This is a genomic window from Microbispora triticiradicis (genome assembly GCF_005864065.1).
Taxonomy (GTDB): domain Bacteria; phylum Actinomycetota; class Actinomycetes; order Streptosporangiales; family Streptosporangiaceae; genus Microbispora; species Microbispora triticiradicis.
The window spans coordinates 1-57,671 of sequence record NZ_VANP01000021.1 but is presented as its reverse complement, the minus strand read 5'-3'; the positions used below and the strand labels follow the sequence as shown (position 1 = coordinate 57,671).

The 57,671-nt window shown below is 71.2% G+C and carries 49 protein-coding genes, 3 tRNA genes and 1 pseudogene (1 of these 53 running past the window's edge); 37 read left to right on the top strand and 16 right to left on the bottom strand.

What is annotated here, in order from left to right; genetic code table 11:
• The 7 genes and pseudogenes from FED44_RS33220 to FED44_RS37865 form a co-directional block, all read left to right on the top strand.
• Positions 1–1,581 carry the 3' portion of a putative bifunctional diguanylate cyclase/phosphodiesterase gene (locus FED44_RS33220; protein ID WP_138463148.1) on the top strand. The gene continues 558 nt to the left of window position 1, outside the view, so the window shows 1,581 of its 2,139 coding nt (coding positions 559–2,139); the start codon falls outside the window, past its left edge; its stop codon occupies positions 1,579–1,581.
• Positions 1,582–1,728: 147 nt separating this feature from the next.
• Positions 1,729–2,028, top strand: a complete 300-nt coding sequence (gatC, locus tag FED44_RS33215) for an Asp-tRNA(Asn)/Glu-tRNA(Gln) amidotransferase subunit GatC (protein ID WP_111698808.1) — start codon at positions 1,729–1,731, stop codon at positions 2,026–2,028.
• Positions 2,025–3,515 carry an Asp-tRNA(Asn)/Glu-tRNA(Gln) amidotransferase subunit GatA gene (gatA, locus tag FED44_RS33210; RefSeq protein ID WP_138463147.1) on the top strand — a complete coding sequence of 497 codons (1,491 nt, stop codon included), beginning with the start codon at positions 2,025–2,027 and terminating at the stop codon, positions 3,513–3,515. The genes gatC and gatA overlap by 4 nt, the downstream gene beginning before the upstream one ends.
• Before the next feature lie 25 nt (positions 3,516–3,540).
• A complete protein-coding gene (locus FED44_RS33205) occupies positions 3,541–4,716 on the top strand; it encodes an AAA family ATPase (protein WP_138463146.1) in 1,176 nt (391 codons plus the stop codon).
• On the top strand, positions 4,713–5,303 hold the full coding sequence (locus FED44_RS33200; RefSeq protein ID WP_111698802.1) for a DUF4276 family protein: 591 nt from the start codon (positions 4,713–4,715) through the stop codon (positions 5,301–5,303). The genes FED44_RS33205 and FED44_RS33200 overlap by 4 nt, the downstream gene beginning before the upstream one ends.
• Positions 5,300–6,808, top strand: coding sequence for an Asp-tRNA(Asn)/Glu-tRNA(Gln) amidotransferase subunit GatB (gatB, locus tag FED44_RS33195; protein ID WP_262367341.1), 1,509 nt, complete (start codon positions 5,300–5,302; stop codon positions 6,806–6,808). Before FED44_RS33200 ends, gatB begins: the two co-directional genes overlap by 4 nt.
• 828 nt (positions 6,809–7,636) lie before the next feature.
• Positions 7,637–8,977: pseudogene (locus FED44_RS37865) on the top strand (VanW family protein); the annotation flags it as partial.
• A 432-nt stretch (positions 8,978–9,409) separates the two neighbouring features.
• Here the strand turns inward: FED44_RS37865 and FED44_RS37860 are convergent.
• Positions 9,410–10,714 carry a PQQ-dependent sugar dehydrogenase gene (locus tag FED44_RS37860; RefSeq protein WP_244302475.1) on the bottom strand — a complete coding sequence of 435 codons (1,305 nt, stop codon included), beginning with the start codon at positions 10,712–10,714 and terminating at the stop codon, positions 9,410–9,412.
• Between the two features lie 63 nt (positions 10,715–10,777).
• Between FED44_RS37860 and FED44_RS33180 the strand changes: the two genes are divergently transcribed.
• From FED44_RS33180 to ilvC, 5 genes are all read left to right on the top strand, one after another.
• On the top strand, positions 10,778–11,698 hold the full coding sequence (locus tag FED44_RS33180; RefSeq protein WP_111698796.1) for a 2-hydroxyacid dehydrogenase: 921 nt from the start codon (positions 10,778–10,780) through the stop codon (positions 11,696–11,698).
• 301 nt (positions 11,699–11,999) lie between these two features.
• Entirely contained in the window at positions 12,000–14,660 is a 2,661-nt protein-coding gene (locus FED44_RS33175; protein WP_244302474.1) for a putative bifunctional diguanylate cyclase/phosphodiesterase, read from the top strand.
• Between the two features lie 309 nt (positions 14,661–14,969).
• Positions 14,970–16,913 (top strand): acetolactate synthase large subunit, encoded by a 1,944-nt coding sequence (locus FED44_RS33170; RefSeq protein WP_262367340.1) that lies wholly within the window; start codon positions 14,970–14,972, stop codon positions 16,911–16,913.
• A gap of 121 nt (positions 16,914–17,034) precedes the next feature.
• Positions 17,035–17,559 (top strand): acetolactate synthase small subunit, encoded by a 525-nt coding sequence (gene ilvN / locus FED44_RS33165; protein ID WP_111698790.1) that lies wholly within the window; start codon positions 17,035–17,037, stop codon positions 17,557–17,559.
• 60 nt (positions 17,560–17,619) lie between these two features.
• A complete protein-coding gene (gene ilvC, locus FED44_RS33160; RefSeq protein WP_111698911.1) occupies positions 17,620–18,612 on the top strand; it encodes a ketol-acid reductoisomerase in 993 nt (330 codons plus the stop codon).
• Positions 18,613–18,829: 217 nt separating this feature from the next.
• Here the strand turns inward: ilvC and FED44_RS33155 are convergent, their stop codons facing one another.
• Positions 18,830–19,363, bottom strand: coding sequence for a DUF1707 and FHA domain-containing protein (locus FED44_RS33155; RefSeq protein WP_111698788.1), 534 nt, complete (start codon positions 19,361–19,363; stop codon positions 18,830–18,832).
• A 225-nt stretch (positions 19,364–19,588) separates the two neighbouring features.
• On the opposite strand from FED44_RS33155, the gene FED44_RS33150 reads away from it, so the two are divergent.
• The gene (locus tag FED44_RS33150; RefSeq protein WP_138463144.1) at positions 19,589–20,374 is read left to right on the top strand and encodes a hypothetical protein; all 786 of its coding nucleotides are present in this window, start codon (positions 19,589–19,591) and stop codon (positions 20,372–20,374) included.
• A 399-nt stretch (positions 20,375–20,773) separates the two neighbouring features.
• Complete coding sequence (locus FED44_RS33145) at positions 20,774–21,559, top strand: hypothetical protein (RefSeq protein WP_138463143.1); 786 nt, start codon at positions 20,774–20,776, stop codon at positions 21,557–21,559.
• An 87-nt stretch (positions 21,560–21,646) separates the two neighbouring features.
• Here the strand turns inward: FED44_RS33145 and FED44_RS33140 are convergent, their stop codons facing one another.
• The 3 genes from FED44_RS33140 to FED44_RS33130 form a co-directional block, all read right to left on the bottom strand.
• Positions 21,647–22,540, bottom strand: a complete 894-nt coding sequence (locus tag FED44_RS33140; protein ID WP_208759312.1) for a CAP domain-containing protein — start codon at positions 22,538–22,540, stop codon at positions 21,647–21,649.
• 378 nt (positions 22,541–22,918) lie between these two features.
• Positions 22,919–24,334 (bottom strand): MFS transporter, encoded by a 1,416-nt coding sequence (locus FED44_RS33135; RefSeq protein WP_138463141.1) that lies wholly within the window; start codon positions 24,332–24,334, stop codon positions 22,919–22,921.
• A gap of 79 nt (positions 24,335–24,413) precedes the next feature.
• Positions 24,414–25,301 carry a hypothetical protein gene (locus FED44_RS33130; RefSeq protein WP_138463140.1) on the bottom strand — a complete coding sequence of 296 codons (888 nt, stop codon included), beginning with the start codon at positions 25,299–25,301 and terminating at the stop codon, positions 24,414–24,416.
• Between the two features lie 374 nt (positions 25,302–25,675).
• Here FED44_RS33130 and serA point away from each other — a divergent pair, with 374 nt between their 5' ends.
• From serA to FED44_RS33115, 4 genes are all read left to right on the top strand, one after another.
• Positions 25,676–27,265 (top strand): phosphoglycerate dehydrogenase, encoded by a 1,590-nt coding sequence (gene serA, locus FED44_RS33125; RefSeq protein ID WP_138463139.1) that lies wholly within the window; start codon positions 25,676–25,678, stop codon positions 27,263–27,265.
• 352 nt (positions 27,266–27,617) lie between these two features.
• Positions 27,618–27,743, top strand: coding sequence for a hypothetical protein (locus FED44_RS38275; protein WP_262367352.1), 126 nt, complete (start codon positions 27,618–27,620; stop codon positions 27,741–27,743).
• Positions 27,744–27,821: 78 nt separating this feature from the next.
• Positions 27,822–28,868: a 3-isopropylmalate dehydrogenase gene (locus FED44_RS33120; RefSeq protein WP_138463138.1), complete on the top strand. Its 1,047-nt coding sequence runs from the start codon at positions 27,822–27,824 to the stop codon at positions 28,866–28,868.
• A gap of 142 nt (positions 28,869–29,010) precedes the next feature.
• Positions 29,011–30,102, top strand: a complete 1,092-nt coding sequence (locus tag FED44_RS33115) for a branched-chain amino acid aminotransferase (RefSeq protein WP_138463137.1) — start codon at positions 29,011–29,013, stop codon at positions 30,100–30,102.
• A 36-nt stretch (positions 30,103–30,138) separates the two neighbouring features.
• On the opposite strand, the gene FED44_RS33110 is transcribed toward FED44_RS33115, so the two are convergent.
• Positions 30,139–30,744, bottom strand: a complete 606-nt coding sequence (locus tag FED44_RS33110; RefSeq protein ID WP_138463136.1) for a hypothetical protein — start codon at positions 30,742–30,744, stop codon at positions 30,139–30,141.
• Between the two features lie 268 nt (positions 30,745–31,012).
• Here FED44_RS33110 and FED44_RS33105 point away from each other — a divergent pair, with 268 nt between their 5' ends.
• On the top strand, positions 31,013–32,251 hold the full coding sequence (locus FED44_RS33105) for a PAS domain-containing sensor histidine kinase (RefSeq protein ID WP_138463135.1): 1,239 nt from the start codon (positions 31,013–31,015) through the stop codon (positions 32,249–32,251).
• 52 nt (positions 32,252–32,303) lie between these two features.
• Here the strand turns inward: FED44_RS33105 and FED44_RS33100 are convergent, their stop codons facing one another.
• Positions 32,304–32,972: an O-methyltransferase gene (locus FED44_RS33100; RefSeq protein ID WP_138463134.1), complete on the bottom strand. Its 669-nt coding sequence runs from the start codon at positions 32,970–32,972 to the stop codon at positions 32,304–32,306.
• Between the two features lie 350 nt (positions 32,973–33,322).
• Here FED44_RS33100 and cimA point away from each other — a divergent pair, with 350 nt between their 5' ends.
• The 4 genes from cimA to FED44_RS38270 all read left to right on the top strand — a co-directional run bounded on the left by cimA (position 33,323) and on the right by FED44_RS38270 (position 37,451).
• Positions 33,323–34,897 (top strand): citramalate synthase, encoded by a 1,575-nt coding sequence (cimA, locus tag FED44_RS33095; protein ID WP_138463133.1) that lies wholly within the window; start codon positions 33,323–33,325, stop codon positions 34,895–34,897.
• Between the two features lie 395 nt (positions 34,898–35,292).
• Positions 35,293–35,688: a group I truncated hemoglobin gene (locus tag FED44_RS33090; RefSeq protein ID WP_208759311.1), complete on the top strand. Its 396-nt coding sequence runs from the start codon at positions 35,293–35,295 to the stop codon at positions 35,686–35,688.
• Entirely contained in the window at positions 35,689–36,810 is a 1,122-nt protein-coding gene (locus FED44_RS33085; RefSeq protein WP_111698114.1) for a globin domain-containing protein, read from the top strand.
• On the top strand, positions 36,807–37,451 hold the full coding sequence (locus tag FED44_RS38270) for a DivIVA domain-containing protein (RefSeq protein ID WP_111698115.1): 645 nt from the start codon (positions 36,807–36,809) through the stop codon (positions 37,449–37,451). Before FED44_RS33085 ends, FED44_RS38270 begins: the two co-directional genes overlap by 4 nt.
• A 26-nt stretch (positions 37,452–37,477) precedes the next feature.
• Here the strand turns inward: FED44_RS38270 and FED44_RS33075 are convergent, their stop codons facing one another.
• Positions 37,478–39,154 carry a heparinase II/III domain-containing protein gene (locus tag FED44_RS33075; RefSeq protein WP_138463131.1) on the bottom strand — a complete coding sequence of 559 codons (1,677 nt, stop codon included), beginning with the start codon at positions 39,152–39,154 and terminating at the stop codon, positions 37,478–37,480.
• 264 nt (positions 39,155–39,418) lie between these two features.
• Between FED44_RS33075 and FED44_RS33070 the strand changes: the two genes are divergently transcribed.
• Positions 39,419–40,006: an HD domain-containing protein gene (locus FED44_RS33070; RefSeq protein WP_138463130.1), complete on the top strand. Its 588-nt coding sequence runs from the start codon at positions 39,419–39,421 to the stop codon at positions 40,004–40,006.
• A 48-nt stretch (positions 40,007–40,054) separates the two neighbouring features.
• On the opposite strand, the gene FED44_RS33065 is transcribed toward FED44_RS33070, so the two are convergent.
• Positions 40,055–40,438 (bottom strand): antibiotic biosynthesis monooxygenase family protein, encoded by a 384-nt coding sequence (locus FED44_RS33065; RefSeq protein ID WP_138463129.1) that lies wholly within the window; start codon positions 40,436–40,438, stop codon positions 40,055–40,057.
• Positions 40,439–40,520: 82 nt separating this feature from the next.
• Here FED44_RS33065 and FED44_RS33060 point away from each other — a divergent pair, with 82 nt between their 5' ends.
• Positions 40,521–41,291, top strand: coding sequence for a fumarylacetoacetate hydrolase family protein (locus FED44_RS33060; protein WP_138463128.1), 771 nt, complete (start codon positions 40,521–40,523; stop codon positions 41,289–41,291).
• On the top strand, positions 41,284–42,657 hold the full coding sequence (gene gltX, locus FED44_RS33055) for a glutamate--tRNA ligase (RefSeq protein ID WP_138463127.1): 1,374 nt from the start codon (positions 41,284–41,286) through the stop codon (positions 42,655–42,657). The genes FED44_RS33060 and gltX overlap by 8 nt, the downstream gene beginning before the upstream one ends.
• A 12-nt stretch (positions 42,658–42,669) precedes the next feature.
• Here the strand turns inward: gltX and FED44_RS33050 are convergent, their stop codons facing one another.
• Positions 42,670–44,652, bottom strand: a complete 1,983-nt coding sequence (locus FED44_RS33050) for a M3 family metallopeptidase (RefSeq protein WP_111698120.1) — start codon at positions 44,650–44,652, stop codon at positions 42,670–42,672.
• Between the two features lie 184 nt (positions 44,653–44,836).
• Between FED44_RS33050 and FED44_RS33045 the strand changes: the two genes are divergently transcribed.
• The 5 genes from FED44_RS33045 to FED44_RS33025 all read left to right on the top strand — a co-directional run bounded on the left by FED44_RS33045 (position 44,837) and on the right by FED44_RS33025 (position 46,627).
• Positions 44,837–44,908: transfer RNA gene (locus FED44_RS33045), tRNA-Gln, on the top strand.
• A 43-nt stretch (positions 44,909–44,951) separates the two neighbouring features.
• A tRNA-Glu gene (locus tag FED44_RS33040) sits at positions 44,952–45,024 on the top strand.
• A 13-nt stretch (positions 45,025–45,037) separates the two neighbouring features.
• Positions 45,038–45,110 (top strand) — tRNA-Glu (locus FED44_RS33035).
• 105 nt (positions 45,111–45,215) lie between these two features.
• Positions 45,216–45,653, top strand: coding sequence for a MerR family transcriptional regulator (locus FED44_RS33030; protein ID WP_111698121.1), 438 nt, complete (start codon positions 45,216–45,218; stop codon positions 45,651–45,653).
• The gene (locus FED44_RS33025; RefSeq protein ID WP_138463126.1) at positions 45,650–46,627 is read left to right on the top strand and encodes an SDR family oxidoreductase; all 978 of its coding nucleotides are present in this window, start codon (positions 45,650–45,652) and stop codon (positions 46,625–46,627) included. The genes FED44_RS33030 and FED44_RS33025 overlap by 4 nt, the downstream gene beginning before the upstream one ends.
• 48 nt (positions 46,628–46,675) lie before the next feature.
• On the opposite strand, the gene FED44_RS33020 is transcribed toward FED44_RS33025, so the two are convergent.
• Together FED44_RS33020 and FED44_RS33015 are read right to left on the bottom strand one after the other, a co-directional pair.
• Complete coding sequence (locus tag FED44_RS33020; RefSeq protein WP_244302472.1) at positions 46,676–47,398, bottom strand: MgtC/SapB family protein; 723 nt, start codon at positions 47,396–47,398, stop codon at positions 46,676–46,678.
• A 10-nt stretch (positions 47,399–47,408) separates the two neighbouring features.
• The gene (locus FED44_RS33015) at positions 47,409–48,227 is read right to left on the bottom strand and encodes a helix-turn-helix domain-containing protein (RefSeq protein WP_138463125.1); all 819 of its coding nucleotides are present in this window, start codon (positions 48,225–48,227) and stop codon (positions 47,409–47,411) included.
• 88 nt (positions 48,228–48,315) lie between these two features.
• Here FED44_RS33015 and FED44_RS33010 point away from each other — a divergent pair, with 88 nt between their 5' ends.
• A complete protein-coding gene (locus tag FED44_RS33010) occupies positions 48,316–49,329 on the top strand; it encodes an LLM class flavin-dependent oxidoreductase (protein ID WP_138463124.1) in 1,014 nt (337 codons plus the stop codon).
• On the opposite strand, the gene FED44_RS33005 is transcribed toward FED44_RS33010, so the two are convergent.
• Both FED44_RS33005 and FED44_RS33000 read right to left on the bottom strand, forming a co-directional pair.
• Positions 49,307–51,010, bottom strand: a complete 1,704-nt coding sequence (locus FED44_RS33005) for a hypothetical protein (protein WP_138463123.1) — start codon at positions 51,008–51,010, stop codon at positions 49,307–49,309. The two genes, FED44_RS33010 and FED44_RS33005, sit on opposite strands and share 23 nt — an antisense overlap.
• A gap of 72 nt (positions 51,011–51,082) precedes the next feature.
• Complete coding sequence (locus tag FED44_RS33000) at positions 51,083–51,799, bottom strand: IclR family transcriptional regulator (RefSeq protein WP_111698126.1); 717 nt, start codon at positions 51,797–51,799, stop codon at positions 51,083–51,085.
• Between the two features lie 136 nt (positions 51,800–51,935).
• On the opposite strand from FED44_RS33000, the gene leuC reads away from it, so the two are divergent.
• The 5 genes from leuC (at position 51,936) to FED44_RS32975 (ending at position 56,927) form a co-directional block, all read left to right on the top strand.
• Positions 51,936–53,321, top strand: a complete 1,386-nt coding sequence (gene leuC, locus FED44_RS32995; RefSeq protein WP_111698127.1) for a 3-isopropylmalate dehydratase large subunit — start codon at positions 51,936–51,938, stop codon at positions 53,319–53,321.
• 28 nt (positions 53,322–53,349) lie between these two features.
• Entirely contained in the window at positions 53,350–53,937 is a 588-nt protein-coding gene (leuD, locus tag FED44_RS32990; protein WP_111698128.1) for a 3-isopropylmalate dehydratase small subunit, read from the top strand.
• The gene (locus tag FED44_RS32985; RefSeq protein WP_111698129.1) at positions 53,916–54,176 is read left to right on the top strand and encodes an SCO5555 family protein; all 261 of its coding nucleotides are present in this window, start codon (positions 53,916–53,918) and stop codon (positions 54,174–54,176) included. The genes leuD and FED44_RS32985 overlap by 22 nt, the downstream gene beginning before the upstream one ends.
• 51 nt (positions 54,177–54,227) lie before the next feature.
• Positions 54,228–54,524 carry an HU family DNA-binding protein gene (locus FED44_RS32980; RefSeq protein WP_111698130.1) on the top strand — a complete coding sequence of 99 codons (297 nt, stop codon included), beginning with the start codon at positions 54,228–54,230 and terminating at the stop codon, positions 54,522–54,524.
• Between the two features lie 303 nt (positions 54,525–54,827).
• Positions 54,828–56,927: a SpoIIE family protein phosphatase gene (locus tag FED44_RS32975; RefSeq protein ID WP_208759310.1), complete on the top strand. Its 2,100-nt coding sequence runs from the start codon at positions 54,828–54,830 to the stop codon at positions 56,925–56,927.
• A gap of 126 nt (positions 56,928–57,053) precedes the next feature.
• On the opposite strand, the gene FED44_RS32965 is transcribed toward FED44_RS32975, so the two are convergent.
• On the bottom strand, positions 57,054–57,305 hold the full coding sequence (locus tag FED44_RS32965) for a hypothetical protein (protein WP_138463122.1): 252 nt from the start codon (positions 57,303–57,305) through the stop codon (positions 57,054–57,056).
• Positions 57,289–57,495 carry a DUF6247 family protein gene (locus tag FED44_RS32960; protein WP_244302471.1) on the bottom strand — a complete coding sequence of 69 codons (207 nt, stop codon included), beginning with the start codon at positions 57,493–57,495 and terminating at the stop codon, positions 57,289–57,291. Before FED44_RS32960 ends, FED44_RS32965 begins: the two co-directional genes overlap by 17 nt.
• Positions 57,496–57,671 lie beyond the last annotated feature (176 nt).

Below are 57,671 nucleotides of genomic sequence, written 5' to 3'. Positions count from 1 at the left end.
GTCGCGCTGGCCGCCGCGGCGTACTTCGTGGTCCGCGCCGTCCTGGTCTGCCAGGCGGTGGCGCTGCACGAGCGCCGCCCCCTGCTCCGGGTGATGAAGGCCTCGATCGGCCCACAGGCGCTCGTCTACGGGACGCTGCTCGGCCTCGCGCCGCTGGTCGTGGTGGTGATGGCGCATTCCCCCGCGCTGGTCCCGCTGTTCGTCGCGCCGCTGGCCGCCGTCCACTGGACCGCGACGCTCTCGCTCCGCCGCGACCACCAGGCGACGCACGACGGGCTCACCGGCCTCCCGAACCGCAAGATCCTGATCGTACGCACGGAGGAGGCGCTGGCCGAGGCGCGCGCGCACGAGCGGGTGGGGCTGCTGCTGCTCGACCTCGACCGCTTCAAGGAGGTCAACGACACGCTCGGCCACCCGGTCGGCGACCGGCTGCTGCAGATCGTGGCCCACCGGCTCACCCACAGCGTACGGCCGGGCGACGTGGTCGCCCGTCTCGGCGGGGACGAGTTCGCGGTGCTGCTCCCGTCCATCAGGGACGCGCAGGCGGCCAGGGAGGTCGCGTCGCGGCTGCGGGTCGCGCTGACCGAGCCGGTACGCCTTGAGGGCATGACGTTCGACCTCGACGCGTCGGTCGGCATCGCGCTCTATCCCGACCACGCCCCGGACTTCGAGCTGCTGATGCAGCGCTCCGACGTCGCGATGTACCTCGCCAAGGAGGGCCGCACCGGCGTCGAGTTCTACCTGCCGGGCAAGGACCGCAACTCGCCCGAGCGGCTGAGCCTGCTCGGCGACCTGCGGCGGGCCATCGACGCCGACGAGCTGGAGCTCCACTATCAGCCCAAGGTGAGCCTGGAGGACGGCAGGGTCGAGGGTGTCGAGGCGCTGCTGCGCTGGTGGCACCCGGTGCGCGGGCCGATCTCGCCCGCCGAGTTCATCCCGCTGGCCGAGCAGTCGTACCTCATGCGCGAGCTCACCCAGCACGTGATCGGGAAGGCGCTGCGGCAGGCGGCGACCTGGTGGCACGCGGGCCTGGACGTGCCGGTCTCGGTGAACGTGTCGGCCCGCGACCTGCTCGACTCGGGCCTGCCCGAGCAGCTTGAGGCGGGGCTGGAGAAGCTGGACCTGCCGCCGGAGGCCATCCGGCTGGAGGTCACCGAGCGCATCCTGATGACTGACCAGGCCTACAGCGCCGAGGCCATCCGCACGCTGGCCGGGCTCGGCGTCCAGCTCTCGCTGGACGACTTCGGCACCGGCTACTCCTCCCTGGTCCGGCTCCAGCGGCTCCCGGTCTCCGAGGTCAAGATCGACGCGTCGTTCGTACGGCGGCTCGGGGAGCCGGGGGACGACGAGCGGATCGTCCGCTCGATCATCGACCTCGTCCGGTCTCTCGGGCTGAGGTCGGTCGCCGAGGGCGTCGAGTCGCCCGAGATCGCGGAGTCGCTGCGGGAGATGGGCTGCCACGCGGGGCAGGGGTGGTGGCTGGCCAAACCCATGTCCGCCGCCAATGCCACCACCTGGCTGAGCGACCGGCTCGGCGCCGCCCTGGGCTCCGCGGGTGACACCCGGCTCGCCTCGCACTGAATCGCCGTGGGCCGCCGGGCTCCCCGCCCTGGGTGGGAAAGCTCGTATTAAGACCGTGTGACGCGGCGCCGCCAGGTCGGCCGCGCTCGGCGGCGAGCCCTAGGATGGGTGGGTCCAATCTCCATCATGAAACGGGTTCGACGACTCATGTCCGCCATAACCCGCGATGAGGTCGCTCACCTCGCCCGGCTGTCCCGGCTGGCACTGGCCGACGACGAGCTCGACCACTTCGCCGCCCAGCTCGACCAGATCGTCGGCGCCGTCGCCCGCGTCTCGGAGGTGGCGGCCGGCGACATCCCGCCGTCCTCGCACGCGCTGCCGCTGACCAACGTCTTCCGTCCCGACGCCGTACGGCCGGGTCTGACACCCGAGGGAGCCCTGTCCGGCGCGCCCGCGGTGGAGGACGACCGGTTCCGCGTGCCGCGGATCCTCGGGGAGGAAGAATGAGTTTGATCCGGAAGACCGCCGCCGAACTGGGCGCACTCATCGCCGCCCGCGAGGTCAGCGCCGTCGAGGTCGCCCAGGCCCACCTCGACCGGATCGGCGAGGTCGACGGGCACGTCAACGCCTTCCTGCACGTCGACGCCGAGGCGACGCTGGCTCAGGCCCGCCAGGTGGACGAGCGCCTGGCCGGGGGCGAGAGCCCCGGCCCGCTGGCCGGGGTGCCCATCGCGCACAAGGACGTGTTCACCACGGCCGACATGCCGACGACGGCCGGTTCGAAGATCCTCGAAGGCTGGCGTCCGCCGTACGACGCGACCGTGACCGGCCGGCTGCGCGCGGCCGGGCTGGTGATCCTGGGCAAGACGAACCTCGACGAGTTCGCCATGGGGTCGTCCACGGAGAACTCGGCGTACGGGCCGACGCACAACCCGTGGGACCTGTCCCGGATCCCGGGCGGTTCGTCGGGTGGCTCGTCGGCCGCGGTGTCCGCCTACGAGGCGCCGCTTTCAACCGGCACCGACACCGGCGGTTCGATCCGCCAGCCGGCCGCGGTGACCGGCATCGTCGGCATGAAGCCGACGTACGGCGGCTCGTCCCGCTACGGCCTGATCGCGTTCGCGTCCTCGCTCGACACGCCCGGGCCGTTCGCCCGCACCGTGCTCGACGCGGCGCTGCTGCACGAGGCGTTCTCCGGCCACGACCCGCTCGACTCGACCTCCGTCGACGCGCCGGTGCCGCCGGTGGTGGAGGCCGCGCGGCAGGCCGACGTGGCGGGCATGCGGATCGGCGTGGTCAAGGAGTTCGCCGGGGAGGGCTACCAGCCCGGCGTGCTCGCCCGCTTCCACGAGGCCGTCGACCTGCTGGAGTCGCTCGGGGCCAAGGTCGTCGAGGTCTCCTGCCCGGCGTTCTCCTACGCGCTGCCCGCGTACTACCTCATCGCGCCGTCGGAGTGCTCGTCCAACCTGGCCCGCTTCGACGCCATGCGGTACGGCCTGCGCGTCGGCGACGACGGCACCCGCAGCGCCGAGGAGGTCATGGCGCTCACCCGCGCGGCCGGCTTCGGACCCGAGGTCAAGCGGCGCATCATGCTGGGCACGTACGCCCTGTCGTCGGGCTACTACGACGCCTACTACGGGCAGGCGCAGAAGGTCCGCACGCTGATCATGCGTGACTTCGAGGCGGCCTTCCAGCAGGTGGACGCGCTGGTCTCGCCGACCACGCCGACCACCGCGTTCCCGATCGGGGAGCGGGCCGACGACCCGATGGCGATGTACCTCGCCGACCTGTGCACGATCCCGACCAACCTGGCCGGAAACGCCGCGATCTCGGTGCCGTGCGGCCTGGCGGACGAGGACGGCCTTCCGGTCGGGCTCCAGGTCATGGCCCCGGTCCTCGCCGACGACCGCTGCTACCGGGTCGGCGCGGCCGTGGAGAAGGCCTTCGAGAGCCGGTGGGGCGGCCCGCTGCTGTCCCGCGCGCCCGCGCTCTGACCGCCGAGGGGAGGGGAACGGCGGCATGATCACCCGCATCGAGATCGACGGCTTCAAGTCCTTCCTGGACTTCCAGCTCGACATCCCGCCGTTCCTCGCCCTCGTCGGCCCCAATTCCAGCGGCAAGTCCAACCTTCTCGACGCGCTGGGATATGTGCGCAGTGCCGGCTGGGGTGACGAGAAGCCTTTGACGTCCCGGCGGGGCCGGCCGCACGAGCTGTTCCACCGAGTCGGCGAGGGACGGGCAACCACCCGTTTCGAGATCACCGCTCACGCCCTTCGGCAGTTGGGAGACACTCTCCTCCCGCAGGTGTTCGGGAGCGGAGCCGAGCTGGGCGAAGACGGGGTGCCGCGAGAGACCAGCTTCCGCTTCGAACACGATGCCACCGTCACCGGACTGCCTAAATGGGTGATCGAACAGCAGCAAAAGGGGCTGGAGGTCCTGGCGCAGGCGGTGCAGAAGCTCGTGGAGGAGCAGGCCGGTGGCCCCCGCCTTGGACGCCTGCTGTACGGGGAACTGAGCAACTGGCGCCTGCATCAGCCCGATCCGGATAGTCTGCGCTCCCGATCCTCGGCCGCTTACAACGGACCATTGGAGCCCGGTGGCGGGAACCTCGCCACTGTCCTCGGCAGGCTCGCGGCCCACGGTGCCATCGAGGAACTCCTGGTGGATCTCGTGGCGCTCATCCCGGACATCGCCGGGATACAGCCTCTGCTGGACGACCGTTACCAGGAGTGGACGTTCGACGTGCTCGTGGACGGCCAGGGCAGCGTGCCGAGCACGCTGCTGTCCGACGGCACACTCCGGGCCATCGCGTTGCTGGCCGCGCTGCACGATCCGGACCACTCCGATGTGCTCCTCATCGAGGAGATCGAGAACGGCCTGCATCCCAGCCGCCTGGCGGAACTGCTCCGCAGGATCCAGGAGAGGGTCACCGACCTCGACGACCCGGAGTGTGTCAACCGGCCACTGCGGCAGGTGATCCTCACCACGCATTCACCCGTTGTCGTCTCGGAGCTGTACCGCCTCAGGCCGGACGCGCTGGTGTTCCTAGACACCGCCGTACGCGTCGATCCCGAGAACGACAGGATCTCGCGGGTCACGGTGGCCAAGCCGGTGCGGTCGGAGGGAGAGCCCGGCACGTTCGTCTCTCCCCGTCAGGTGCGCAAGTATCTGAGCGCGGTGGGCGAGGTGCCATGAGCAGGCCGCTCGTGCCCGGACTCGTCGCCGAGGGGGAGACCGACGAGGTCTTCCTCGGCGTCGTGATCTCGCGGCAGCTCCGTGAGATCACCGTCCAGTCCTCTCGCTGCGCCGTCGACGTGGAGAGCACCGAGATCGGCTCCGGCCGATCGATCTACGACCACGACCGGACGGCGGGTGCACTCCGCGAGTTGGCGGGCGACTGCCATCTGCTCTTCGTGCACAACGATCACAAAGAGCGGGACAAGGCGGAGCGGGTCGTGCGCGACTCGGGCCTGTCCACGCCGGTGATCGCGCTGGTGCCCGTCCAGGAGACGGAGGCGTGGCTCCTGGCGGACGCCGGCGTGTGGCGCCGGTTGAGCGGGAGCGACCACGGACGGCTGCCCGCCCGGCCCCGGGACGTCGAGAGGATCGCCGATCCCAAGAAGGTACTCGCCGAGGTGGCTCCCCGTCGTGGGAAGCCGGTACGCGACTACTTCGAATACATCGCCAGAAACATCGACCTCGCAACCCTCGCGAAGGTGCCCGCGTACGCGGAGTGGGTCGTCGACGCGAGAAACGCATTGAAGGGACTTGGTTACCTGTGAGCAGCACTGAGACGCTCATGCCGTACGACGAGGCGCTGGAGCGCTTCGAGCCGGTGCTGGGGCTGGAGACGCACGTCGAACTGGGCACCGCGTCGAAGATGTTCTGCGGCTGTCCGACGGCCTTCGGAGCACCGCCGAACACGCAGGTCTGCCCGGTGTGCCTGGCGCTGCCCGGCTCGCTGCCGACGGCCAACGAGCAGGCGATCGAGTCGACGATCAGGATCGGCCTCGCGCTGAACTGCACCATCGCGACGTGGTGCAGGTTCGCCCGGAAGAACTACTTCTATCCGGACATGCCGAAGAACTACCAGATCAGCCAGTACGACGAGCCGCTGTGCGTCGACGGCTACCTCGACGTCGAGGTGGACGGCCGGACCGTCCGCGTGGAGATCGAGCGGGTGCACCTGGAGGAGGACACCGGCAAGTCCACCCATGTCGGCGGTGCGACCGGGCGCATCCACGGCGCCGACTACTCGATCGTCGACTACAACCGCGCCGGCATCCCGCTCGTCGAGATCGTGACCAAGCCCATCGCGGGCACCGACCGGCTCGCCCCCGAGGTCGCCCGCGCATACGTGACCGAGCTGCGCGAGCTGATGCGCTCGCTCGGCGTGTCGGACGTGCGGATGGAGCAGGGCTCGCTGCGCTGCGACGTGAACGTCTCGCTGATGCCGCGCGGCGCGTCCGAGTGGGGCACCCGTACGGAGACCAAGAACGTCAACTCGCTGCGCAGCGTCGAGCGCGCGGTACGCGGCGAGATCGAGCGCCAGGCGGGCGTCCTCGCCGCGGGCGGCCGGATCGTGCAGGAGACCCGCCACTTCCACGAGGACACCGGGCAGACGACCTCCGGGCGGTCGAAGGAGGAGGCGCAGGACTACCGCTACTTCCCCGAGCCCGACCTGCTGCCGATGGCGCCCGACCCGGCCTGGGTCGAGTCGCTCAAGGCCGCGCTGCCCGAGCTTCCGTCGGCCCGGCGCAGGAGGCTGCAGGACGAGTGGGGCGTGTCCGACCTGGACATGGCCGCCATGCACAACGCCGACGCGATCGACCTGGTCGAGGCGACCGTGGCCGCCGGCGCCCCGGCCGCCGACGCCCGCAAGTGGTGGATGGGCGAACTGGCCCGGCGGGCCAACGAGTCGGCGACGACCCTCGCCGACCTGCCGATCACCCCGGCGCAGGTCGCCCGGGTGACGGAACTGGTCGCCTCCGGCGCGCTGAACGACAAGCTGGCCCGTCAGGTGCTGGAGGGCGTGCTGGCCGGTGAGGGCGGCCCGGACGAGGTCGTGGACAAGCGCGGGCTCCAGGTCGTCAGCGACGAGGGCGAGCTCATGTCGATCATCGATCAGGTGCTCGCGGACAACGCCGACGCGGCGGAGAAGGTGCGCGGCGGGAAGATCGCGGCCGTGGGCGCGCTGGTCGGCGGCGTGATGAAGGCCAGCCGCGGCAAGGCGGACGCGGGCCGCGCCCGTGAGCTGATCCTGGAGCGGCTCGGCGTCCAGGGGTAGTGAGCGTCCCGCGCCGCCCGCCGCAGAAGCGGTCGTCCGGCGCGGCGTTCGCTGTCCGGGTGACGCGCGCGTCGCGGCCCGGCGTTCTCGCCCACGCGTGCCCCGCCCGGGCCGGCTCCGCCGTGCGCTGTGCTGCCCGGGCCCGCTCCGCCGTGCGCTGTGCTGCCCAGGGCCGCTCCGCTGTGTCGTGTGCCGCCTGGGGCCGCTCCGCTGTGCCGTGTGTCACCTGTGCGGCGGTGTGGTGATCCGTGCTCGGCCGGTGCCGCCGGCCGAGCGCGGGGCTGTGACCGGTCGAGCGGCAAAGGCGTGCGCGCTCCACGGAAAGAGCAACGGAAAGAGCAGCAGAGCTGTTGCTTCAGGAGATATCCAGCGGAGGGTGTTTTAAGGTTAACTGATCGGAGTTGACCTTGAGCCTGAGGAGAGCGAGGCGTGCGTAACGCCGGAGCGTCCGGCGACCCGCCCACGGATCCCGCGGATCCGTCTGGGGCGGCGTCTCCCCCGCCGCGCGTACACCCGGTGCGCCGGGTCACGTCCCTGCCTCGAGGGGTGTCGGCGCTGCCCAAGGGGGTGTCGGCCGACCTCTTCGCCGAACCGCCCGCCCCGGCGCCGCCCGCGTCCCGGCCGTCCGGCGCGGGCGCCGCTCCGCCGCCGGCGCCGCCGATCGAGCCGTGGCCGGTTCCGGACCGCACCGTCCGGGAGGAACCGGTCGTCGTCGGGACACCGGACCTCGACCTGCTCGACCCGCCGAAGAAGGGCGGTTTTCTCCGCCGCACGCTGATCGGCCTGGTGGCGCTGCTCGTCGTGCTCTATGTCGTGCCCGCCCTCACCATGGCCGGAAAGGTCCTGCCCGGCACCAGCGTGCTCGGCGTGGACATCGGCGGCCAGAGCCGGGCCGAGGCCGCCGCCACCCTCAACGAACGGCTGTACGCCCAGACCAGGACACCGGTGATCGTACGGCAGGGAACGCGGCGGCTGACGGTGAGCCCGCGGGACGCCGGTCTCTCGCTCGACGTCGATGAGACGATCGGCCGGGCGGTGACCGGTTTCCCGAGCCCGTGGGCTGTATGGGCCGCGCTCACCGGCAGCCGTGAGGTGGAGCCCGCGGTGTCGGTCGACCGGCGTCGCCTCGACGACCTGGTGGCGGACATCGCCGAGCGGCTGGAGAACCCGGCGCGGGAGGGCGGCGTCTCGTTCGACGGGGTCACCCCGGTCCCGGTCTATCCCCGGGTGGGTCGCCTGGTCGACCGGAAGCTCACGGCCGAGCAGATCGTCAAGGGATACCTCGATCCCGAGATCGTCGTCGTGGCCCCCACCCTGCGGGACCTCCCGCACATCACCCGCGCCGAGGTGCACCGCGCCCTGCGCTGGGCGGGCCGGGCGGTGTCCGCGCCGCTCACGCTGACCAGCGGGACCGGCTCCGTGTCGCTGCCGCCGGCCGTGCTGGCGCGGCACCTGACGTTCACGCCGGACGGCGCGGTCCTGCGTCCCCGCTTCGACGCCGTCGCGGCGGTCGCCCCCGTCACGCCGAGACTGCTCGACCCCGGGCGGGCGTCCCGCGACGCCTCCTTCACGATCAGGGGCGGACGGCCGGCACTGGTCGGTGGGAGGCCGGGGGAACGGGTCGACACCGACCGCCTCGCGGCCGACGTGGTGACCGCCCTCGGCGCCGGCGACCGTACGGTGGCCGTGCGGGTCGTGGACGGGCCGCCTCGGAGCGGCGACGACGACGTGCTCCGCATGGGGATCAAGGAGGAGGTCGGCCGTTTCACGACCTCCTACGCCTGCTGTCCCCAGCGCGCCGGCAACATCAGGGCCGCGGCCGCGCTCCTGGACGGCCGCCTGGTCCGTCCGGGGGAGACCTTCTCCTTCAACGAGGCGCTCGGGCGGCGCGACGTGGACGCGGGGTTCGACGGCATCGTCCCCACGGTGATCGACGGGCGGGCCGGCACCGACGCGCCGGGCATGTCCCAGGTCGCGACCACCCTGATGAACGCCGTGATCCGGGCCGGGTTCCAGGTCACCGAGCACACTCCGCCCGAGGTCCACGCCCCGCAGTTGCCGGTCGGCACCGAGGCCGCGGTGTCCTTTCCCGATCCGGACCTGCGGTGGAAGAACGACTCGCCGTACGGGGTGTTCGTTCAGGCGTCGGCCACCGGCACGTCGCTGGCCATCGCGTTGTGGAGCACCCGCCGGTACGCGGTGGACCTGCAGGGACCGGTCTCCGGCGCCCGGGTCAAGCTGCCGACGATGACCGGGCACGGGCCCGGCTGCGTCGAGGCGCCGGGGCAGCCCGGGTTCACCGCCACCGTGACCCGCGTGCTGCGGCAGGGCGGAGAGGTCGTCTCCCGGCAGACCTTCCGGACCTCCTACCAGGCCCAGGCCAAGGTCGTCTGCCGGGCTGCCAAGGCACGCGGCGGCGGCAGCGGATCAGGACCGGGTCAGGGACAGGGCCAAGGTCAGGGCCAGGGACAAGGACAAGGACAAGGCCAGGGCCAAGGACAAGGCCAGGGCCAAGGTCAGGGCCAAGCTCAGGGGCAAGGCCAAGGACAGGGCCAAGGACAGGGCCAAGGCCAAGGACAGGGCCAGGGGCAGGGCCACGGATCAGGACGAGGAAGCGGTGGGGGCAACCACCAGAATGCGGTCGTCGCCGTCCCTGGGAGAGCCCCGTCCGTCGCGGTTGCTGGTGCTCACCCACAGGGCGCCGCCGGGCGCGACGGCCACCGCGCGCAGCCTGCCGTACTCGCCTTCGTATAGCGCGGTGGGCCGCCCGGCGCGCCCTGAACCGTCCACCGGGACCCGCCAGAGTCGCTCGCCGCGCAGGGCGGCGGCCCACAGCGCGCCCCGCGCGTACGCGAGGCCGGACGGCGACGCCTGGTCGGTCGACCAGGTCAGCAGGGGATCGGCGTATCCGGGACGGCCGCCCACGCCCTCGACCTCCGGCCAGCCGTAGTTCCGGCCCTTCTCGATGAGGTTGATCTCGTCGTAGGTGTTCTGGCCGAACTCCGTGGCGTACATGTGGCCGCGTTCGTCCCAGGCGAGCCCCTGCACGTTGCGGTGGCCGTACGACCAGACCAGCGTCCCGAAGGGGTTGCCCGGGGCGGACCGGCCGTCGGCGGTCATGCGCAGGATCTTGCCGCCCAGCGCGTTCCGGTCCTGGGCCATGCCGCGCTCGCCGGTCTCCCCGGTCGAGGCGTAGAGGTAGCCGTCGGGCCCGAAGGCGAGGTGGCCCCCGTTGTGGATGGCCCCCTTCGGGATGCCGCTGGCGATCACGCGGCGCTCGGAGAGCCGTCCGTCGTAGCGGTAGCGGACGATCCTGTTGTCACCGCCGGAGGTCAGGTAGACGAAGACGTGGTGGTCGCTCGCGTAGCGGGGCGACACGGCCACGCCCAGCAGGCCGCCCTCGCCGGCCGCCGACACCCCCTCGATCACTCCCACCTCCCGGACCGCGCCTTCCGGCGTGATCCGCAGGAGCCGCGCCGACTCGCGTTCGGTCACCAGCGCGTCGCCGCCGGGCAGGAACGCGATCGCCCAGGGAACCGAGAGGCCGCGGACCAGCGTGCGCGGCCTGGCCTGGGCGACGGCGGTCGCGGCGCCGTCCGGGCCGGTCCCCGCGTCCGGGCCGGTCCCCGCGTCCGGGCCGGTCCCCGCGTCCGCGCCGGTCCCCGCGTCCGCGCCGGTCCCCGCGTCCGCGCCGGTCCCCGCGTCCGCGCCGGTCCCCGCGTCCGCGCCGGAGCCGCCGGGGCTGCCCGAGCCGCCGGTGGCGCTCGCGGCGGGTAGCGGCGGGGGAGTCCTGCCCGCCTCTCCGGCCTGCCCGCACCCCGCGACCACCGGCAGAGCGACCGCCAGCAGCGCCGCCGACAGTCTCGCCATCGACAGGGCCGTGCCCGCGCCGTGCCTGTCCGTCATCACGCGACCTCCTCGTCCATCCCTACTCGCGGGCCGTCGCGATGGTTCCCTAGGTTGTTACGTGTGAACATCTGGGTCGCCTCACAGGACATCGCCGACGATCTGTCCAGCCTGCCGGACGGGCTGCCCGTCCTCGACCGGAAGGTCTACGACGGGACGGGCCCGCTGCCGGGGCCGCCCGAGGAGGTGGAGATCTGGGTGCCGCCGCTGGTCCCGGTGCCGGGCATCCCCGGCCTGCTGAACCGCATGGGCAACCTCCGCCTGCTGCAGACCGTCACCGCGGGAGTCGAGCCGTACCTGCCGCACCTCCCGCCGAAGGCGGTGCTGTGCAACGCGCGCGGGGTCCACGACGCGGGTACGGCGGAGTGGGCCGTGGGCGCGATGATCGCGATGCGGCGGGACTTCCCCGGCTTCGTGGCCGCGCAGGCGCGCGGGGAGTGGAGCTACCACCACACCGGGGTCCTCGCCGACTCCACCGTGCTGATCGTCGGGTACGGCTCGATCGGCGAGGCGCTGGAACGGCGCCTGGCCGGGTTCGAGGTGGAGATCGTGCGGGTGGCGCGGACGGCCCGGGAGAACGTCCACGGCCAGGACGAGCTTCCCGCGCTGCTCCCGCACGCCGACGTGGTCGTGCTGCTCGTCCCCGCCACCGCGGGCACGTCCGGTCTGGTGGACGCGGAGTTCCTCGCCCGGATGAAGGACGGCGCACTGCTGGTGAACGCGGCGCGCGGATCGGTGGTGGACGGCGACGCGCTGCTGGCGGAACTGCGGGCGGGCAGGTTGCTGGCGGCTCTCGACGTGACGCCGGTCGAGCCGCTGCCCTCCGATCACCCGCTGTGGACCGCGCCGGGAGTCTTCATCACGCCGCACGTGGCGGGCAGCACCCCCGCCTCCGTCCGGCGTATCCGCGTACTGGTACGCGAGCAGATCATCCGTCATCTGGCGGGCCGGCCCCTCGCTAACATGATCACCGGGCATTACTGACCGCTCCGTTAAGGATTCCGGAACGTGGCTGCGCCGTGACCTGCGGTGCGTAGGGTGAGGCTCATCGTGCACGGCTTGGTTATCAGATCGGTGACGACTCGTCGGTTGTCCTCCTCTCGATCAGCGGCTGTGCGCACACTGGCCATGTGACAGGGAGAGTAAAGCCGAGTCGAGGACGGGAGGGGCAGTGACGGCACACCCCACCGGAACCGGCGACGCTGACGCGACTCCGGACCCCGCCGAAACCCCGGGAGGCGCCTCCGCCACGGGTGAGGCGGCGACAGGTGCAGAGGCGACGCACGTGAACGTCAGGAGAGACCCCAGGGTCCCCCTCACCACCGCCGCCGGGCTCGGCGCGGTGGCGATCGTCGTGGCCCTGGTCACCGGGGGCTCCGCCCCGGTGGTGACCGCGGTCGCGGGAGTCGTCACCGGTCTTCTCTCGGCGGTGTCACTGATCATGGCCGCCTCCCGCGTGACTCCCGGTCACCGGCGCCAGCCCGCCGCCTGGCGGTGGATGGCCGCCGGGTCGCTCACCTGGCTCCTCGGCGTGGGCGTCCGCCCGGTGGCCGACGGCACGCCCTTCGTGCTCACCTTCGCCGACCTGCTCATACTCGCCGGATCCGTGCTGCTCGCGATCGGCTGCGGCCTCTCGGTGAAACCCCCGGCGTACACGCGGGGGGTGATCCGCCAGGCCGCCGACGCCTATCTCGGCGCGGCGTCGGTGTTCGCCGTGGCCTGGGTCGCCGTCCTCGGCCCGGCGTTCCGCCGGGCCGAGGACACCGGCGCGTTCTTCGTCGCGCTCGCGCTCCCCGTGATCTGCCTGCTCGCGACCTGCGCGGTGACGCCCGCGGTGGCCGCGTCCCGGTCGGGCAACCGGGTGGTCGGGCTCACCGGCGTCGGAGTGCTCGCCGCGATAACCGTCGCGGAACTCGCGACCGCGCTCGCCCGGCTCGGCGGTGACCATCCGCCCCTCGTCGCCGGACTCCTCGTGCCCGCCCTGCTGCTCGTCCTCGCCGTCACGCCGTGGGTGGAGCAGGACCGGCCGGCGAGGCCGCTGACGGCGGCGCTGACCGCCGCCACCCCGCTGGTGCTGGTCGCCGTCGCGACGCTGGTCGCCACCCTGCACGCGATCGGGGGCAGCCGCGACGCCGCCCTGGCGGTCGTCGCCGCCTCGGTCGTGCTCGTCCTGCTCGGCCGCCTGTTCGTGCTGCTGGTCGAGACCGCCGGCATGCGCCGTCTCGTCGACGTGGGGGAGCAGCAACTGCGGCGGCTCGCCGAGAACACCGGCGACGTGGTGCTCGTCTGCGACCCCGAGGGGGTCGTCCAGGAGGCCGGTCCCGGCCTGGAGGCGACGTACGGCTACCGCCCGGAGGACCTCGCCTGCCGGCCGATCTTCGACTACGTCCACCCCGAGGACCTCCCGGCCGTGCAGGCGCTGCTCAGCCGCATGACGGACGAGGACGACGGGCCGGAGCAGGAGGGCGGCACCCGCGTCTCCTGCCGCTTCCGGGCCTCCGACGGCACCTGGCGGCCGACCGAGACGGTCGCCGCCCGCCACGTGCGCGACGACGACCTCGTCCTGGTCACGATCCGCGACCTCAGCGACCAGGTCGCCCTGCGCAACCAGGTCACCCATCTGACCTTCCACGACGGGGTCACCGGACTGCCCAACCGGGCCTACTTCGAGGAGCGGGCCCGCGACGTGCTCACGCGCCGCGGCGCGGTCGGCACCGCGGTGATCTTCCTGGACCTCGACGGCTTCACCGCCGTCAACGACTCCGTCGGGCACGCCAGCGGCGACCACCTGCTCGGCCAGGCCGCCCGCCGCCTGCGGTCGGCCGTACGGGCCGACGACACGCTGGCCCGGTGGGGCGGGGACGAGTTCGCGGTGCTCCTGGAGGGCGGCGCGTCAGGCGGCATGTCCGGGGGCGCTTCCGGCGGCGGCGACGCGCAGACCGCCATCGACCTGGCCGAGCGGCTCGTCCGCGCGGTCTCCAACGAGCCCTTCCGGGTGGCAGACCGGGACATCGCGCTGACGGCCAGCGTCGGCGTCGCCTTCGCCGAGGAGGACCTGTCCTCCGGGGACCTGCTGCGCAACGCCGACGTGGCGATGTCGCGGGCCAAGGAGCTCGGCGGGCGCCGGGTGGAGGTCTTCGCCACCCACATGCACGCCGACGTCGTACGCCGCCTGGAGATCGCCTCGGACCTGCAGCGGGCGCTGCTGGAGAACCAGTTCGCGATCGAGTACCAGCCGGTCGTCGACCTCGCCACGTCGCGGGTGACCGCCGTGGAGGCCCTGATCCGCTGGTGGCGGGGAGGCACGTTCGTGCCGCCGGAGCAGTTCCTCGGACCGGCCGAGGACACCGGGATCATCGTGCCGCTGAGCGAGTGGATCCTGCGCGAGGCGTGCCAGGAGGTGGCGGCCTGGCGCGCGTCCTCCTGGGACATCGGGCTCGCGCTGAACCTGTCCGCACGGCAGATCATGGCCCCGCGTTTCGTGGAGACCGTGTCGGAGGCCCTGAGCGACAGCGGGCTGCCGGCCAGCGCGCTCACCCTCGAAGTCATCGAGGAGATGCTGGTCGAGGACGCCGGCGAGATGATCGGCAGGCTGTCGGAGCTGAGAGCTCTCGGCGTACGGCTGGCCATCGACGACTTCGGCACCGGCTACGCGTCGCTCGCGTTCCTGCGCCAGCTTCCGGTCGACATGATCAAGATAGACCCCTCGTTCGTCTCCGGGCTGGGGCGCGACGACACGCTGACCCTGCTGACGAGGACGATCGTGCAGCTTGGCAACGACCTCGGCCTGATCGTCGTCGCCGAGGGCATCGAACGTCCCGAGCAGCTCGACCTGCTCCGTAAAATGGGCTGCACGCGTGGGCAGGGCTACCTGGTCGCCCGTCCGATGGCCGCCCGTGGAGTCGACGACCTCATGCCGGGCACCCCCCTCCAGAACACCGCGTGACGCACGCGAAGCGTGCGATCCGAGCGAGCCGGAGGGGCGCGCCGGCGGTCTGGACTGAGGAGCGAGGGACGAGCGACGAGGGAAGCGCTCATTGCGCGCCTTCGGCACGACCAGCCGGGTGTGAGCGCGCCGAGGGCGGAGCGGGAAACACCGAGCGAGCCGGAGGGGCGCGCCGGTGTCTGGACTGAGGAGCGCGCGGGAGCGAAGCGACCAGAGCGCGACGAGGGAAGACATCGGGTGTGAGCGCGCCGACGGTGAAGCGGGAAACACAGTCTCGATTGATGAGATGGGCGTCCCAGATGATTTGACGTGAGGGCGGTCCATCGGACATCGTGTAGCCATGCATCGCGGTGGGATCCTCGTAGTACTTCGCAGGCGCGCAGCCTGACGAAGCCCTCAGTCCTGCGCGCGCCCCAGCTCCGCTCAGCGGAACGGGGCATTTTTTATGCCGGTACAAGACCAGCCACCAGCACAGCCACCACAAGCTCAGCCACAAGGAACGAGCCGATGACCGAAAAGATGACAGGTGCACAGGCCCTGGTGCGGGCGCTGGAGCACGTCGGGGTCGAGACGGTGTTCGGGATCCCGGGCGGCGCCATCCTCCCCGCCTACGATCCCCTCTATGACTCGACCAAGGTCAGGCACGTGCTCGTACGGCACGAGCAGGGCGCCGGCCACGCGGCCGAGGGCTACGCGCAGGCTACCGGCAGGGTCGGGGTGTGCATGGCCACCAGCGGGCCGGGGGCGACCAACCTCGTCACCGCCATCGCGGACGCCTACATGGACTCGGTGCCGATCGTGGCGATCACGGGGCAGGTCGCGACCCCGCTCATCGGGACCGACGCCTTCCAGGAGGCGGACATCTCCGGCATCACCATGCCGATCACCAAGCACAACTTCCTGGTGACCGACGCCGACGACATCCCGCGGACGATCGCCGAGGCGTTCCACATCGCCGCGACCGGCCGCCCCGGGCCGGTCCTGGTGGACATCGCCAAGGACGCCCTGACGGCGACGACCACGTTCTCCTGGCCCCCGGTCATGCAGCTGCCCGGCTACCGCCCGGTGACGCGGCCCCACTCCAAGCAGATCCGCGAGGCCGCCCGGCTGATGACCGAGGCGCAGCGGCCGGTGCTCTACGTCGGCGGCGGCGTGCACAAGGCGCGGGCCTCGGCCGAACTGCTGGAGCTGGCCGAGCTGACCGGCATCCCGGTGGTCACCACCCTCATGGCGCGCGGCACCTTCCCCGACAGCCACCCCCAGCACATGGGCATGCCCGGCATGCACGGCAGCGTCTCGGCGGTCGGCGCCCTCCAGCGCTCGGATCTGCTGATCGCGCTCGGCACGCGGTTCGACGACCGCGTGACCGGCCAGCTGGCCAGCTTCGCCCCGCACGCCAAGGTGATCCACGCCGACATCGACCCGGCGGAGATCTCCAAGAACCGCCACGCCGACGTGCCGATCGTGGGCGACTGCCGTGAGGTGATCGGCGACCTGATCACCGCGGTCCGGGCCGAGCAGGCCGACGGGCGCAAGGGCGACTACACCGACTGGTGGCGGGTCCTCAACGGCTACAAGGAGACCTACCCGCTGGGGTACGAGGAGTTCGCCGACGGGTCGCTGGCTCCGCAGTACGTGATCGAGCGGCTGAGCGCGCTGGTGGGCCCCGAGGCGATCTACACGGCGGGCGTCGGCCAGCACCAGATGTGGACCGCGCAGTTCATCAAGTATGAGCACCCGGGGACGTTCATCAACTCCGGCGGCGCCGGCACGATGGGCTTCTCGGTCCCGGCCGCGATGGGCGCGAAGATGGGCTGCCCGGACAAGGTCGTGTGGGCGATCGACGGCGACGGTTGTTTCCAGATGACCAACCAGGAGCTGGCGACCTGCGCCATCGAAGGTGTGCCGATCAAGGTCGCCGTGATCAACAACGGCAACCTCGGCATGGTCCGCCAGTGGCAGACGCTGTTCTACGACGAGCGGTACTCCAACACCGACCTGCAGCAGGTCAAGCGGATTCCGGACTTCGTGAAGCTCGCCGAGGCGTACGGTTGTGTCGGCCTGCGGTGCGAGCGTCCCGAGGACGTGGACGCGACGATCGCGAAGGCGATGGAGATCAACGACGTGCCGGTCGTGATCGACTTCGTCGTCCACAAGGACGCCATGGTCTGGCCGATGGTCGCGGCCGGCACCAGCAACGACGACATCAAGTACGCCCGCGACATGGCGCCGAACTGGGAGGGCGGAGAATGAGCGCGATTCCGTCCCGAGTCCGGCCCGCAGCACGAGGAGTTGGCATGAGCGAGCGCAGCGAGCGAATCAGTGAACGCGGCTCCTGGCGCATGCCGCTCCGAGCCGAAGGCGAGGAGTTGGCATGAGCCGCCACACGCTGTCCGTCCTGACGGAGAACAAGCCGGGCGTGCTGGCCCGGGTCGCCGCGCTGTTCAGCCGCCGCGGCTTCAACATCGACTCCCTGGCGGTCGGGCCGACCGAGCACGACGACATCTCGCGGATGACCATCGTCGTGAACGTCGAGGAACTCCCGCTGGAGCAGGTCACCAAACAGCTCAACAAGCTGGTCAACGTCATCAAGATCGTCGAGCTCGACAACAGCCAGTCGGTGCAGCGCGAGCTGATGTTGATCAAGGTGAGGACCGACTCCGAGAGCCGGTCCCACGTCCTCGAACTCGTGAACCTCTTCCGGGCGCGCTGCGTGGACGTGGCCCCGGACGCGGTCACGATCGAGGTCACCGGGACGACCGACAAGCTGGACGCGTTCGTCCGGGTCCTTGAGCCGTACGGCATCAAGGAGCTCGTGCAGTCGGGCATGGTGGCCATCGGCCGCGGCGCCCGTTCCATCACCGACCGCTCGCTCCGCGCGATCGACCGCAGCGCATAGCGCCGCGGTGGGACCGTACGGCGCGAGGGGAACTGTTCGAAAGGCAAGCATGTGACTGAGATCTTCTACGACGACGACGCCGATCTGTCGATCATCCAGGGCCGCCACGTCGCGGTGCTGGGCTACGGCAGCCAGGGCCACGCGCACGCGCTGAGCCTGCGTGACTCGGGCGTCGACGTCCGGGTCGGTCTGCCCGAGGGCTCCAAGAGCCGGGAGAAGGCCGAGGCCGACGGGCTGCGCGTGCTGTCGCCGGGCGAGGCCGTCGAAGAGGCCGACCTCACGATGATCCTCGCGCCGGACCACATCCAGCGGCACCTGTACGCCGAGCACGTCGCGCCGAACCTCGTCGAGGGCGACGCGCTGTTCTTCGGCCACGGCCTCAACATCCGCTACGGCCTCATCGAGGCCCCGTCGGGCGTCGACGTCGCCATGGTGGCGCCGAAGGGCCCCGGCCACCTCGTCCGCCGTCAGTACGCCGCCGGCCGCGGGGTGCCCTGCCTGGTCGCCGTCGAGCGCGACGCCACCGGCAGCGCCTGGCCACTCGTGCTGTCGTACGCCAAGGGCATCGGCGGCACCCGGGCCGGCGCGCTCAAGACGACCTTCACCGAGGAGACCGAGACCGACCTGTTCGGCGAGCAGGCCGTGCTGTGCGGCGGTGTCTCCGAGCTGATCAAGGCCGGGTTCGAGACGCTGATCGAGGCCGGCTACCAGCCGGAGGTCGCCTACTTCGAGTGCCTCCACGAGATGAAGCTGATCGTCGACCTGATGTACGAAGGTGGCGTCTCCAAGATGTACTGGTCGGTGTCCGACACCGCGGAGTACGGCGGCTACACCCGTGGCCCGCGCGTCGTGAACGAGGAGACCAAGAAGGAGATGCGCCGCATCCTGGACGAGGTCCAGGACGGCCGCTTCGCCCGCGAGCTGGTCGAGGAGTTCGACGGCGGTCAGACCAACTTCAAGCGCTACCGCGAGGAGTTGGCCGCCCACCCCATCGAGGAGACCGGCGCCAAGCTCCGCCCGATGATGAGCTGGCTCAAGGGCGAGCAGGCCTGATCCTCCGAGCCGGGAAGCGTCTGACGCGACCTGAGGCCCGTCTGACTGCGGCGCCGTTCCCTGCCTGTGCGGCGGGGAGCGGCGCCGCGTCGCGTTTCCGGTCCCGCGTTCGTCACCCCAGCGTCCGCCGGCCCCGACATCGGCCCCATGTCCGCCGGCTCCGCGTTCACCGGCCCTGCGGGCGCGGCGCCGCGCCCTGACCAGACCTCGCGGCTGGTCAGGCCGGCATGGAGACCAGGAACTCGCAGTCGCCGAAGGCCACCTCGTCGCCGGCCCTGACGGTGGCGGGGCCGACCAGCCGCCAGCCGTTCAGCCGGGTGCCGTTCATCGAGCCGAGGTCGACGAGCAGCCAGGAGTCGTCCTGCCGCCGCAGTTCGGCGTGCATCCGGGAGACGGTCAGGTCCGCGAGGACCAGGTCGCAGGCGGATCCACGGCCGACCAGATAGCGGGCCCGTCCGTCCGCGGGCAGGGCGAGGCGGGGGAGCCGCGGGCGCCGCCAGGCGGTCTCGATGCGGTTGCTCAGCTCCGACACCGAGGCGACCGCCTCGGTGATCCTTCTGCGCCAGCGCCCGCGCTGCGGGAGATCGGCGACCAGTTCGTCCAACTCGCCGCGGCTGCGCGCCCGAAGCGCCAGGTCGACCCGGCCGACGAAGGTCTCCATGGACAGGCGTCCTTCGGCGGCCCGGTCGCGGAGTTCGCTCAGCGCACGCTCGCGGTCCCCGTCGGAGGCGCGCACCGGGGGAGAGCTCATGACTGGAGTATCCGCCGCAGTGGTCCGAGGTGTCCAGAAGACGCCGTATTCCGCCGCCCGCGGCGTCGTCGCGCACCCGTTCCCTCGCTGTGCGTGATCACTCTCTCCGGGTCCGACACGATCGGTCATCTGCACATGATCTTTGTCGTGTATCGGATGTGTACTCCGACAACCAGATCGTCTTTGACACTGACCTCTCGGTATTCCCTACCTAAGGAGAGACCGTTGGTCCGCTCCCTCCTCCGTGTCCGGTGGTTGGCCGCCGCTCTCATCGTGGCTTGCGTCGCGGTGTTCGGCACGACCCCGGCGAACGCCGTCCCTCACCCCCCGCCGACGGGAGTGACGACGGCGGGCGTGTACGCGCTCACCACGGGGTACAACGGCACGGTCGGCAACACCCGTGGCTGGACGGTCACCTGGAAGATCCCCACCCTCAGCAACGGCAGCACCGCCTGGGGCGCTGTCGGGCAGTGGTACTACAACCTCGAGTCCGGCATCTATCACACACCCGGCGCCTGGTCGGTCTACTACTTCGGAGACGACAACGGCACGACCGGGAACAACTCGCTCTGCAACGCGAGTCTTTGGGGAACCGGGGGCACCTGCACCGGCGCCCTGACGGGCCTCAGCGCCGGGCAGGAGCTCGTCTTCATCTACGAGTGGTGTGACTCCAACCACTCGGCCAACGTGAACGGCACCCTGATCTGCCTGTACGTGGACCTGAAGGACGGTAACGGCAGGCGCTTCCTGGCGGATGACGGCCGGTCGACCGTGGAGATGTACGCCCACGACATCGAGGACTTCTCCGACTCCGGTCCGTCGTACCCGATCCCGTCGATCAGTTGCACCCAGCCGACCGTCATGGTCGCGCAGACGGTGAAGTCCACGTCCGGCACCTGGAGCAACATGACCGGCAGCCAGTGGAACTTCAACGACAGCACGCCGAACTACAAGTTCCAGAACACCAACACCTCGGCCAACCCGGCCACCTGGCAGTCGTGCACCGGCTGACCTGATCCCCACTGATCGGCTCGCACTGATCCCGGCCCGCGGCACCGCCGCGGGCCGGGACCCCTGCGCCACCGCCTGGGCCGAGGGATAGCCCATGGATGTGTTCTCGGCGGCGGCGCGGAAGGAGTGGCCCGGGCCTCGATGCGGTCCGCGAAGGACCGGCCGTCCTTGGCGGGGGAGCCGCGGGCGCCGCCAGGCCGCCGTACTCCGCCGCTCCCGGCCCCGTCGCGCACCCGTTCCCTCGCTGTGCGTGATCACATTTAAGCCTCCCTCAGGGAATCTGACAAGATCGGTTACCTCCAACATCAAGATCTTTGTCATGTGCCGAATGTGCATTCCGATCGAATAGATCGTCTTTGACACTCGATTTGTCGGCATTCCCTACTTAAGGAGAGACCGTTGGTCCGCTCCCTCCTCCGTGTCCGGTGGTTGGCCGCCGCTCTCATCGTGGCTTGCGTCGCGGTGTTCGGCACGACCCCGGCGAACGCCGTTCCTCACCCCCCGAAGTCGGGCGTGACGACGGCAGGCGTGTACGCGCTCACCACGGGGTACAACGGCACCATCGGCAACACCCGTGGCTGGACGGTCACCTGGAAGGTCCCCGCCCTCAACAACGGCAGCACCGCCTGGGGTGCTATCGGGCAGTGGTACTACAACCTGGAGTCCGGCATCTACCGCGGGCCCAGCTCCTGGTCGGTCTACTACTACGGAGACGACAACGGCACGACCGGGAACAACTCGCTCTGCAACGCGAGCCTCTGGGGAAGCGGGGGCACCTGCACCGGCGTCATGACGAACCTCAACGTCGGACAGGAGCTCACCTTCATCTACGAGTGGTGTGACTCCAACCACTCGGCCAACGTGAACGGCACCCTGCTCTGCCTGTACGTCGACCTGAAGGACGGCAACGGCAGGCGCTTCCTGGCGGACGACACCCGGACGACCGTGGAGATGTACGCCCACGACATCGAGGACTTCTCCGACTCCGGTCCGTCGTACCCGATCCCGCAGATCAGCTGCACCCAGCCGACGGTCATGGTCGCGCAGACGGTGAAGTCCACGTCCGGCACCTGGAGCAACATGACCGGCAGCCAGTGGAACTTCAACGACAGCACGCCGAACTACAAGTTCCAGAACACCAACACCTCGGCCAACCCGGCCACCTGGCAGTCGTGCACCGGCTGACCTGACCCGCACTGATCGGCTCGCACCGATCGACTCGCACTGATCCCGGCCCGCGGCGCCGCCGCGGGCCGGGACTGTGCGCGGGGACTACTGCCGGCCGAAGTCCTGCGTCCAGTAGTTGCCGGAGGCGACGTATCCCACGCCGATGTCGGTGTAGGTGCAGTTGAGGATGTTCTGCCGGTGCCCGGAGCTGTTCATCCAGCCCTGCACCACCGCCTGGGCCGAGGGGTAGCCCATGGCGATGTTCTCGGCGGCGGCGCGGAAGGAGTAGCCCGCGGCCTTGATGCGGTCCGCGAAGGACCGGCCGTCCTTCGACGTGTGGTCGAAGTACTTCTGCGCGGACATGTCGGCCGAGTGGCCGTACGCGGCGGTGCGCAGCCGCGCGTCGTGCTTCAGCGGGCCGCAGCCCGCCTTGGCCCGCTCGACGTTGGTGAGGCGGACGACCTCGTTCTCGACGGCGGTGCCCACCGTCGTGCCGCTCGTCGGAGAGGCGCTGGCCGCCTGACTGACGGTCGGCTTCGCCGACGGGCTGGGGGCGGGGGTCCCAGGGGTGGGGGTCACGGGACCGGGTGTGGGGGTGGTCGCCGAAGGACTCGGCACGGGTGTGGGGGAGGAGCAGTCGAGCCGCACCGGCTTCGACCGCGACACGTGGCCGCGGTAGTCGGTGACGAAGCTGTAGTAGACGCCGTTGACGCAGGTCACGTTCACCGTGACGCGTGCGTTGCGGACCGCCTTCGAGCCGCTCTTGACCACGCGGTCGGGGCCCGGCCTGCTCTTCAGGATCCGGACCCGGAACCGGGCGCCGTTCTCGCAACCGGCCCGCGAGCCCGCCGCGCGGATCTTTCCGTCCACGGTGACGTACGGCTTCGCGGCGGCGACCCGGCAGCCCGCGTGCTGGACCTCGGCTTGAGCGGGGCCGGCGGACAAGCCGATGGCCGCGACGCTCCCGAGGCACAGGACCGCTCCGAGCGCTCTGTTCACGATCATTCCTCCAGTGGGGGTTAGACGCTGGGGAAGTCGTCATTATGGTGCGCTCCGACCTCACATGTCCGAAAAAATCCCCCCAACCTCGTAAATATCTACCTTCCCTTAAGTTTCACTTATCCCTCCCACCTCACGCGACGGCGGACAACCCGCAGGTCACGGTCGTGTTACGAGGAGGGGGCCGCCTTAAGGTGCGGTCAACCGTCCGGGGGCGCCTCGGAGGGTCTCGGTGCGGCGTGTGGAGCAGCCGGGGAAGCGCTCCGGCTCAGGGGCACAGCCGGGGGATCGGTGCGGCTCAGCGGCGCGGCCGGGAGAGCGGTGCGGCTCGGCGCTCCGGAGAGGTGTGGTCCCGCCGGGGAAGGAGAGGGCAGGTCGCTATGCGCCGGACCGCTCGGAGCCGGACCGCTCCGAGTCGGACCACTCTGTGCCGGACCGCTCCGGGCGCGCGTGCGCCATCGCCTCGGCCAGGCGGGCGGCGGTCAGGTCGTACCGGAACGTCATCAGCACGCCCGCGAGCGTGATCAGGGCGGGCACCGCCGTCACGCCGATCATCACGGCGAGGTGGGCGCTCTCGGGCTGGGTCACCGGGTGGTCGGGATCGGACGACAGGAAGCCTCCGGCGCTCAGCACCCAGCCGTAGATGGTCGCGCCCAGCGCCGCCACCGCGTTCTCCACGGCCGTCCACAGGCCCGTGAAGACGCCACCCCTGCGCTCGCCGCTCACCACGCCGTCATGGGCGATCACGTCGGCGAGCATGGAGTACTGCAGCAGCTGCAGACCGGCGTAGCCGATGCCGACGACCATCACGCACAGGTGCGCGTACAGGGCGCCGAGGGCCGGCGTCGCGAGGAGCAGCAGCCCGCCGCCCGCGAACATCGTGCCGGAGAGGATCATCGCGCCGCGCTTGTCGAGTCTGCGGGCCAGCCACACCCAGAGCGGCATGGTGACCAGCATCGGGCCGACGAGCGCCGCGAAGAGCGTGGTGGTCGCACCCGTGTCGCCGATGATGTAGGCCGCGAAGTAGGGCGAGCCGGCCAGCATCACGCCCACTCCGAGCGTCTGCGCCGAGCTCAGCCCGAGCAGCCACATGAACGGCCTGCTCGTGCGAGCCGCGGCGAGTTGCTCCCGCAGCGTCCCCTCGGACTTCTGCTGCCCGGTGAAGGGGGCGCGGGCGGTGCCGAAGAACGAGGCCAGCATCGAGGCGAGCAGGACCAGGCCGAAGACGACGCCCATGGTCCGGTATCCCCCGGCCGTCCCGCCGGCGATCGCGGGCGCGAGGATGCCGCTCATCGCGATCGAGATCGCGATGAGCACCATGCGCCACTGCAGCAGCGACGTCCGCTCGTGGTAGTCCGTGGTCATCTCCGCCGGCATCGCCTTGTACGGCACCTCGTACAGGGCGTATCCGGTCGCGGCGGCCAGGAACGTGAGGCCCACGTAGACGGCGGCGGGCGCCCCGGTCAGCGGCGGCCCGGCGAACATCAGGGCGAACGACACCGGCAGTACGACCGCCCCGGCGAGCAGCCAGGGACGGCGGGGGCCCCAGCGCGAGACCGTGCGGTCCGACCAACGGCCGACCAGCGTGTTGGCGATCAGGTCCCACGCCTTGGGGAGGAAGAGCACGACGCCCGCGAGCGCGGCCGGCACCGCCAGCACGTTGGTCATGTAGAAGAGCAGCAGCAGCCCGGGGATCGTGGAGAAGTTGGCCGTGCAGAACGAGCCGACGGCGTACCCGAGGCGCACACCGAGGGACACTGCGGAGGGAGAGGGCGTCGCCGCGGTGGGAGCCATGGCGTCATTCAAGCCGAGCGCGGGCTCCGCCGGAAGATCTCCCCGGCAACGGTTCGGCGGCTACCGGCTCCGGGCTCGCTCAGTCGCGTACGTCGGGGCAGACGACGTGCGCGCCGATCTCGATCAGGCGGCGCTCGGTGTGCGCGTCGGCGACGCGGGCCATGAGCACCGGGGCCTCGCTCGCGGCGAGCTGCGGCAGCCGGGCCCGCACGCGGCGGTGCAGTTCCTTCACGATGTCGTCGGCGACGGGGGTGCGCACCTTGACGTGCAGCATGATCCCCCACAGGCCCGCGGCGGTCCGCGCCTCGCAGATCCACACGTGGTGGACGAGGGGATACTCGCGCAGCAACTCGGCGATCGCCACCCGCAGCGCGGGCAGGATCGGGTGGCTCGTCCTGCGGTAGCCGGGATCGACGACCTGCATCGCCCCCGACAGGTGCTGGCGGGGCGCCGGGATCCACTGCGACGGCAGCCCGGCGGGCGCGGCCGGAGCCGGGGCCGGGGCGGGCGGCGGAGCGGCCGGCCGCGTGGCCTGCGCGCGGCTCACGGTCGCCATCGCACCCGTGGCGTACGCCGTGGGGACGGGTGAGCCCAGGGCCGACAGGGCCGGTGTGGGCCCGGTGCGGGTCGCCTCCAGGTAACGCCGCAGGTCGTCGATCGGCACCGCGGCGGCGGCGGGACCGGCCGCGTCGATCACGATCTCCCGCACGCCGGTGACGCGCTGGATGTCGAGGACGGTGTCGGCGTCGCAGGCCGACAGGGAGTGACTGCCACGGTGCCGGGCGTACGTCGCCTCGGACGTGTAGCCGAGCAGAACGCGTTCGCCGTTCTGCGTCGTGCCGAGCACCACGGAGCGGTCGGGACGGACCGCCACCAGGATGCCCCACTCCGCGAGGGCCGCCAGGAGCTGCCGGGGGCTGCCATGCCGCGCGAGAACGTCGCCCAGGGAGGGGTTCCCGATGCTCATAGCCAGCACGATAGGGACTGGACCATGGCGAAACAGGCTAATCCCCAAGATTAGGTGCGATCAATACCAAGATGGCGACAGTCCGGATGGGATCTCGCGAGGCGGGGTACACCGACCGATCGGGCCTTTACATGAGGGAGTCTCATGACTCCCCTCCGTCACAGAGGCACCTCCGCCGTGGCCCTCCGCCGGGGCGCGGGCCCGGCGGAACCGGCAGCGCCGGGGGCGCCGATCTGAGACCTGGTCGTCGTGCCGCCGCGACGCCTACGTGACCTTGGCCGCCGTCTCGTATGCCGGGCTCTCGTGAGGACTTTCACAAGCCCCGGATAGACTCGCGTCGTCCAGGCAGTCGCACCTCACGAAGGACTCATCCAGTGACCAAGCCCGTCGTACTCGTCGCAGAAGAGCTCTCCGAAGCGGGCCTCGCCGTGCTCGGCGCGGATTTCGAGGTCCGGCAGACCGACGGCGCCGACCGGTCGCAGCTGCTGCCCGCCCTCGCCGACGTGGACGCCCTGATCGTCCGCAGCGCCACCCAGGTGGACGCGGAGGCCATCGCCGCCGCGCCGAAGCTGCGCGTCGTCGCCCGGGCGGGCGTTGGCCTGGACAACGTCGACGTCGAGGCCGCGACCAAGGCCGGCGTGATGGTCGTCAACGCGCCCACCTCCAACATCACCAGCGCCGCCGAGCACACGGTCGCCCTGATCCTCGCCACCGCCCGCAACGTCGCCCAGGCGCACACCGCGCTCAAGGGCGGCGAGTGGAAGCGTTCGAAGTACACCGGTGTCGAGCTGGACGAGAAGGTCGTCGGCATCCTCGGCCTCGGCAAGATCGGTCAGCTCGTGGCGCAGCGGCTCCAGCCGTTCGGCGTGGAGCTGATCGCCTACGACCCCTACCTCCAGCCGGCCCGCGCCGCCCAGATGGGTGTGCGGCTAGTGTCGCTGGACGAGCTTCTCCAGCAGGCCGACTTCATCACGGTCCACCTGCCCAAGTCGAAGGAGACCGTCGGTCTCATCGGCGACCGCGAGCTGCACATCGTCAAGCCGACCGTCCGGCTGGTCAACGTCGCCCGCGGCGGGATCATCGACGAGAACGCCCTCTACTCCGCGCTGAAGGAGGGCCGCGTCGCGGGCGCCGGCATCGACGTCTTCGCCAAGGAGCCCTGCACCGACAGCCCGCTGTTCGAGTTCGACCAGGTCGTGGCCACGCCGCACCTCGGCGCCTCCACCCACGAGGCCCAGGAGAAGGCCGGCACGCAGGTCGCCCGCAGCGTCAAGCTCGCGCTCGCCGGGGAGTTCGTGCCCGACGCCGTGAACGTCCAGGGCGGCGCGGTGGCCGAGGACGTCAAGCCGGGCCTGCCGCTCACCGAGAAGCTCGGGCGCATCTTCACCGCGCTCGCCGGGGAGGTCGCGACCAGCCTGGACATCGAGGTGCGCGGCGAGATCTCCGCCCAGGACGTGCGGGTGCTGGAGCTGGCCGCGCTCAAGGGCGTCTTCTCCGGCGTGGTGGAGGACGCGGTGACCTACGTCAACGCGCCGCTGCTGGCCAAGGACCGCGGGGTGGTCGTCGAGCTGGTCACCAGCGCGGAGAGCCCCGACTGGCGCAACGTCATCACGGTCCGCGGCGTGCTCGCCGACGGCCGTACGGTCTCGGTCTCCGGCACGCTGTCCGGCCCGCGGCAGATCACCAAGATCGTCGAGGTCAACGGCTACGCGATGGAGATCGAGCCCACCGAGCACCTGGCGTTCTTCACCTACGCCGACCGTCCCGGCATCGTGGGCACCGTCGGCCGCCTGCTCGGCGAGCACGGCGTGAACATCGCCTCGATGCAGGTCTCCCGTGACGTGAAGGGCGGCAAGGCGCTGATCGCGCTGACCGTCGACACCGCGATCCCGTCCGAGGTCGTCGAGCAGATCGCCGGGGAGATCGGGGCCGACAGCGGCCGCTCGGTCGACCTGGAGGACTGATCCCCCGGAGGTCCGGTCATTCGGAACCGTCGAGAACGGCCCGGCGCGCACGCGCCGGGCCGTTCTGTTCTCCTCCCGTCCGCGGACCGGTGTCTCACGATGCGAGATACTAGGTCGTCCTAGGAGATTCTGGGGTACTGTTTCAGATGACGCCCCGCACTTCGCACCTGCCGCGACGGAGCCTGATCAGGGCAGGCCGGTCCGCCGTGGAGCGTGACGTCATCGGCCTTCGGCCCACCTGTGGCGCGTGACCCGCGGTCCACCGGTGGCCCGGGTACCAGGATCCGCGACGCGCGGAGACGCACCGCAGACGTACGGACATTCACTCCTCGGTCGAATGTGGGATTTCGCCATGTACGAGATGTATCCCTGGAACCGCGCCCCCTCGAACCGCGCCGACGAGGCGGAGGACGAGGCGGCCACCGCCCTGCAGATCGCGCTGGACCGCCGCGACAACGGGGGTGCGCCCCAGCGCTGACCCCGGCGCCGACCCCCGCAGTGGCCCGAATGGTGAGATCGGTGTTTCGGTCTCCGAGACAACCGGTAAGGTGAACGCATGGAGTCGAGCAACATCCGCCTGGCAGTCATCCCCGGTGACGGTATCGGCACCGAGGTCGTCGCCGAAGGCCTCAAGGTCCTCAACGCCGCGGGCGTCAAGTCCGAGACCACCGAATACGATCTCGGCGCCAGGCGTTACCACGCCTCCGGTGAGACGCTTCCCGATGAGGTGCTCGACGAGCTGCGCGGCTACGACGCGATCCTGCTGGGTGCCGTGGGCGACCCGAGTGTGCCGCCCGGCGTCCTGGAGCGCGAACTGCTGCTGCGCCTGCGCTTCGAGCTCGACCACTACGTGAACCTCCGCCCGGTCAAGCTGTTCCCCGGTGTGGCGACCCCGCTCGGGCAGGTGGGCCCCGAGGACATCGACATGGTCGTCGTCCGGGAGGGCACCGAGGGCCCGTACGCCGGGGCGGGCGGCGTCATGCGCCGCGGCACCCCGCATGAGATCGCCACCCAGGAGTCGCTGAACACGGCCTACGGCGTCGAGCGCGTCGTGCGCTACGCCTTCGAGAAGGCGCTGGCCCGGCCGCGCCGCAAGCTGACCCTCGTGCACAAGACCAACGTGCTGACCTACGCGGGCGACCTGTGGGCCCGCACCGTCGACCGGCTGAGCCTGGAGTTCCCGGAGGTCGAGACCGACTACTGCCACGTCGACGCGGCCTCGATGTTCTTCGTCAGCCAGCCGCAGCGCTTCGACGTCATCGTCACCGACAACCTGTTCGGCGACATCCTGACCGACATCGGTGCGGCGGTGGCGGGCGGCATCGGCCTCGCGGCCAGCGGAAACGTCAACCCGGCCCGCACGGCGCCGTCCATGTTCGAGCCCGTCCACGGCAGCGCCCCCGACATCGCAGGCCAGGGCAAGGCCGACCCGACCGCCACGATCCTGTCGGTCGCCATGCTCCTCGACCATCTCGGCCACGCCGGGACCGCGGCCCGCGTCGAGCAGGCCGTGGCCGACGACCTGGTGGAGCGCCAGAGCGCCTGGACCGCCCGGTCCACCCGTGAGATCGGCGACGACATCGCCGCCCGAGTAGCCGGCTGATCCCGGCCGCTCATCCAGACGACGCGCATGGCGGCCCGGTATGGGCCGCCATGCGCTTTTTCATACCTGTCGAATGCCCTAGTTTTCCCTTAGCCGACTCGTCGCACAATGACTACGACGACGAAGAGAGAAGGACCTCGCCATGACCACCCATCTCAGGTTCGACGTGCAGCACAACCCCCAGGCCCGCGGTGCGGCCGAGCGTGAGCGGATGCTGGCGAGCCCCGGCTTCGGCCAGGTCTTCACCGACCACATGGTCTCCATCGACTACACCGAGGGGGAGGGCTGGCACGACGCGAGGCTCCAGCCGTACGGCCCGCTGGTGCTCGATCCCGCCACCGCGGTGTTCCACTACGCCCAGGAGCTGTTCGAGGGGCTCAAGGCCTACCGGCAGTCGAACGGGTCGATCGTCGCCTTCCGGCCGTACGCGAACGCGGCGAGGTTCAACCAGTCCGCGGCCCGGATGGCGATGCCCGCGCTTCCGGAGGAGACGTTCGTCGAGTCGCTCGAACTCCTCGTCCAGACCGACCGCGAATGGGTGCCGACGGCCGAGGGCCACAGCCTCTACCTACGCCCCTTCATGATCGCCACGCAGACCGCGCTGGGGGTGAACCACCCCTCGCAGAAGTACAAGTTCCTGGTCATCGCCTCGCCCGCCGCGTCGTACTTCACCGGCGGCCTGAAGCCGGTGTCGGTCTGGCTGTCCACCGAGTACACCCGGGCGGCGCCCGGCGGCACCGGGTTCGCCAAGTGCGGCGGCAACTACGCGGCGGCCTTCGTGGCCCAGCGGCAGGCCGTCGAGGAGGGCTGCGACCAGGTGGTCTGGCTCGACGCCTTCGAGCACCGGTGGGTCGAGGAGATGGGCGGGATGAACCTGTTCTTCGTCTTCGGCGACCGCCTCGTCACCCCGTCGCTCACCGGGACCCTGCTGCCGGGCATCACCCGTGACTCGATCCTGAGCCTCGCCGGCGAGCTGGGCTACACGGTCGAGGAGGGCAAGATCTCGATCGAGGACTGGCAGGCGGGCTGCGAGTCGGGCGAGCTCACCGAGGTCTTCGCCTGTGGCACCGCGGCGGTCGTGACCCCCGTCGGTTCGGTGAAGGGCACCGACCGGAGCTGGACCGTGGGCGACGGCACCCCCGGCCCCGTCACGATGCGGATCCGCGAGGAACTCGTCGGCATCCAGTACGGCACCCGCCCCGACACCCACCACTGGGTGCACAAGATCTGCTGACCTGGGTCGCGGCGGCCCGCGCCGCCGGACGCACACTCAGCCGGGGCAGGTCGTGCCCCCTCCGAGGAGGGACAGCGACAGCAGCCCGCCGAGCACGCCGGCTCCGCCCCTGCCGTCGTCACCCAGCAGGGGCCGGGGGTACGGGCACGGCGCCGGCGTCGCCGGAACGGCGGGAGAGGCCGGAAGGGGCGCCGGCGTGGGTGCCGGGGTCACCGTGACCGTGACGGTGACCGTGGGCACCGGAGCCGGCCTGACGGCGGGCTTCGCCGGTGGCGAGGGGCGGGCGGTCACGGTTACGCGCGGGCCGGCGATGGTGACGTGCTGGGTGATGTTGCAGACCCGGGCGCGCCGGCACAGCGCGTTCTGCACGTTCGAGGAACCGCCGGAGGTGTTCGCCGAGGTGTGCTGGTAGCCGTGGTTGCGGGTGGAACCGCCCGTGACCGACCTGTCTCCCTGGGCGTTGCCCGGCTGCTCCCCACCGGGGGCCCGGACGACGTTCCGCTCGGCGCGGCCGTGCCCGTTGTCGGCGGCGGCGCCCATCGGAGCGACGCCGGTGATGAAGGCGGTCGAGGCCGAGGCGCCGGCGACGAGGAGACCGGCGACCCTGCCTGTGAGAAACGCCCCGCCGCGCCGGTGAGTCATTCGTCGCCCCCTGCTTCTTTCTGTGCGTCACGCTTTCGGGCATGACGTTCTCCCGCGAACGAGCCGGGTGGTCGGCCCGCGAACAAGAACCGCTTCGCGAGCGTACTCGCCGAAGGAACGCCGATCATGAGTCCGGCGCCTTCATGGCGGGTTATTACTCCGCCATTGCCCTGGCGCGTACGGCCGTGCGCCGAGGGTTGCCACAGCGGGGTGACCTGGGCGTTCGCCTACTCTGGAAAGGGGAGGCGGGAGGAAGGGCGCCGCAGTGATGAAGCCGACGATCGACTACGAAGCGGTGTTCAGGGCGGGCCAGGCCCCCTCGCTGATCCTGACTCCCGATCTCGTCATCGTCGCCGCCAACGACGCGTACCTGAAGGTGGTCGGCCGTACGGCGGAGGACCTGCTGGGCAAGCCTCTGTTCGCCGCCTTCCCGCCCAACCCCGGGGTGCCCCCGGACGCCGGGGCGCAGGGGGCGGACAGCCTGCGCGCCTCGCTGGAGCAGGTGCTCACCACGTGGCGGCGGGACTTCATGCCGCTGCAGCGGTACGACGTCGAGGCGCCTGGCAGCCCGGGGGTGTTCGAGGAGCGCTACTGGAGCACGGTGAACACGCCCGTGCCCGGCCCGCACGGCGAGGTGCGGTGGATCATCCTCAGCACCGAGGAGGTCACCGATCTCGTCGAGACGCTTCGGCGGCAGCCGCCGGCGGACGCCGAAGGGGGCAGGGCCGGCGAGGGCGGTACCCCGGCCAGGGACGTGGACGCCTTCGCCCGTGGGTTGCAGGCGCTCAACGAGGAACTCAGGCAGGCGCACAGGGAGCAGCGCGAAACGACCTCCGCGCTGCGCGAGGCGATCGAGCGGCAGCGGCGGCTGGTCTTTGAAGCCTCGCACGACCTGCGCAACCCCATCACCGGCCTGATGATCGAGCTGGAGTGCGCGCTTTCCGAACCCGGCATCGACCTGCAGCGGATTCTGCGGAAATCCCTCTGCGACGCCGAACGGCTCAACGACATCGTGGCCGACCTGCTCGACCTCGCGCGGGTGGACACCGAGTCCGGCGAGCTTCCGGCCCAGACGGTCGACCTCGCCGAACTCGTCGTCGACGAGCTGAACCGCCGCGCTCCGGGCAGCGCGGTCGCCGTCCACACCCGCCTCGCCCCTGACGTACTGGTGCGGGCCTCGCGGATCCGGCTGGCCCGCCTGCTGGGCAACCTGATGGCCAACGCCGAACGGCACGCCTGCACGAAGATCGAGATCCACGTGAGCGCCGCTCCGCCCGACGCGGTCCTGGAGGTCGCCGACGACGGTCCCGGCATCCCCCCGGCGGACCGCGAGCGGGTCTTCGAGCGCAGGTACCGCCGGAGGGAGGCCCGGGAACGGGACCCCGGCGGCTCGGGGCTCGGCCTGACCATCGCGCGGGAGATCGCCGAGATGTACGGCGGCACCCTGTGCGTCGCCGACAGCCCCGTCGGCGCCAGGCTCGTCCTGCGTCTGCCTCTCGCGTCGTAGGGATCGGCCGGTCAGGGGGTCCGCGGGCGGTGGACGCGGTTCCGCGTTCCGATCAGCGGGTGCCGGTGGCGTGCTTCCGGATGAGGGTGAGCCCGTCGGCGACGGACAGCAGCACGCTGGTGACCCTCTCGTCGCGCGCCACGAAGTCGTTGAACTCCCGCATCACCGGGACGTTGCCGCCCGCGGCGGGGTCGGTGATCGCGCCGTGCTGGAGCGTGTTGTCCACCGCGATCAGACCGCCGGGCCTGAGCCGGGCCAGGACCTCCTCGTAGTAGACGGGATAACCCGCCTTGTCGGCGTCGATGAAGGCGAAGTCGACGTGCTCGTCCCGGGGCATCGCCCGCAGCGTGTCGGCGGCCGGGCCGAGGCGCAGTTCGACGCGGCCGTTGAGCCCCGCCTTCGCCCAGTAACGCCGGGCCACGGAGGTCCACTCCTCGCTCACGTCACAGGCGATCAACCGGCCGTCGGCGGGCAGCCCTCTGGCGATGCAGATGGAGGAGTACCCGGTGAAGGTCCCCACCTCGACGGCGAGCCGGGCGCCGCTGAGCTGGACGAGCAGGGTGAGCAGGGTGCCCTGCTCCGGGGCGATCTGCATGGTGCTGCGGGCGCCCATCAGCCGGCGGGTCTCCTCCGCCAGTTCGGCGAGCAGGGCGTCGGGCGGGGTGGTGTAGGCGGCGGCGTACTCGGCGACGGCGGGCTTGATGAATTCGGCGGCCTTCATGGTGATCACTCTAGGCTGTGACCCGCTGAGCTGGCCGGACACTCGCGCACATCTCGTAGGATGAGATCGATGTGCCAGAGGGTGACCGGCTGTGGCAAACTGCTGAGCACCATGAACAACGGTCTGCTCATTATCGGCAGGCGCGCCGGCTGAAGGACATCGCCGGCGCGCAGACCTCTCACGTCCGTGAGGGGTCTTTTTGTTTGGGCCCCGCACCGGTGAACAGGTCGGCGAAGACAGTTCCGTGAACACAGGCCAACGAACACAGGCCAACGAATACAGGCCGACGAACACAGCCCGGTGAACATAGCGCGCGGCGAGACACGCGACCCCGCGAAGGAGACACAGAGATGGCCGACGACCGCTTCCACGTGTACGACACGACGCTCCGCGACGGGGCCCAGCAGGAGGGGCTCAACCTGAGCGTCGCCGACAAGCTGGCCATCGCGCGGCACCTGGACGGCCTCGGAGTCGGCTTCATCGAGGGCGGCTGGCCGGGCGCCAACCCCAAGGACACCGAGTTCTTCCGGCGGGCTCAGACCGAGCTCGACCTGAAGCACGCGCAGCTCGCCGCTTTCGGCGCGACCCGCCGGGCGGGCCTGAAGGCCGCCGACGACCCTCTGGTGGCCGCGCTGCGCGAATCCGGCGCGCCGGTCGTGACGCTTGTCGCCAAGAGTCACGACCGGCACGTCGAACTGGCCCTGCGGACCACGCTGGAGGAGAACCTCGCGATGGTCCGCGACACGGTCTCCCACCTGGTCACGGAGGGCCAGCGGGTCTTCCTCGACGCCGAGCACTTCTTCGACGGCTACCGGTCGAATCCCGCGTACGCGCTGGAGGTGCTGCGGACGGCGGCGGAGGCGGGGGCCTCGGTGATCGCGCTGTGCGACACCAACGGCGGCATGCTCCCCGACGAGCTGGCCGACGTGGTGCACGACGCGGTCGGCACGGGGGCCCGCGTCGGCATCCACTGCCACGACGACACGGGCTGCGCGGTCGCCAACACCCTCGCCGCGGTCAGGGCCGGCGCCACGCACGTGCAGGGCTGCGCCAACGGGTACGGCGAGCGCTCCGGCAACGCCAACCTGTTCACCGTGGTCGCGAACCTCCAGCTCAAGCGGGGCTTCGACCTGGTGCCGCCGCAGTCGCTCCGCGACATGACCCGCATCGCGCACGCGATCACCGAGGTCACCAACGTCACGCCCAACTCCCACCAGCCGTACGTCGGCATGTCGGCCTTCGCGCACAAGGCGGGCCTGCACGCCTCCGCGATCAAGGTGGACCCGAACCTCTACCAGCACATCGACCCCGCCCAGGTCGGCAACGACATGCGCATGCTCGTCTCCGACATGGCCGGCCGGGCCTCGGTCGAGCTCAAGGGCCGCGAGCTGGGCTACGAGCTCACCGGCGACCAGTCGCGGTGGCTGGTCGAGCGGGTGAAGGAGCTGGAGGCCAAGGGGCACACATTCGACGCCGCCGACGCGTCCTTCGAGCTGCTGCTGCGCGACATGGTCGAGGGCGGGAACCGGCGCCACTTCACGGTCGAGTCGTGGCGGGTCATCGTCGAGCGCCGGCCGGGCGGCGACGTGGTCAGTGAGGCGACGGTGAAGCTGCACGCCAAGGGGGAGCGGATCGTCGCGACCGGCGAGGGTAACGGCCCGGTGAACGCGCTCGACCGCGCGGTGCGACTCGGCCTGGAGAAGCTGTACCCTGAGCTGGCCGAGGTCGAGCTGATCGACTTCAAGGTGCGGATCCTCGAAGGCACCCACGGCACGGACGCGGTGACGCGGGTGCTGATCACCTCCAGCGACGCGACCGGCGAGTGGGCCACGGTCGGTGTCGCGGAGAACGTCATCGAGGCGTCCTGGCAGGCGCTGGAGCAGGCGGTGACCTATGGTCTGCTGCGGGCCGGCCACAGCGCCTGATCCCGCGGTGCCCGGCGGGCCGGGATGATCGGATTGCGACCGGATGCTCACGGGACGTGAGAGAACGTCTGTGGTTTTAGTGACATTTGGTCTACTTAGTGCTTAGATAGGCGAAGCTCCTGAGGCGCTCTTCGCCATGACGGCGATCCCGGCCACGGTTCCAGCCTCAGCGTCCATGCTCTGGCTCAACGGAGGGTGACGGCAAGAAGCATCTGCGCACCGAACCCCGTGCTGTCGCGACCTGCCCGGCTTCTGATCGTCCCCCCGGGAGCGGCCGGTGTCGCGAGAGCCGAGCCACGTCCATCACCATGACCAGCCACGTGACTGCTTTCAGTTCGAACACTTTTCGGATATCAGTCATCCCCTCGCTGGCACACCCGGAATGGGAGGGTCTTGTGATCACCTCGCCGTCTTACTACGACCAGATCGGTGGCGCGCCGGTCGTGCGCGACGTCGTCGACGCCTTCTACGTGCGCGTGCTCGCCGACGACGACCTGAAGCCGTACTTCGCCGGCATCGACATGCCCAGGCTGAAGCGGCACATGGTCGTGCTGCTGTGCTCCGTCCTCGGCGGCCCGGAGCCGTACGAGGGCCGTGACCTCGGAGAGGCGCACGCCGGCATGGGCGTCACGTCCGAGCACTACGACAAGGTCGGCGAGCACCTGTTCGCCGTCCTGGAGGCCAGTGGCGTCGGCGAGGACATCCTGCGCGACGTCGGCCTGGTGCTGGGCAAGGTGAAGCCGTCCATCGTGGCCGGCCCCTCGGATACGCCGGCGGAAACGGCCGGCTGAGTGGACACGCAGGCTCTCAAGGACAGCTGGCACCTCGTCTCCCGTTCGGGTGACCAGGTGCCGCTGTACTTCTACTCCGTTCTTTTCCTGATGAATCCGGACGTGCGGGACATGTTCCCCGTGTCCATGGCGCGTCAGCGCGACCGGCTCGTGGGCGCGCTCGGGCACGTCGTCAGCAACGTCGACCAGGTGGAGGACGTCGTCCCGTTCCTCCAGCAGCTCGGCCGCGACCACCGCAAGTTCGCGGTGACCGCCGCGCACTACCCCGCCGTCGGCCAGGCCCTGCTCGCTACACTCGAACACTTCCTCGGCGACCGGTGGACCCCCGCCCTCGCGCACGACTGGACGCAGGCCTACAACCTGGTCGCCCAGGTGATGGTCGAGGCGTCCAACGAGGCCGCGAAGGTGTCCCCGCCGTGGTGGGAGGCCGAGATCATCGGCCAGGAGAACCGCACGCTCGACATCGCCGTCATCCGGGCGCGGCTGAACTACCAGTACCCCTTCCGCCCGGGACAGTCGGCGTCGATCTCCTACTCCATGCGGCCGCGCATCTGGCGGTTCTACTCGTTCGCCAACGCCCCGCGCCAGGACAACACCATCGACCTGCACGTACGCATGGTCGACGGCGGCGCGCTCAGCTCCGCGCTGGTGATGGGCGCACGCCGCGGCGACGTCCTGCGCGTCGGCGCGGCCGTGGGCGAACGGCTGACGCTCGCTCCGGAGGTCCAGGGCGACCTGCTCATGATCGCAGGCGGTACCGGCCTCGCGCCGCTCAAGGCGCTCGTGGAGCAGATCGCCTTCGAGGGCCCGTCGCGCAGGGTGGACCTCGTCGTCGGCGCCCGTACGTCGAGGGACTTGTACGACCTGGAGGCGCTGGGCAAGATGGCGGCCGAGCACCCCTGGCTCAACGTCGTCCCGGTCGTCTCCCACGACCCGTTCTACCGGGGCACCCGCGGATACGCCGTGGACGTCGCGTTGCAGGGATGGCGTGGCCAGCACGTCTTCGTCTGCGGCTCGGAGGAGATGGTGCAGGCCACGAACGGACGGCTGCTGGACGCCGGCGTGCCGTCCGAGCAGATCCACTTCGACGAGTTCACGAGCGACAGAGGTCGGGAGTCATGACGGCGGAGATGCCTTGGGGAAGCCCGGCGGGTGAGCGCCAGCCCCTCACCCCGGATCGGGTACGCAAGCACGAGTTCACGCGCACCCCCCTCGGGCGCCGTGGCTACAGCGAGGACGAGGTGCGGGCGTTCCTGTACCGGGTCGCGGACGACATGGCCGCCAGCGACAAGGAGAAGGCGGACCTGCGGGCGTACATCGACCGCATGAAGCAGTGGTACAAGGAGCACGGCCTCAACCCCGAGCAGGCCACCGGGCCGCAGACCCCGAGCGTCGACGCGATCAACATCCTCTCCCGCGCGCAGCAGACCGCCGACGCCCAGATCGCCGAGGCGGAGGACTACGCCCGGCGGATCGTCGGCCAGGCCCGCCAGCAGTACGAGGAGATGCTGACGGAGGCGCAGCGCCAGGCGGAGGAGGCGGCCAACCAGGCGGTCGGCGCCTACCGCGCGGGCGACGGGGTCCAGAGCGCCGAGGCCGAGGAGCTGGAGCGCCGGATCGCCTACCTGCGTACGTTCGCCGACGTCACGCAGGTGCAGTTGCGCGCGGTCCTGGAGGGGCTCGCCAACGAGGTCGGCAAGCTCGGTCACGTGCCGGACCAGGCCAAGCAGGTCGCGGCCGGCTCCCCTTCGGTCTACGGGTAGCCGCCCGCCGGCCCCCAGGGGGAGGGCTACGACAGCGTGCCGGACGAACTCGTGCGCAGCGTGACCGGACCGGCCGGAGTATGCACGATCAGCGTGCGTCCCGAGCAGGTGACATCCGGCCGGTCGGTCCCGGGCACCACCACGGTCAGCAGCGAGCGGGCCACGGGCGAGACGATCACGCCGGCGGGCTCCTTGCGCATGTATCCCGGCGAGATCCAGCCCTGGTAGGGCGAGGTCCGCCCGCGCACCACCCGCTGGCCTCCGACCGGCCGGCACGACGGCATCGCGAGCTGGACGATCGACGCCTTCCATCCGCCGTCGGCTACCACCACCCGGCCGCCCGCGTTCGACACGACCTTCAGGTCCGGGGCGAGGTGCCACAGGTTGCGCAGCTTGCCGCCGCCGCCGTCGAGCACCGCCATCACGTCCTGGTGATGGCTGACCAGCACCGACCGCGTGCGCGCCACGCCGTACGCCCGGTCGGTGAACGTGAACGACTGCCGTTCCTTGTCCAGCGACCGGCGCACGAGCTTGGTGGGGGTGTGCCCCCGGAACCTCCGGCCCACGAGGACCGGCACGTTGTGGGCCTCCGGGCTCAGCGTCCACCGCCGGTACGGCGTGTTCTCGTAGGAGTGGAAGCCCGCCTCCGTGAGGATCGAGCGGCCCTGGGCGTAGTAGGTGACGCCCATGTGGTCCTCGTGGCCGTGGAACTTCAGCGCCGGGCCGAACCGGATCGAGTAGTAGGCCGACTGCGGGTCGGCCCAGGCCGTACGGCCGAAGACGTATCCCGCGTCGAAGACCTGCACGGTGGCGTCGGCGTGGTCGAACGCGGCGGGCTGGACGTCCGCGGGCCCGTCGCCGATCGGCACCATGTAGCCGTTCGGCTGGGTCGCGGCGCTGATGTGCCGGGGCAGGCTCTCCCAGCGGCTCGCCAGCGCCGCGGGCACCTTCATCCCGCAGTCCTTGATCGTGTCGACCGCCACCCTGAGCCGGTCGTGCACGTAGATCGCGTAGCGCGGCGCCTGCTCGCGCAGGGCGCCCTGCCCGTCGATGTCGAGCGTCATCGACTTGACCATCCGGCGTACGGCGAGGTTCTTCCACGCCGGGTTGCCGTAGCGGCAGCCGATGCGCAGCAGGCCGATGTCCTGGTCGAGCCCGTGGTTGTGGCCGAGTTCGTAGTGCTTGGGGTCCGCCAGCAGCTTCGCGTGCAGGGCGAGGCTCGACGTGAGCCAGCGCTCCTTCACGTACCTGCTCAGGCACACCAGGGCCGGGGCGCGCAGCGCGATGGGATGCTCGGCCCAGGCGTACCTGGCGGTCGTCCGGCCGCCGTACGGGTTGTCCGCGACCCAGTCCCTGGCGATCTCGACCGCCCGGTCGAGGTAGTCGGTCTTGCCCGTCGACTCGTAGTCGGCCACGAGCCGGCCCATCCACCGCAGCGACTGGAACACCATCTGCCAGGACCGGTTCCGGTACGGGTCCAGGCGCCAGTTGACGTCCTTGCCCACGGTGACGGCGGGGAGAGCGAGGAAGGACAGCCTGCCGTTCATGATGTCGGGGGAGGTGGGGGTGGCGGGCAGCCAGTCCCCCTGGCACTCCGGCGTGCGCTGCGGCGTCCGGGCCGCGGCGGGCACGGCCGTCGTGGCGGCGAGCGCGCTCAGGGGGAGCGCGGCCGACAGGAGGAGGGCGGTGAGGCGGCGGGGCACGCCGGTTCCTTCCGGGATTCAGGGCAGGGGTGCGCCATGCTGTCCGGTTTTTGATGATCTGGTCAAGCCGCTTTGATCACAACTACGCAACCGACCTCGGTCTTCGCCCTGCCGTCGCCCGGTGATCGCCCCTCTGTCGCCCCGCCGTACCTCCGTCGTCGCTCACCGTGGTGAACGCGCCCTGCCGTCCTTGGCCGGATCCTTGCGCGAAACGACCGTCCGGCCGCTCGTGCGTCCCGGACGGGGTCTGCCAGCCTGGTCGCCATGCTCGCACCGTTCCCCGAGACTCCCGCCGCCGCGGCGGCGCTGGCCACGGCGACCAGGTTCTGCCCGCCCGCGCTGCTCAACCACTCGATCAGGTCCTACCTGTGGGGCGCCGGGTACGCTCGCGCGCACGGGATCGGCTTCGACGACGAGTTGTACTACGTGTCGTCCCTGCTGCACGACGCCGGGCTGACCGAGACGTTCGACAGCCACCGCGTGCCGTTCGAGGAGGCGGGAGGACGTCTCGCCTGGGTCTTCGGCCTGGCGGCGGGATGGCCGGCGGAGCGGGCCGCGCGGGCCGAGGAGATCATTGTCCTGCACATGCGCGACGACGTCTCCGCGTCGGAGGACCCCGAGTCGCACCTCCTGCAGGTCGCCACGTCCTGGGACGTGTCCGGGCGGCGGCCCGGGGAGTTCCCGGGGGACGCCCGGGCCGCCGTGCTGAGCCGCTATCCCCGGCTCGGGTTCGGCGCGGAGTTCCTGGCCGCCTTCGAGGAGCAGGCGCGGCGCAAGCCGGGCTGCGCGGCGGCCCGCTCCGTCGACGGCGGCGTCGGCGCCCGGATCGCCGCCAACCCCCTGGACGCCTGATCCCGCCGCCTGGCCGGCCGCCCGGTGCGACCGGGCGGCCCGGCCGGGTCAGTCCTCCTTGGGTCCGGAGCTCTCGACCACCTCGAAGGACCACAGCTCGGAGCCGGTCGCGGCGGGACCGCCGTGCCCGTGCCCGTGTCCGTGGCCGTGGTTCTCGCCCTGGTTCTCCCCCTGTGCGGCGGCCTCGGCCGCGGCCCGCGCGTGTCCCGCCTGGAACGCCTGGCTCTCCTGCCAGCGCCGGAAGTCCTCCTCGCTGCGCCAGCGGGTGTAGACCAGGTAGCGGTCGCCGCCCTCGACCGGCCGCAGCAGCTCGAACCATTCGAACCCGTCGGCGGACTCCACCATCCCGGCCCGGCCCGCGAACCGCTGCTCCAGTTCGCGCCGCATCTCCTCGGGCACCGTCAGCACGTTGATCTTCACGACCGAAGGCACATCGACTCCCGTACGCTCGACTTCATCCGACAGCAGACCACCTTAAGCACGCCCATTGGGCGTACCCCACTAGGCTCGTGACGTGCGTATCGCGAGGTTCTCGATGGGCGACCAGGTCGCCTTCGGCGTGGTGGAAGAGGGCGAGCAGGTCATCGCCAGGATCGGCGGGCACCCCTTCCACGGGGTGGAGTTCACCGGTGAGCGGTTCCCGCTGGCCGAGGTCCGCCTGGTCGCCCCCATGTTGCCCAGCAAGATCATCGCAATCGGCAAGAACTACGCCGACCACGCCAGGGAGATGGGCGGCGAGCCCCCGGCCGAGCCGGTCGTGTTCCTCAAGCCCAACACGACCGTGATCGGGCCGTCGGAGGCGATCGCGTACCCGGGGAAGCTGTCGGAGCGGGTCGACTTCGAGGGCGAGCTCGCCGTGGTGATCGGCCGGCTCTGCCGCGACGTGCCGGCCGAGCGGGCCGGTGAGGTGATCTTCGGGTACACCTGCGCGAACGACGTGACCGCACGCGACCTGCAGGCCAGGGACGGCCAGTGGGCCAGGGCCAAGGGCTTCGACACGTTCTGCCCGCTCGGCCCCTGGATCGAGACCGAGCTCGACCCGGCCGACCTGTCGATCACGACCACGCTCAACGGCGAGGTCAGGCAGAGCGCCCGCACCTCCCTCCTGCTGCACGACATCCCCGCGCTCGTCGCGTACGTGAGCGCGGTCATGACCCTGCTGCCCGGCGACGTCATCCTGACCGGCACCCCCGCCGGGGTGGGCCCGATGTCCGTCGGCGACGAGGTCGGGGTCTCCATCGAAGGAATCGGAACTCTCACTAACCGGGTGATCTCACGTGACTAGGGTGCGCTTCGCCCCTTCGCCCACCGGCATGTTCCACGTCGGTGGCGCTCGTTCGGCGCTTTTCAACTGGGCGATCGCCGAGCGGTCCGGCGGCACGTTCGTGCTGCGCATCGAGGACACGGACGCCGCGCGCAACCGGCCGGAGTGGACCGAGGGCATCATCTCGGCCCTCGCCTGGATCGGCATCAACGGCGACTCGCCCCGGTTCGAGGGGCCCTACTTCCAGTCGGCGTACGAGCAGCAGCACCGCGAGGCGGCCGCGAAGCTGCTCAAGGACGGCAAGGCCTACCACTGCACCTGCACGCGGGACGACGTGAAGGCCAGGACCGGCTCCGAGCACCAGGGCTACGACGGGCACTGCCGCGACCTCGGCCTGACCGAGGGCGCCGTGCGGTTCCGCACGCCCGACGAGGGCGTGACGGTCGTGGACGACAAGGTCCGCGGGCGGGTGGAGTTCCCGAACGCCGCGATGGAGGACTTCGTCATCGTCCGGGGGGACGGCTCGCCGCTGTTCATCCTCGCCAACGTGGTCGACGACATGGAGATGCGGATCGACCACGTGGTCCGCGCCGAGGAGCACCTGTCGAACACGCCCAAGCAGCAGTTGCTGTGGCGGGCGCTCGGCGCCGAGCCGCCGGTCTGGGCGCACGTGCCCGTGATCGTCAACGAGAAGCGGCAGAAGCTGTCCAAGCGGCGTGACAAGGTCGCCCTGGAGTCCTACCGCGACGAGGGCTACCTCGCCGAGGCGATGGTCAACTACCTGATGCTGCTCGGCTGGGGGCCGGGCGACGACCGCGAGATCATGCCGTGGTCGGAGATGATGCCGCTGTTCCGGCTGGAGGACGTGAACCAGGCCCCGGCGTTCTTCGACGAGAAGAAGCTGCGGGCCTTCAACGGCGAGTACATCCGGGCGCTGCCCCGCGAGGTGTTCGCCGCCCGCTGCGAGCCGTGGCTCGACCCGTCCTGGGACAGCGACGTGTTCGCCCGCGTGGCCGACCTGGTGCAGACCCGGGTCGCGGTGCTGTCGGAGGTCACCGCCAACGTCGACTTCCTGTTCCTGGACGAGCCCGTCTTCGACCAGCCGTCCTGGGACAAGGCGATGAAGCCGGGGGCGGACGCCATCCTCGCCGAGTACGCCGAGCGCCTGGAGACGGTGAGCTGGGACCCCGACTCGCTGAAGACCGCGCTGGAGGAGGTGGGCCTCGCCCACGGCCTCAAGCTCGGCAAGGCGCAGGCGCCGGTCCGGGTGGCGATCACCGGCCGGACCGTGGGCCTGCCGCTCTTCGAGTCGATCGAGGTGCTCGGCCGGGAGCGTTCGCTCGACCGCCTCCGCGCCGCCCTCACCCGCCTCCAGGGCACGTCCTGATCCCCTGAGGGATCAGCGGAGGCCGCGGCGGTCGAGGAGAGGGGCGATCTCCGGGTCCCGGCCGCGGAAGGCCCGGAACGCCGCCATCGAGTCCACGCTGCCGCCCCGGGAGAGCAGGGCCGCACGGAAGGCGTCCCCGTTCTCCCGGCGCAGCCCGCCGTTCTCGCCGAACCACTCGACCGTGTCGGCGTCGAGCACCTCGCTCCAGATGTAGGAGTAGTAGCCGGCGCTGTAGCCGCCCGCCCAGATGTGGGCGAAGTACGTGCTGCGGTATCTCGGCGGGACGGCGGGCAGGTCCACCCCGGCGTCCCTGAGCGCCCGCCGCTCGAACTCCTCCACGTCTTCGTCGCCGTCGTACGCCGTGTGCCAGGCCCAGTCGAGCAGGGTCGCGGCGAGGTACTCCAGCGTGGCGAAGCCCTGGCCGAACTTCTGGGTCTCCAGCATCCGGTCGACGAGGTCGCGCGGCATCGGCTCGCCCGTCTCGTGGTGCCGCGCGTACTCCGCCAGGATCTCCGGATGCGTCGCCCACATCTCGTTGACCTGCGAGGGATACTCCACGAAGTCGCGCGGCACGGCCGTACCGGAGAACCGGGGGAACCGCACGTCGGAGAACAGGCCGTGCAGCGCGTGCCCGAACTCGTGGAACATCGTGTTGACCTCGTCGAACGTCATGAGGGTCGGCTCGCCCCTGACGATGTTGAGGTTGTTGACCACCACCGGCCGGGTGCCCTCCAGGCCCGACTGCTTCACGAGGCTGTTCATCCACGCCCCGCCCCGCTTGGACGCCCTGGTGTGGAAGTCGCCCAGGAACAGGCCCAGCGGCGAGCCGTCCTCGTCCCGCACCTCGAAGACCCGCACCTCCGGGTGGTAGCCCCGCAGGTCCGGGCGCTCGTGGAAGGTGACGCCGTAGAGGCGCGTCGCCGCGTTGAAGACGCCCTTCTCCAGCACGGTGTTCAGCTCGAAGTACGGCCGCATGCGGCGGCTGTCGATGTCGTGGCGGGCCTTGCGCACCTTCTCCGCGTAGAACGCCCAGTCCCACGGCTCGATCGGGTGCCCGGCGATCTCCTCCAGGTCCGCCTGCTCCTTGCGGGCGTTGGCCACCGCGGGCGGCACGAGCCGGTCCAGCATCTCGGTCACGGCCCGTGTCGTGCCCGCGGTCTGGTCGGCCAGGACGTACTCCGCGTGGTTCTCGTAGCCGAGCAGCCGCGCCCGCTCCCGGCGCAGGGCGGCCATCTCCCTGATGAGGCCGGCGTTCCCGGCGCCGCGTCCGGAGGAGGCGCGGTAGATCCGCTCGCGCAGGGACCGGTCGGTCAGCTCGGCCAGGGCGGGCTGACCGGTGGGCAGGACCAGCGAGATCAGGTAGCTGCCGTCCAGGCCGCGCTCCCCGGCCTGGTCGGCGAGCGCCTGGACGGCGTCCGGCGAGAGCCCGTCGAGCTCGGCGACGTCCTCGACCACCACCGCGCGCTCGTTGGTGTCGGCGAGCAGGTTCTGCTGGAACGTGGTCCCGAGGGCCGAGAGCCGCTCGTTGATCTCCCTGAGCCGGTCCTGGTCCCGCTCGTCAAGCGTGGCGCCCGCGCGGGTGAAATCGGTGAGGTAGCGCTTCAGCAGCCACCGCTGCTCCTCGTCGGCCGCCTCGACCGCCTGGACGCGCTCGAACAGCCTCCGGTCGAGGTGGATCGCGTCGGCGTGCTGGGCGAGCCTGGGCGTGACGGCCTGCTGGATCTCCTGCACGCCCGGAGTGGTGTCGGACGACGCCTGGTTGAAGAACACCGCCGAGACGCGGTCGAGCAGCCCGCCCGACCTCTCCATCGCCTCGATGGTGTTCTCGAACGTCGGAGGCTCCGGGTTCGCGGCGATCGCCTCGACCTCCGCGAGGTGCTCGGCCATGCCCTGCTCGAACGCCGGCGCGTAGTGCTCCTCCCTGATCTCCTCGAACGGAGGCAGCCCGTACGGCAGGTCGCTGGGGCTGAGGAAGGGGTTCGCGGCCGAGGTCATGGCGGGCGGCTCCTCACGTGGCGCTGGCGTTTGTCCCAGCCTCGCACAGAAGCGCCGGGGCCTTCGCCCGGGAGGATCGGATCACGAGATCGCGGGGCGCGCCGCAATCGTTTTGGTAGTGGGTCGCAAGCTGGGCTATCCTTTCGGAGTCGCAAGCGGGAGCCGCGAGGCCCCCGCGAGCAGATGGGGTATGGGGTAATTGGCAGCCCGACGGATTCTGGCTCCGTTAGTCTAGGTTCGAGTCCTGGTACCCCAGCTGGATCCCCCCAAGGGATTCTGCTGGAAGCAGCGCAGTGCATGGTCCCGTCGTCTAGTGGCCTAGGACGCCGCCCTCTCAAGGCGGTAACGGCGGTTCGAATCCGCTCGGGACTACTTCACTGCACTCGGCTCCGTCGTCTAGTGGCCTAGGACGCCGCCCTCTCAAGGCGGTAGCGCCGGTTCGAATCCGGTCGGGGCTACCTCACCGAAACCCTCGGCACCTCCCCGTGCCGGGGGTTTCGCCGTCACAGGGACTGGCGGCTCGTGTTTGACTTCAAGCGCTTGAGGGATGCTGTGCTGGTCGCATGACGAGCTTCACCATCCAGGACGTTTCCCGGCACAGCGGGCTGAGCGAGCCGACGCTGCGCTACTACGAAGAGGCCGGGCTGGTCGGGCCGATCGGCCGTGACGAGAGCAGCGGACATCGCCGCTACCAGGACGAGGACCTTGAGGTGATCGAGGTGCTGGCCTGCCTTCGCGCGGTCGGCATGGGCATCGAGGCCATGCGTACCTACCTGGCCAACCGCACGCGCGGGCGGGCCGCGGCGGCGGAGCAGCGCGACCTGCTGCTGCGACAGGCCGAGCGGATCGAGGCCGAGATCTCCGCTCAGCGCGCGCGGCTCGGCTACCTGCGCGAGAAGGCGGCCCTGTGGGACGCCCGCGACCGGGGCGACGCCGGCGCGGAGGCCGAGGCGATGCGGCGAGTCACGGACGCGGTGGGCCGTCTGGAGCTGCCGCGATGAGCCGGGTTCTGGTCACCGGCGGGTCCGGTTACCTGGGCACGCATCTGGTCGCCGCGCTGCTGCGGGCGGGTGGCGAGGTGCGTGCCACGGCGCGCTCGGCGTCCCGCGAGGCGGAGCTGCGCGCGGCGGTGCGTCGCGGCGGTGCCGACGACGCCGGCCTGGAGGTCGTCGCCGCGGAGCTGACGACCGACGACGGGTGGGCCGCCGCGCTGGCGGGTTGCGACGAGGTCCATCACGTCGCGTCGCCCATCCCCGTCGTCCAGCCGGAGGACCCCGACGAGCTGATCGTCCCCGCCCGTGACGGTGCGTTGCGGGTGCTGCGCGCCGCGCGGGACGCGGGCGTCCGGCGCGTCGTGCTCACCTCGTCCTTCGCCGCGGTCGGATACACCCCCAAGCCCGGCGCCGAGTTCACCGAGGCCGACTGGACCGACCCCGACATGCCGGGGCTGGCGCCCTACCCACGCTCGAAGACGCTCGCCGAGCGGGCCGCGTGGGACTGGATGAAGCGCGAAGGCGGCGACACAGAACTCGTCGTGGTCAACCCGACCGCCATCCTCGGGCCCACCCTGACGACCGGCCTGCGCTCCTCGACCCAGCTGGTCAAGGTGATGCTCGACGGGAGCATGAGCGTCGCGCCCCGGCAGCGCTTCGGCGTCGTCGACGTGCGCGACGTGGCCGACCTGCACATCCGCGCCATGGCCGCGCCCGAGGCCGCGGGCAAGCGCTTCCTGGCCGTCGCCGACGGTCCGGTGCTGAGCTTTCTGGAGGTGGCCGAGATCCTGCGCCGGCGGCTCGGTCCGCTCGCCGCGCGGGTTCCAACGCGGGAGGCGCCGGGAGACGAACCGCCACGGCCGGTCATCCACAACGATCGAGCCCGCGACGAGCTCGGATGGCGTCCGCGCCCCGCCGAGACGGCGATCGTGGAGACGGCCGAGAGCCTGCGCGAGCTCGGTCTGCTGGAGGCGGGGAGCTGACGGCGCGAGAGCCGCGGACGCGCGGCCCGGGGTTTCGCGTTGTGTGCCCTAGAGATGGCGGGCGCCGGCGTCCAGGCTGGAGACGGTCAGCACGCCGTCGATGCCGGCGAGTGCGGCGGTGAGGTCGCCGATCGAGCCGGGGCCGTGGACCGTCATGGAGACGGTGACCGTACGGCCCTCGCGGCGCTCACCGGGCTGTTCGAGCGACAGCTCGCTCACGGCGAAGTCGCGTGCGCCGCACTCGGTCAGGATCCGGGAGAACGCGCCGCGGCCGTCGATGTAGGACAGCCTCAGGGCATACGGCGTGTGCCGGGAGCGGGGGAACCGGGCGGCCAGCGGGGTGAGCCCGAGCATCACGATGAAGTGCCCAACGGTCGCCAGGGCGGCCAGCAGCCACAGACCGGCGCCCGCGGCCATGCCGACACCGGCGGTCAGCCAGACGGCGGCGGCGGTGGTCAGGCCCTTCACCGCGTCGCGCCGTATGAAGATCAGCCCGCCGCCGATGAAACCGATGCCGGAGATGATCTGGGCGGCCACCCGGGACGGGTCGAGTGTGACGTGCTCACTGAGGATGTCGGAGAAGCCGTGCTTGGACACGAGCATGAACAGCGCGGCCCCGAACCCCACGAGCGTGTGCGTGCGCAGCCCGGCGCTCTTCTGCCGGATCTCCCGTTCCGCCCCGATGGCGGCCGACAGCACCAGCGCGATGGCGAGGTCCACCGCCTGCTCCAGTTCCGGGACCGCCTCCACGGTCAGTGATACGGGCGTCACGAGAACCAGCCTAAGACCGGCCCCGGTCACCGGCCGGTCGTCCGAGCCCGTGAGCCCGGCCCGGCGCCGTGGCGGGGCCGGTGCCGTCCGTTCCGCCGGCGAACGTCCGGAGGATCCCGGCCGTCGTGGTGTCCACCGGCAGGAACGCCTCCAGTTTCAGCTCGGAAAGCGTGACGTCGACGGCGGTGGCGAAGGTCGTCACGGTCGTCATGAGACGCAGCTCGCCGAGCGAGGTGCGCAGGTGGAGCGGCACCGCGAAGCCGAGCTGCCCGGCGGACGGCTCCGGCGCGGGCACGTACCGCGTCAGCTCGTCGCGCAGCTCCGGCAGGTGACCCAGGCGCGTCAGGATGTGCCGGGCCCATTCGGCGAGGTTCCCTATGCGCGGCGCCAGGCCGCGCGGATGCAGCGCGAGGCGGTACACGTTCGCCCCGGCGCCGAGCAGCTCGGGATCCGCGCCCTCGGTGATCAGGCCGAAAGCCTCGTTCGCGGCGATCAGGCCGCCGTCGCGGTCCACGACCAGCGCGGGGTACGGCAGGTGCCCGCGCAGGATGTGGCCGATCGCCGTGCGCACCGGGGCGAGCACCGGGTCGTCGAGCGGGCTTTCCGGATAGGCGGGGGCGTACCCGGCCGCCACGAGCAGTTCGTTGCGCTCGCGCAGCGGCAGTTCGAGCCCTTCGGCGAGCCGTACGACCATGTTCCGGCCGGGCACGGACCTGCCGGACTCGATGAAGCTGAGGTGCCGCTGGGTGGTGCCCGCCCGCAGCGCCAGCTCCAGCTGGCTGAGGCGACGGCGGGTCCGGCGGTCGCGGAGCGCGCGGGGGAAGTCCACGGTGACCCTTCTAGCGGCATGTGCGGCGTCCCGGCCATTCCCTGCGGGGAATTGCCGCCCGCCCGCGCGGATCGCGAGCATCGCCGGCATGGACATCGGTGTACTGCTTCCGACCGGAACCGCCCAGTGGGGCGCGGACGGCGATCCCAGAGAGCTGGTCGCCCTCGGCCGCCAGGCGGAACGCGCGGGGTTCTCCTCGCTCTTCGTCAACGACTCCCTGATCAGCCCGCGCGTCGAGGCGCTGACCATGCTGGCGGCGCTCGCGCCGGCGACCGGCCACGTGACCCTGGGGACGGGCGCGCTGCTGCCCTTCCTGCGGCGGCCGATCCAGGCCGCCCAGTCCCTCGCGTCGATCGACCTGCTCAGCGGGGGCCGGCTGACGGTCGCGGTCGGCGCGGGGTTCCCCGGCCGGTTCGGCCGGCCGTTCTACACCCTGTCGGAGGTGCCGTGGGAGCGCCGCTTCACGCGGCTCGACGAGACCGTGGCGCTCTGGCGCGCACTGTGGAAGGGCGAGACCTCCTTCCACGGCGAGATCCTCCGATTCGACGACATCCCGCCCGCCACCCGGCCGTTCCGCCCCGGCGGGCCGCCGATCTGGCTCGGCGGCGCCACACCGGCCGCGCTCGCCCGCGCGGGACGGCACTACGACGGGTGGCTGCCCTATCCGCCCGACCCGGCCGACTACGCCGCCGGGCTCGCGGCCGTACGGGAAGCGGCGGGCACGGCGGGCCGGCGGCCCGAGGACGTCACCCCGGCCCTGTTCGTCTCCGTGTGGATCGACGAGGACGGACCCGAGGCCGGTCGCCGGGCCCTCGACGCGTACGCACGGGTCGCGTACGGCATGCCGCTGGAGGAACTGGAGCGGATCCAGGCGGTCGTCACCGGCACGGCCGATCAGGTGCTCGCGGGCCTGTGCCGCTACGTGGCCGCCGGGGCGCGGCACCTGGTCGTCCGCCTGGGCGCCCTGAGCCTGCACGGCCAGCGCGACCAGCTCGACCGGGTCGCCGAGCTGATCGCACCCCTCCGACGGGCCCGGCCGGAGCCGGAGGCCGGGCTCGCCTACGAAGGGGTGAGGCCGGTCATCGTCCCGAGCGCGCCTTGAACAGGGCCCGCTTGGCGGCCTTGCCCACCTGCTTGTCCGGGTGGGCCTCGTCGATGAGCTCCAGCAGCTCCTCCAGGTGCGGGTGCCGGACCTTCCAGATCACGTCGAGCAGCCCGATGAGCGTCGGCGCCGGGCCGATGTCGTGCAGGCTGGACACGAACTCCGGCCGGCCGAGCCCGGCGGAGATCGTCCACATGTCCAGGATCAGCCAGTGGGTGTCCGCCTGCGTGGGCTCGGGGGCGTCCTCGACGTCCATCTGGGTGAGGTGCGTCGCGGCGTACGGCCGCAGGGACGGCTCCTTCAGCGCCTCCTGCCAGGCCGGTATGGCGGCCTCGCCCAGCGAGCCCACCAGGCTGGCCGCCTGCACCCGGACGAGGGCGTCCGCCTCCTCCTCGGCGGCGGCGCCCAGCAGCTCGGCGGCGGCCCGCGCCGGGTCGCGCAGGGCGAGCCAGGCGGCGAACTCCTCGTCTGCCTCCTCCTCGGACATGTCCGCGCTGAACGACAGCAGGTCGAGGGCGGTCATCGCGTCGATCGCGGGCCGGGCGTCGACCTCGATGTCCTCGTCGTCCAGCAGGTGGACGAGGCCCTCGGCGCCGAGCGGCGTCAGGGTCACCGTGTCGTTCTCGACGGTCACCATGCCGTACCCGGTCAGCCAGGCGAGGACGGAGGCGAGCGGGTCGCCCGCGGCGGCCCAGGCGTCGGCGCCGAGATCGTCGTACTCGGCCGCCGCCTCGGCCAGTTCCTCACGCAGCTCGGGCACCCGCCGGCCGCCCCCCGCCAGCAGCAGGCGGACGAGCAGCGCGCGGGTCAGGCCGGACAGGGCCAGCGTGAGGTCGTCGTCGTCCAGCTCGGGGTCGCCGTAGTCGACCGAGTGCAGGCCGAGCATCCAGACGTCGAGGACGTCGTCGTCGTCCTCGTAGGGCCAGCCCTCGGTGTCGGAGTCGACGCTGACCGTGTCGTCGCCGTCGGGGGCGAGGAACTCCAGGTCGATGGCGAGGTTCCACAGGTTCCAGATGTTGCGCGGATCGGACAGGCCGATCGTGCGCACGGCCTCGTCCACCTCGGCCTCGCCGAGCAGGGTCTCCTCGCCCACCTTGCGCCCGGTGCCGACCCACAGCGCCAGGTCGCGGGCCTGGGCGATGAGCGTGACCCCGCGCGCCGCCTCGGCCAGCTCGACGTCGGGGCGCAGCCGGACCGTGGGCAGCGCCGCGATCTCGTCGGCGAACGGCTCGAAGTCGCCGAGGCCCTCGTCGGACCCCTCCTCGTCGAGCTCGTCCTCCTCCTCGTCCCAGTCGCGTTCGGCGATGACGTCCTCCATCGCCTCCACGAAGTCGTCCTCGACCTCGTCCAGCTCGGCCAGCAGGGTCTCCAGGGAGGCCGAGCCGGGCGTGAGCCGTCCGGTGCCGGACAGGAAGGTCAGGTACGCCCGGACGGCCGGGATCATCCCGTCCGCCGCGGCGTCGGGGTCCTCCACGACCTGGGGCATGCGTTCGAGGAGGATCGTGCGCAGATCGCCGCGCTTCCAGAGCCCGACGTCGGTACGGGCGATCAGGCGATGCCACAGTGCCACCGGACCCACGAGATCGGGGTCGCTGCCCGGCGCGTTGCCCGGCGTCCAGAGGATGAATTCTTGGAGCAGGGGGCGCAGTTCAGCGGCGGCTGCCTCGATGCGATCTGTCACCCCGCCAGCCTAGGGCTATCGGGAGGCCGCTCTCCAATCAGTTCGGCCCCTCAGTTGCACCGGTTCGCGCGTTCAGTTCGCCCGGCGCATGGCCTCGGTGATCCGCTCGGCCGCGGTGACGACCGGCGCGGCGTGCATGCGGCCGGGCGTACGGGTCAGCCGCTCGATGGGCCCGGACACGGAGACCGCGGCGATCACCTTGCCGCCCGCGCCGCGGATGGGCGCCGACACGCTCGCCACGCCCTGCTCGCGCTCGCCGACGCTGTGCGCCCAGCCCCTCCTGCGTACGCTCGCGAGCGTGGCGGCGGTGAACTTGGCGCCGCGCAGGCCGCGGTGCAGCCGGTCGGGCTCCTCCCAGGCGAGCAGGATCTGCGCGGCGGACCCGGCGGTCATGGGCAGCGCAGAGCCGACGGGCACGGTGTCGCGCAGGCCGCTCGCGCGCTCGGCGGCGGCCACGCAGACCCGCTCGTCGCCCTGGCGGCGGTAGAGTTGGGCACTCTCCCCGGTGAGGTCGCGGAGCTGGATGAGCACCGGCCCGGCGACGGCCAGCAGGCGGTCCTCGCCCGCGGCGGTGGACAGCTCCGAGAGCCGGGGGCCGAGGATGAAGCGGCCCTGCGTGTCGCGGGAGACGATGCGGTGGTGCTCCAGGGCGACCGCCAGCCGGTGGGCCGTGGGCCTGGCCAGACCGGTCGCCTGGACGAGCTGTGCCAGGGAAGCGGGGCCCGCCTCCAGGGCGTTTAGCACGAGAACCGCCTTGTCGAGTACTCCGACCCCGCTAGAGTTGTCCATACCCCGATACTGCCGTCTCGCCATACGAGATGCAAACGCAATGGTGGGGATAACTAGATAGACTGTCCATATCCCGATATATCCGTCTCATCATGAGAGACATTGCCGGGGGCCTGAGCGCGAGGAGGCGTCAACCATGGGTCGAACACTGGCTGAGAAGGTCTGGGAGCAGCACGTCGTACGCCGGGCCGAGGGCGAGCCCGACCTGCTCTACATCGACCTGCACCTCATCCACGAGGTGACCAGCCCGCAGGCGTTCGACGGCCTGCGCATGGCCGGCCGTCCCGTGCGCCGTCCCGAGCTCACGATCGCCACCGAGGACCACAACGTGCCGACCGTGCTCGGGCCGATCGCCGACCCGGTGTCGCGCGCGCAGGTCGAGACGCTGCGCAAGAACGCCGCCGAGTTCGGTGTCCGCCTGCACCCGATGGGCGACGCCGGCCAGGGCGTGGTGCACATCATCGGCCCGCAGTTCGGGCTGACCCAGCCCGGCATGACCATCGTCTGCGGCGACTCGCACACCTCGACCCACGGCGCGTTCGGGGCCATCGCGTTCGGCATCGGCACCTCCGAGGTCGAGCACGTGCTGGCCACCCAGACGCTGCCCGCCTACCGGCCTAAGACGATGGCCATCGAGGTCAAGGGCGAGCTTCCGGTCGGCGTGACCGCCAAGGACCTGATCCTCGCGATCATCGCGAAGATCGGCACCGGCGGCGGGCAGGGTCACATCGTCGAGTACCGCGGCGAGGCCGTGCGCAGGCTCTCCATGGAGGGCCGCATGACCGTCTGCAACATGTCGATCGAGGCCGGCGCGCGGGCGGGCCTGATCGCCCCCGACGAGACCACGTTCGAGTACCTGCGCGGCCGTGCGCACGCGCCTTCCGGCGAGGCCTGGGACCGGGCGGTCGAGTACTGGAAGACGCTGCGCACCGACGACGACGCCGTGTTCGACAAGGTCGTGGAGATCGACGCCGCGACCCTCACGCCGTTCGTCACCTGGGGCACCAACCCGGGGCAGGGCGCGCCGCTCGGCGCCGCCGTGCCGTCGCCCGAGCAGTTCGCCGACCCGGTCGAGCGGGCCGCCGCCGAGCGGGCGCTGGAGTACATGGGCCTCACCGCCGGCACGCCGCTGCGCGACGTCCAGGTCGACACGGTCTTCGTGGGATCGTGCACCAACGGCCGCATCGAGGACCTGCGCGCCGCCGCCGAGATCCTGCGCGGCCGCTCGGTCGTCACCCGTACGCTGATCGTCCCGGGCTCCATGGGGGTCAAGAAGGCCGCGGAGGAGGAGGGCCTGCACGAGGTCTTCACGGCGGCCGGCGCCGAGTGGCGCGAGGCCGGCTGCTCGATGTGCCTCGGCATGAACCCCGACACGCTGAAGCCGGGCGAGCGCAGCGCCTCGACCTCCAACCGCAACTTCGAGGGCCGCCAGGGCAAGGGCGGGCGCACCCATCTCGTGTCGCCGCAGGTCGCGGCCGCGACTGCGGTGACCGGCCGGCTGACCGCCCCCGCCGACCTCTAGTCCGCCCACGTCCCAGGAGAAGATCATCATGGACGCCTTCACCACGCACACCGGCCGGGCCGTGCCGCTGCGCCGCAGCAACGTGGACACCGACCAGATCATCCCGGCCGTCTGGCTCAAGCAGGTCAGCCGTACGGGCTTCGAGAAGGGCCTGTTCGCCGCCTGGCGGGAGGACCCGTCGTTCGTGCTCAACGACCCGGCGTACGAGGGCGCGTCGATCCTCGTCTCCGGGCCCGACTTCGGCACCGGCTCCTCGCGTGAGCACGCCGTCTGGGCCCTGCAGCAATACGGCTTCCGCGCCGTGATCGCCTCGCGGTTCGGCGACATCTTCCGCAACAACTCCACCAAGATGGGCCTGCTGCCGGTCGTCCTGCCCGAGGACGTCGTCAAGAGCCTGCAGGACGCGGTGGAGGCCGACCCGAAGACGGAGATCACCGTCGACCTCGTGGAACGCCAGGTGCGCGCGGGGGACCTGGTCGCGTCGTTCGAGATCGACGACTACACCCGCTGGCGGCTGCTGGAGGGCCTCGACGACATCGGCCTGACCCTGCGTCACGCGGACGCCATCGAGGAGTACGAGAATGGGCGGCAGCCATGGCTGCCGACGACCGTCTGAACGAGCCTCAGACCGAAGACGCGCTGCTGGCGCGGCGACTGCGTGATGCGCACCGCCGCGTCAGGGCGTTAGCCTTACCACAGGAGGAGCAGGCCCGCCTGGCGCGACGGCTGCTTGCTATCTGTGACGTGGCAAAGCGGGACATAGCCCATGCGGCCGCCCGGCTGGACGTCTTCATCGCCTATCTGGACGGCGCATCCGACACGCCGAGCAGGCGAAACATGCCCCCCGGTGATTGAGTCCCGCGACCTCGTCCCCTAATTTCAAGCGCGTAAGGGGGAGGAACCGAAATGAACAAGAAGGAACTCGTCGACGCGATCACGGATCGTGTCGGTGACAAGAAGACGGCCACCGAGGCCGTCAACGCCGTCCTCGACGCCATCCAGGGTGCCGTCGCCAGTGGCGACAAGGTCTCGATCACCGGCTTCGGCGCCTTCGAGATGGTGCACAAGCCCGCCCGTACGGCTCGCAACCCCTCCACAGGCGACCCGATCAAGGTGGAGGAGAGCTGGGCGCCAAGGTTCCGCCCTGGCGCGGACTTCAAGGAGCAGGTCAACGCGGGCGGCAAGGCCGCCAAGAAGAAGTAGCCGGCCCGCGGGGTCCGGCGACGGCCGGCCCTGTGGTCGTCGCCGGCGTTGTCGTCTCTGCAAGGGCGTTCCGGCAGGAACGTTCAAGCAGGATCGTTCAAGCAAGGCTCACGCAGGTTCAGCACTGTGGACGGCGCTCGGGTTCCCGGGCGCCGTTCGTCTTGTGCCCGTCATGACGGGGTAAACAGCGCGAAACTCCACCCTGAACTGCGCAAACGTGTGCAACCATCGGGAAAGCGAATCGCCGGGGCGCCTCCCGGACCCCCGGTGGTCCGCGCGCGATGCGACCGGGGGATTGAGTCAGTGCACGTCGGCCACGAACGAGAGACCAGCCGCATTCCACTGGACCTGTTCGACCAGGCGCCGGTCGGGGTCCTGGTGACCCGGGGCGAGGATCATCGGCTCGTCTACACGAACGCCGCCGTCGCCGCCATGTTCGGCGAGCGGCCGGACGGTGAGTGGTCGGTCGACGGGTGGACGTGCGGCGACCGTGCGGCCGTCGGGTGGCCGGCCGGGACGCCCGTCCGGGAGGCCCTCCCCGGCCTCGTCCGGCGGCTCTCGCCCGGCACGCTCGGCCACGTTTTGGAGACGGGGGAGGCGGCGTGCCTCGACGAGGTCGTCGTCACGGTGACCGGTCCCGGTGGCGCGTCCCGCGAGGGCTCCTTCCGCCTGAGCCTGTCCAGGGTGCCCCTCACGTGCGGGGAGAACGGCCTGCTGGCGGTGGTCCAGGAGATCACGGCGCATCTCGCCGCCGCCCGGCGCGTCCGGGTCATGGAGAAGGAGTGGCGCCGCATCCAGCGCCGCTACCAGAGCATGGTGTGGGCGGACGCGCACCTGGTGTGGGTGACCGGCCCGCACGGCGAGGCCAGGGAGATGAGCCAGGGCTGGCAGCGGCTGACGGGGCAGAGCGTGGAGGAGAGCCTCGGCGACGGGTGGTTCCGCGCCGTCCACCCCGAGGACCGCGCGGCCGCCGTCGAGTCCTGGGACAGGGCCACCGAACAGGCCGTCTCGCTCTACGAGCAGATCTACCGCGTCCGCACCCCCGACGGCCGTTACCGTCACGTCCGCTACCGGGCCGTGCCCGTGCACGAGGACGGCGAGGTGGTGGAGTGGGTGGGCGCCTCCACCGACGTCGAGCAGGAGTGGCAGGAGGCCCGGCGTCGCCGGCTGCTGGACCGCGCCGCCGCCGCGGCGAGCGACATCTCCAACCTGGAGGAGATGTGCCAGGAGTTCGCCAACGTGATCGTGCCGGAGCTGGCCGACTCGTGCTACGTCTACCTGCTGCCCGAGGCGATCGGCGCGCCGCCCGCGTCGATCGTCACCGAGCGCGTCGCCTCCGCCGTACGGGAGGGGCTGCCGAGCCTGCCGGCGCGGCGTAAGGAGTACCACCCCGCCGACAGCGGGTTCGTACGCGCGGTGCGGCGGCGCCGGCCCCTGCAGGCGGCCTTCCCGCCGGGACGGCCGCCGTTCCCCTGCGCCGACAACGTGACGGCCTGGATCGAGGAGGCCGGGGAGCACAGCCTGGCCATCATGCCGGTCGTCGTCGAGGGCGAGGTGGCGACGGTGGTCGTGACCGGCGTCTGCGGGGACCGCCCTCCCATCGCGCCGGACGACGTCCGGTTGATGCGGGAGATGCTCGACCACACGCACGACGCGGTCAGCAAGGCCCTGCGGTTCCGGCGCAACCAGAGGGTGGCGCTGGCCCTGCAGCACAGCCTGCTGGCGGAGCCGCCCCGGGTGCCCGGCCTGGAGATCGCCGCGCGCTACCAGGCGAGCCCGACCGCCGCGGAGATCGGCGGAGACTGGTACGACGCGTTCGTGCCGTCCGGCGGCGCCCTCGACCTCGTGATCGGTGACGTGGCCGGGCACGACCTCGCCGCGGCCGTGTGCATGAGCCAGGTGCGGAACATGCTGCGGGCGCTCGCCGTCGACCGCGACGAGTCTCCCGGGAACGTCCTGCGGCGGCTCAACGCCGCCCTGGAGACCCTGAACGGCGAGAGCACCGCGACCTGCGTCCTGACCCGCGCCGAGAGGGACGAGGAGGGCGGCTGGCGGCTGGCCTACTCGGTGGCCGGGCATCCGCCGCCGTTGCTGGTGACCGGCGACGGGCGGAGCCGCTTCCTGCGCGACGCGCGCAACCCCCTCCTCGGCCTGGACCACGGCAGGCCGTGGGCCAGCGCCGTGGAGATGCTGCCGCCGCACGCCACTCTGCTGCTCTACACCGACGGCCTCGTCGAACGGCGGGGCGAGGACATCGGCGACGGGCTCGAACGGCTGCGGCGGTGCGCCGAGCAGCTCGCCCGCGCACCCCTGGGCCGGTTCTGCGACGAACTGCTCACCGGGATGCCCCTGACGGGAGAGGACGACATCGCCATGATCGCCCTGCGCCTGCCGTCGGCCTAAGAGCTCCTAACGCAATGAGCTGAGGCGGCGCCAGCAGATGAGGGCGCAGCCGATGCTGAGGAAGGCGCGGTGGATGTCCTCGCGGACTTCCCAGCGGATGCGCAGTCTGCGAGTCCGTCTCGCCGGTCAGGGCCATTCGAGGCGGACAAGGAGGGTTTCACGCTGCTCTTCGAGGACGACGTAGGTGGCCAAGCCGCGCTCGCCGAAGGCATGGGTCAGCATGTTTGATCTCGGCTTCGCCCGGTTGTACGGTTCTCCGCTCCACGGAGCGGTCTCCAGCAGCGTGAACAACTCCGCGAGTGGGCGCAGCGCCTCGTCGGGTAGTGCGGTGATCTGCTCTTCGGCAACCGGCGCTGTACACCTACACGTCGATTCCACGGGCGGCGAGGATCTCGCGCCACGGCTTGCCCTCGGGACGGGGTCCTCCGGCCAGCACCTGCTCGGCCCGGTCGTGCATCTGCCGCCGGCCCTCAGGGTCGCGTACGGAGTCGCAGGCGGAGATCCACCACCGATGCACGAACGCGTCAAGCGTCCCCAGATCAAGGCTGACCCGCACCTCGTCGAGCACCGCCTTAAGGCCGTGCCGGGCGTCGGGGCCGTAAGCGACTGAGGTGGAAGCCCGATCATCCCGCCCACGTGGGAGCAGGCCCCAACTCCGTCAGGACAATCCGGCTCACCGGCCGAGCGGATCGCCCGGACGCCCAGGCGACCTGGGCGCCGCTCGCCGGTTGCGCGGCCTCTCAC

Excerpts from the sequence above, each read along its gene's own strand:
- gatA (WP_138463147.1), top strand. The coding sequence starts at position 2,025 with ATGAGTTTGATCCGGAAGACCGCCGCCGAACTGGGCGCACTCATCGCC.
- FED44_RS33025 (WP_138463126.1), top strand. The coding sequence starts at position 45,650 with ATGAGCCGGGTTCTGGTCACCGGCGGGTCCGGTTACCTGGGCACGCAT.
- cimA (WP_138463133.1), top strand. The coding sequence starts at position 33,323 with ATGGCCGACGACCGCTTCCACGTGTACGACACGACGCTCCGCGACGGG.
- leuC (WP_111698127.1), top strand. The coding sequence starts at position 51,936 with ATGGGTCGAACACTGGCTGAGAAGGTCTGGGAGCAGCACGTCGTACGC.
- ilvN (WP_111698790.1), top strand. The coding sequence starts at position 17,035 with ATGAGCCGCCACACGCTGTCCGTCCTGACGGAGAACAAGCCGGGCGTG.
- FED44_RS33105 (WP_138463135.1), top strand. The coding sequence starts at position 31,013 with ATGAAGCCGACGATCGACTACGAAGCGGTGTTCAGGGCGGGCCAGGCC.
- FED44_RS33010 (WP_138463124.1), top strand. The coding sequence starts at position 48,316 with ATGGACATCGGTGTACTGCTTCCGACCGGAACCGCCCAGTGGGGCGCG.
- FED44_RS33050 (WP_111698120.1), bottom strand. The coding sequence starts at position 44,652 with ATGACCTCGGCCGCGAACCCCTTCCTCAGCCCCAGCGACCTGCCGTAC.
- FED44_RS33135 (WP_138463141.1), bottom strand. The coding sequence starts at position 24,334 with ATGGCTCCCACCGCGGCGACGCCCTCTCCCTCCGCAGTGTCCCTCGGT.
- FED44_RS38270 (WP_111698115.1), top strand. The coding sequence starts at position 36,807 with ATGACGGCGGAGATGCCTTGGGGAAGCCCGGCGGGTGAGCGCCAGCCC.
- FED44_RS33120 (WP_138463138.1), top strand. The coding sequence starts at position 27,822 with ATGGAGTCGAGCAACATCCGCCTGGCAGTCATCCCCGGTGACGGTATC.
- gatC (WP_111698808.1), top strand. The coding sequence starts at position 1,729 with ATGTCCGCCATAACCCGCGATGAGGTCGCTCACCTCGCCCGGCTGTCC.
- FED44_RS33205 (WP_138463146.1), top strand. The coding sequence starts at position 3,541 with ATGATCACCCGCATCGAGATCGACGGCTTCAAGTCCTTCCTGGACTTC.
- FED44_RS33155 (WP_111698788.1), bottom strand. The coding sequence starts at position 19,363 with ATGAGCTCTCCCCCGGTGCGCGCCTCCGACGGGGACCGCGAGCGTGCG.
- FED44_RS33200 (WP_111698802.1), top strand. The coding sequence starts at position 4,713 with ATGAGCAGGCCGCTCGTGCCCGGACTCGTCGCCGAGGGGGAGACCGAC.
- FED44_RS32985 (WP_111698129.1), top strand. The coding sequence starts at position 53,916 with ATGGCTGCCGACGACCGTCTGAACGAGCCTCAGACCGAAGACGCGCTG.
- leuD (WP_111698128.1), top strand. The coding sequence starts at position 53,350 with ATGGACGCCTTCACCACGCACACCGGCCGGGCCGTGCCGCTGCGCCGC.
- FED44_RS32980 (WP_111698130.1), top strand. The coding sequence starts at position 54,228 with ATGAACAAGAAGGAACTCGTCGACGCGATCACGGATCGTGTCGGTGAC.
- FED44_RS38275 (WP_262367352.1), top strand. The coding sequence starts at position 27,618 with ATGTACGAGATGTATCCCTGGAACCGCGCCCCCTCGAACCGCGCCGAC.
- FED44_RS33000 (WP_111698126.1), bottom strand. The coding sequence starts at position 51,799 with ATGGACAACTCTAGCGGGGTCGGAGTACTCGACAAGGCGGTTCTCGTG.
- FED44_RS37860 (WP_244302475.1), bottom strand. The coding sequence starts at position 10,714 with ATGACGGACAGGCACGGCGCGGGCACGGCCCTGTCGATGGCGAGACTG.
- FED44_RS33130 (WP_138463140.1), bottom strand. The coding sequence starts at position 25,301 with ATGAGCATCGGGAACCCCTCCCTGGGCGACGTTCTCGCGCGGCATGGC.
- FED44_RS33110 (WP_138463136.1), bottom strand. The coding sequence starts at position 30,744 with ATGACTCACCGGCGCGGCGGGGCGTTTCTCACAGGCAGGGTCGCCGGT.
- FED44_RS33100 (WP_138463134.1), bottom strand. The coding sequence starts at position 32,972 with ATGAAGGCCGCCGAATTCATCAAGCCCGCCGTCGCCGAGTACGCCGCC.
- FED44_RS33030 (WP_111698121.1), top strand. The coding sequence starts at position 45,216 with ATGACGAGCTTCACCATCCAGGACGTTTCCCGGCACAGCGGGCTGAGC.
- FED44_RS33115 (WP_138463137.1), top strand. The coding sequence starts at position 29,011 with ATGACCACCCATCTCAGGTTCGACGTGCAGCACAACCCCCAGGCCCGC.
- FED44_RS33070 (WP_138463130.1), top strand. The coding sequence starts at position 39,419 with ATGCTCGCACCGTTCCCCGAGACTCCCGCCGCCGCGGCGGCGCTGGCC.